Raw genomic sequence first — 57,671 nt, 5'->3', positions numbered from 1 at the left:
GCCAGAGTTATGCGGCCACGTCCCTGTTCACCTATTACGACCCGTTCAGCAGTCCGGCAACGCTGTATGACGTCTGGGACAAGGGAACAGGCGGCGGACACTTCGTCCTGAACGGGGTGGCGCTGTCGGCCAACCAGGACAACTACATCACGCCCGCCCAGCTGGCGTCGCTGAGCTATCAATCCGGCTCCGGCACCGACACACTCTGGATCCGCGCCAATGACGGCACGTTGTGGGGCGCGTGGTCCAGCCCCTTCACCGTCAGCGCTCCGGTCGACAGCGGGCCTGTCGAGGCGGTGTCGAACATCATCGCGCCTCACGGCCAGAGCTATGCGGCCTCGTCGCTGTTCACCTACAGCGATCCGTTCAACAGCCCGGCCGTCGAGTACGATGTCTGGGATAGCGGCACCGTCGGCGGACACTTCGTTCTGAACGGAGTGGTGTTGTCGGCCAATCAGGACAATTACATCACGGCTGCTCAACTGGCTTCGCTCAGTTACCAATCCGGCTCCGGCATCGACACGCTCTGGATCCGAGCCAATGACGGCACGGTGTGGGGAGCGTGGTCGAGCGCCTTCACCGTCAACGCTCCGGTCGACAGCGGGCCTGTTGAGACGGTATCCAACATCATCGCGCCTCACGGCCAGAGCTATGCGGCCTCGTCGCTGTTCACCTACAGCGATCCGTTCAACAGCCCGGCCGTCGAGTACGATGTCTGGGACAGCGGCACCGTCGGCGGACACTTCGTGCTGAACGGAGTGGCGCTGCTGGCCAACCAGGACAACTACGTCACGGCCGCGCAGCTCGCGTCGCTGAGCTATCAATCCGGCTCCGGCATCGACACGCTCTGGATCCGGGCCAATGACGGCACGGTGTGGGGGGCGTGGTCGAGCGCCTTCACCGTCAACGCTCCGGTTGACAGCGGCCCCGTCGAGACGGTGTCGAACATTGTTGCGGCTCACGGCCAGAGCTTTGCGGCCTCGTCGCTGTTCACCTACAGCGATCCGTTCAACAGCGCTGCGGTCCAATATGACGTCTGGGACACGGGCACAGGTGGAGGGCACTTCATTCTGAACGGAGTGACGCTGTTGGCCAACCAGGACAATTACGTCACGGCATCCCAGTTGGCGTCGCTGACCTATCAATCCGGCTCTGGCGCGGACACGCTGTGGGTCCGCGCCAACGACGGCACCGTCTGGGGAGCATGGTCAAGTGCGTTCACTGTGACTGCGCCGGTCGACACGGGTCCCGTTCTGACTCCGACCCATGCGAGCACGCTGTCCGTTCAAGGCCAGACGTTCGCGGTGTCCTCGCTCTTCAGCTATTCGGATCCGTTCGGCAGCGCGGCGACATCGTATGATGTCTGGAACAGCGGCGGAGGGAACGGCTACTTCACGCTGAACGGCGTTGCCCTTGGAGCAAACCAGGACAACATCGTCTCGGCCGCGCAGCTCTCCCAGCTTGCCTATCATGTCGGATCGGGTACCGACACGCTCTGGATCAAGGCCAATGACGGGACCGTCTGGGGTGCCTGGTCCAGCGCTTTCACAATCAGCGATCCCTCGATCATTGCAGCCGGACAGACCCTCGAGCTTCCATCAGCTAGCTCGGCGCAAATCTCCTTTGTATCGGACTCCGGGACGCTCAGGCTCGACGATCCCGCCAGCTTCTCCGGCACCGTCGCCGGCATGACGGGAGCCGACGCGATCGATTTCGCCAATATCGATTTTGCGGCCGGGCAGACCGTGGGCTTTGCCGGCAACAGCGCAGGCGGATCGGTCACGGTCTCGGACGGCGTCCACGCCGCCAGCATCGCCTTGCTCGGAAACTACATGGCATCCACCTTCGTCGCCGCGAGCGATGGACATGGCGGCACGGCCATGACGGTGCATCCCGATCAGGTCGCAACGCTCGCCCCGCCGCAACATGCGTGAGCAGGGCTGCGGCTGCAAGTCGCGGTCGCCTGCCTACGCAGGCGTGCCCATCGCATAGGGCTTCAGCACCGCATAAAGGAAATCGTGCGTCGGGGTCGGCACGCCGAGCTTGCGGCCGAGCTCGACCACCTTGCCGTTCAGCCAGGGCAGTTCGAGCCGGTTGCCGCGCTCGAGATCGAGCGCCATCGATGCCTTCATCGCCGGCGGCGCGTGTCCGATGAAGTCGAGCACTTTCGCAAGCGGGTCCGGCGGCAGCTTGATGCCGCTGGTATTGGCGATGGCGATGATCTCCTCGCAAGCCGATACGAACAGCGGGCGCAGATCGGGATCGTCGCGCAGCCTGCCGATCGGCTGCCGCGTGACCGCGGTCATGCCGGCATTGGTGGCGAGGCCTACGAACTTCATCCAGAGCTCGGTGTTGATCTGCTCGCTCAGCGTCGCATCGAACCCGGCCTTCAGGCAGAGCTCGAGCAGCGCCGTGCCGCGCGGCGTGATGCGGCCGTCGAGCTCGCCGAAGATCATCCGCATGAAGGTGCCGACCTGGTTGATCACGCCGGGCTTGATGATCGAGGCCGAGATCTGCGCCACGCCGCCCATCACGGCGTTGCGGCCCAGGATCGGGATCAGCCGGTCGGGCGCGTCGATGCCGTTCTGCAGCGGGATCACCGCAGTATCAGGACCGACCATCGACTTGATATGCTCGCCTGCGCTCTCGACGTCCCATAGCTTGACGCAGAACAGCACGATATCGACCGGGCCGACGCTTGCGGGGTCGTCGGTCGCCTGGGTCGGGACCAGATGACTTTCGCCGCGGCCGCCCTGTACCTTCAGGCCTTCGCTGCGCATGGCGGCGAGATGGGCGCCGCGCGCGATAAAGGTGACGTCGGCGCCGGCATGCGCGAGGGCCGCACCAAAGCCGCCCCCGACACCTCCGGCACCTACCACTGCGATCCGCATGATGATCTCCTTCTACCGCGTTGGCCCACAGCCTCGACGATGTTGTTGCAATGCGCAACCCGATTTGCCTGAAAACCGCGTGACCACGGCCTGCGCCATCTTCATGCGTTGAACTTGCCGGCCCGAACCGGTAAGCCATCTCCGAAAATTTCGGGAGGAATCGTGGCGATGACGGAGCCGACGGCGGTCGCGCTTGACGGTGCGACGGTGGCGTTTCGGTTGGCGGACGGTCGCGTCTATACCGCGGTCGAGCAAGCCAATCTTGCGGTCGATCATGGCGAGTTCGTCGCCATTGTCGGGCCGACCGGATGCGGAAAGTCGACGCTGCTCAACGTCACCGCGGGGCTGTTGAAGCCTGCCGCAGGAACGGCGCGGATCTTCGACAAGCCGCTGAACGGCCTCAACCGCGACGCCGGCTATCTGTTCCAGGCCGATGCGTTGTTCCCCTGGAAGACCGCGATCGACAATGTCGCGATCGGGCTCGAGATCCGGGGCACGCCGCGCAGTGATGCGCTCGCGCGGGCGGAGAGGTGGCTGACCTCGGTCGGGCTCGGCGCCTTCGCTGGTCGCTACCCCCACATGCTATCCGGCGGTCAGCGCAAGCGCGTCGCCCTCGCGCAGGTCCTGATCCGCGATCCGAAGATCCTCTTGATGGACGAGCCGTTCGGCCCGCTCGATGCCCAGACCCGGCAGATCATGGGCAATCTGCTGCTCGAATTGTGGACCGCCGACCGCAAGGCGGTGCTGTTCGTCACCCACGATCTCGAGGAGGCGATCGCACTGGCCGACCGCGTCGTGATCATGTCGGCCGGCCCCTCCGCGCGCATCATCGGCGACTGGCGCATCACGCTGCCGCGGCCGCGCGACATCGCCGAGATCAGGATGGAGAAGGATTTCCACGCACTGCACCGCGAGATCTGGGGCGTGCTGAAGGACGAGGTGATGAAGGGCTATGTGCAATCGACGCAGGCGGGGGCCGCCTGATGTCGCGCGTCACATTGCTGGCCCTGCAGGTCCTGGTCGCCGTCGTCACGCTGGCCCTGTGGCAGGTCTTTTCCACCGTGCCGGTTTTCGGCAAGGTGCTGCTGCCGCCGTTCTTCTTCTCCAACCCGGTCGACGTCTTCAGCCAGATTGTAAAGTGGTTCTCGACCGGGGTGATCTGGAAGCATCTTGCGATCACGCTGTGGGAATCGATCCTCGCCTTCGTGATCGGCTCGGCCGGCGGCATCCTGGTCGGCTTCTGGTTCGCGCGGCAGCCGCGCGTCGCCGCGGTGTTCGATCCCTATGTGAAGATGGTCAACGCGCTGCCGCGCGTGGTGCTGGCGCCAATCTTCGCGCTGTGGTTCGGGCTCGGCGTCTGGTCCAAGGTCGCGCTCGGCGTGACGCTGGTGTTCTTCATCGTGTTCTTCAACGTCTATCAGGGCGTCAAGGAAGTGCCGACCACGGTGCTCGACAACGGCCGCATGCTCGGCATGAACGAGCGGCAGCTGATGCGGCACGTCTATTGGCCGTCGGCGCTGTCCTGGATGTTCTCCTCGCTGCACACCTCGGTCGGCTTCGCCGTGGTCGGCGCGGTGGTCGGCGAATATCTGGGCTCCGCGGCCGGCCTTGGCTACCTGATCCAGCAGGCCGAAGGCGTGTTCGACGTCGCCGGCGTGTTCGCCGGCATGTTCGTGCTGTCGGCCTTCGTCATCCTGATCGATATGGCGGTGACGGTCGTGGAGAAGCGGCTGCTGGTGTGGCGGCCGACGCCGGCAGCGCGGGATTAGGCTGATCGTCATTGCGAGCGAAGCGAAGCAATCCATCCCGCCGCTTGTGGACGTATGGATTGCTTCGTCGCTGTCGCTCCTCGCAATGACGAGGAACCCGTGGAGCCGGCCCCGACGTGGGCGGCAGAAATCAAACTCCTTTGGGCGCGGTCTCCATCAGCCCGCGGATCTTCTCCGTCACCTTGGGGTCGATCGGATTGTAGACGATCATGCTGAGGTCGGAGCGGCCGTCGACTGCGAAGGCCGAATATTCGAACTTGACCGGGCCGAGGATCGGGTGCCGGAGCTGCTTGACGCCCTCGCCATGGGTGCGCACGTCGTTGTCGCGCCACAGTGCCGCGAATTCCGGGCTCAGCCGACAGAGCTCATCGACGAAGGGTTGCACCTCCGCGGCCGCGCCAGCGCGCATCGCATCCACCCTGAAGGCGCCGACGACGAAGCGCGCCACGCTGGCCCAGTCGTGTTGCGCAGCGCGGACGCGCGGATCGAGGAACATGAAGCGCAGCACGTTGCGCTCGCGCGGCGGCAGCGATCCGTAATCCGTCAGCATCACGGTCGCCGCCCGATTCCAGGCGACGATGTCCCAGGTCGCGGTTCTGACCACCGCGGGGCGCGGCTCCAGCGCGTCGAGCACGCGTTGCAGTCGCGGCGTCACGCCTTCGCTTTTTTGGTAGCGCGCCTCGGGCGTGCGGCCGAGGCCGAGCAGGAACAGATGCTCGCGCTCGACATCGGTCAGCATCAGCGCCCGCGCGATGCGGTCGAGCACGTCGGCCGACGGCGCGCCGCCGCGGCCCTGTTCGAGCCAAGTGTACCAGGTCGCGCTGATATTGGCGCGCTGCGCCACTTCCTCGCGGCGCAGGCCCGGGGTGCGCCGTCGCTCCGGCGGAAAACCGAACGTCGCCGGATCGAGCTTGCTGCGGCGGTCCTTCAGGTAGGCGCCGAGCAGGTTCTCATGCGCGAGCGGTTCGCTCATCCTGTTAGCCATTATACCATGATAAGGTCACTACTTTACCAGGATAGCGCGGCGGCCCAGATTTGTCTCCAGCAAAACCTGGAGACTTGCTGATGCGCGTGTTTGTCACTGGAGCCACCGGCTGGGTCGGCTCGGCCGTTACCAATGATCTGATTGCCGCCGGCCATCAGGTGCTCGGCATGACCCGTTCCGACAAGGGCGCCAAAGCGCTCGCCGCTGCCGGCGCCGAAGTTCACTACGGAACGCTCGAAGATCTCGACAGCTTGAAGAGCGGCGCCGCGCAGTCCGATGCGGTTATCCACTGCGCCTTCAACCACGACTTTTCGAGGTTTGCGCAGAACTGCGCGGACGACCGGCGCGCGATCGAGACATTGGGCGCCGTGCTCGAAGGCTCGAAGCGTCCGCTGATCACCACGTCGGGCGTCGCACGGGTGGCGCAGGGGCGCGTCGCGACTGAAGAGGATCCGCCGATTCCAGTCTCCGAGGCCTATCCGCGTGCGTCCGAGGCGACCACGATGGCGGTGGCGGCGCGCGGCGTGCGTGCCGCCGTCGTGCGGCTGCCGCCCTCCGTGCATGGTCTTGGCGACCACGGTTTCGTGCCGCGCCTCATAGCCTTTGCGCGTGAGAAGGGCGTCTCTGCCTATATCGGCGAGGGACAGAACCGCTGGCCCGGCGTACACCGGCTGGATGCGGCGCGGGTCTACCGGCTGGCGCTCGAGCGCGGCGTCGAGGGCGGGCCGTTCCATGCCGTCGCCGATGAGGGCGTGCCGTTCAAGGCGATTGCCGAGGTCATCGCGCGCCGGCTCGACGTTCCGCTGGTGTCGAAGTCTCCGGAGGAGGCGGCGGAGCATTTCGGCATGTTCGGCCGGTTCGTCGCCTTCGATGTGCCGACCTCGAGCGCGCGGACGCGGTCGCGGCTCGATTGGCAGCCGCAACAGCCCGGGCTGCTCGCCGACATCGATCACCCCACTTATTTCGTGTAAGGCGCGGCGGAGCACGATGATGACAGACGCCATGATGTCGCTCGCCGGCAAGCGCGTGATCGCAATCGGGGGATCGTCGGGGATCGGCTTTGCCGTCGCGGCGCTCGCGCAGGAGCGCGGCGCTGACGTGGTGATCGCCTCCAGCAACGCGGCCAATGTCGATGCCGCCGTTGCGCGGCTGCCGGGATCGTCGGGCCGCACCGTCGATCTGCGCGATGAAGTCGGCGTGTCGCGCTTCTTCGACCAGGTCGGCGGCTTCGATCACCTCGCGATCACCGCTGGCGATCAGGGCCTCCCTGCGTTCGGCGCGGTGCGCGATCTCGATCTTGCCGCCGCGCGCGAAGCGCTCACCCTCCGCTTCTGGGGCTCGCTCGCGGCGGTCAAGCACGGCAGCCGCGCGATCGCGCCGAACGGATCGATCACGCTGACCGGCGGCCTGCTGGCGCATCGCCCGCAAAAGGGCATGCCGTTCGTGACCGCGGCGGCGGGCGCGATGGAGAGCCTGGCGCGCGGCCTTGCCGTCGATCTCGCGCCGGTCCGCGTCAATGCGGTGTGCCCGGGACTCATCCTCACCGAACGCGTCAGGCAGATGCCGCAGGAGAGGGTGCGCGGCTATGTGGCAGGCCTGCCGTTGCCGCGCGCCGCATCGCCTGATGAGGCGGCCACGGCCTATATCTATCTCATGCTGAACAGCTACGTCACCGGGCAGAGTCTTGCGGTGGATGGCGGCGGCCTGTTGGTGTGAGTAGGCTCAGAGCGGGAAGCACCGCATGTAGGCCGCGAACAGTTTTTCGTCGCTATGGCTCACCAGCTCCGAGGCGATCGCATCGGCAAGGTCGAGATCGCGATTCTGCACGCGCAGCCAGGCCTGGGTGTCGGCGGTGATGGTCAGGGCCGCCTCTCCGACATGACGCCCCGGCACCACCTGCAAATCCCGGCCCTTGATCGCGACCGTCATGTCCAGCGCGCTCGCTCCGGTGAAACGCAGATGCGTGACGAAATCCAGACCGCGCGCCCGGCCGCGCTGGAATCCGAGCGAGAGCGAGAAGATGTAGGCCTGGATGCTGCCGGTATGCCGGCCGGACGTGACATGCTGCATCTTCTTGTGCGGAAAGCGCCGCGTCACCGTGTCCTCGGCGTCGGTATCCGGGAGCACATAGACGAACTCGTCCTTGTCGATCAGCGGCTGCACCACCTCGGCGAAATGCGCGTCGCGATCTCGCAGAAAGGGCCCGATCACGTCTTCGCCGGCCGGGCACGCCGAGATGCAATAGGCCGCCTTGTAGCCCGGCTTGAACGACAGCGATTGCCAGATGTTCAGCGTCTCGGTGCGGGGAACGCGGGCGCGATAATCCCTGGCGTCCTTCGAATCCGCAACCTTCTCCACCCACTGGGTGAAGTTGCCGAGGAAGTCGTGATAATTGTGGGTGTGGCAGGACAGGAAATCGAAGCCGCCGTCCGGCTTGATGGCGCCGACCGGGCAGGCGGCGACGCACAGTTTGCATTCCAGGCAGGGATTGTAGTCGATCGGGTGGTCATGGGCGTCCACTTCGCAGCCGAGCAGCACGGTGCCGAGCAGAACGAAGCTGCCGAATTTCGGGTGGATCACGCTGCGATGGATTCCCATCCGGCCGAGCCCGGCTTCGACTGCAATCGGCTTGTGCTGGACCATCATGATCCTGGGCAGGTCCATCTCCATCGGGAAGGCGGCGACCGAATTGCAGGCCGGGATGCCGTGCTCGTCGAGCGCGCGAACGATGGCGCGGGCGGTCTCGTTGACGTGGTCGTAGGTGCCGTGGAATTCCTCGTTGGCGACGGAGCGCGACGGCGAGCGCACCGGCTCGCGGTTCATGTGGCAGGCGATCGCGAGCAGGGAACGCGTCCGGCCGTAGACTTTCCGGATGAAATCGCGTTGCGGCGCGATGGCGGCGCGGTCGAACTCGATGATGCCGACGTCGTCGGCGCCGCACTCCCGCGCAATCCGCTTGAGCAGTTCCGATGACACCGGGACGTCGCGGACGTGCTGGCTGCTGCGTGCCCGCACGGCCCTGACCGTGGGATGATCATCCAGGCTCATGGTCCTGATCTCCATGAAATGACGACCGTAATATTATGGAGCGGCTCGTCGTGAGGCAAGTGAATTATCTGTCAATCGTCATGTAATGGAACCGAGCGCGCGCGGCCCGCTCTGCCGATTGGAGACGAGGGCAGGGAGGCGCGAAGCGCCGCTGGATGACAGGCTCCGCGAAGCAATCCAACCCTCGGCATATGCGGACCGATGGATTGCTTCGTCGCTATCGCTCCTCGCAATGACGTTGAGAGGATTATCAATCCAGCAGCTTGGTATCGTCGGGCGCCTGTGGCGGCGTCTTGATTGCGATCGCCTTGAACGGGCGGCCGTTCGGCTTGGTGCCGCCATGCGGCGTGCCCTTCGGGATCACGATCAGGTCGCCCGGCTTCACCGGCACTTCCTTGTCGCCGAGCCACACCGTGCCGGTGCCCTCGAGGATGAACTGCATCTCGTTGGTGTTGGGGTGCATGTGCTTCGGCACGTTGCCGTCCTGGATCGAGACCGTGGCGCCGTCGGCGGCGACGAACGTCTTGGAGCGGAATCCGGTCTTGCTGGCGTCGCCGAGCTTGTCGCCCTCCATCTCACCGGCGTGGATGATTTGCGCGGTGATGCTCTCGGCCGCGAGCGCCGGCCGCAGCAAATGGGTGGCGCCACAGCCGGCGGCGAAGGCGGCGGCGAGCGACAGCGCGGTTGCAATACTTCTCATGAAGACCTCCCTTGATGTTTGCTTTGAAGTATTCTTGATGGCTCTATTCTTGGTGCTTGTTCGGCGGTTTCCTGCATCCACGATGCTATGCCGTGGCCGCAGGCTTGACCAGTTACCGGAAAGTCGCCTTCTCAAGGCAGGCCTGCTCCTCTATCTTGCCGGCCAGTCGAACGGAGGACGTCATGAACAAATGGCTTGGCAAGCTTGCCGGAACGCTGCTGGCGCTGACCCTGTCCACGGGCCTTGCCGCGGCGCAGAGCAAGATCACCATCGCGGTCGGAGGCGGCGCCTGCCTGTGCTATCTGCCCACCGTGCTGGCCAAGCAGCTCGGTGAATATGACAAGGCCGGGCTTGCGGTCGAACTGGTCGACCTCAAGGGCGGCTCGGACGCGCTCAAGGCCGTGCTCGGCGGCAGCGCCGATGTCGTCTCCGGCTATTTCGACCATTGCGTCAATATCGCCGCCAAGAAGCAGGAGATGCAGGCCTTCGTGGTCTATGACCGCTATCCCGGCCTCGTGCTGGTGGTCTCGCCGAAGCACACCGGCGAGATCAACTCGGTCAAGGATCTCGCCGGCAAGAAGGTCGGCGTCAGCGCGCCCGGCTCCTCGACCGATTTCTTCCTGAAATATCTCTTGAAGAAGAACGGCCTCGATCCGGTCGGCACCGCCGTGATCGGCGTCGGCCTTGGCGCCACCGCGGTGGCCGCGATGGAGCAGGGCCAGATCGATGCCGCCGTGATGCTCGATCCGTCCGTCACCGTGCTGCAAGGCAGCCACAAGGACCTCAAGATCCTCAGCGACACCCGCACCCAGCACGACACGCTCGCGGTGTTCGGCGGCGAATATCCGGGCGGCGCCCTTTATTCGACCACGGCCTGGGTCAATGGCCACGAGAAGGAGGTGCAGGCGCTGACCAATGCGATCATGGCGACGCTCGCCTGGATCCATTCGCATTCCGCCGAAGACATCATGGCCAAGATGCCGGAAGACCTCGTCGGCAAGAACAAGGAGCAATATCTCGCCGCGCTGAAGAACACGATCCCGATGTACTCGGAAACCGGCAAGATGGATCCCAAGGGCGCCGAAGCCGTGCTCGCGGTGTTCAGCGAGGGCTCGCCTGATGTCGCGAAGGCCGGCATCGATGTCACCAAGACCTACACCAACAAGTTCGTCGATCAGGTCAAGAAGACGACCGGAAACGCAAAGTAAACGCGCACGGACGACATGGAGTCTCCACTCATTTGCCGCGTCACCGCGCTCGACCTCGCATTGGCGCGGCGTCCCTGGCCGTTCGCCGACGAGCGGCGCGCCGAGATCGACGCGCATTTCGCCGAGCAGCAGCGGCTGAACCCGAATCTGTGGAACGGCCGCGTCCTGCTCGGGCGCGATCCCGTCTTTGCCGATGCGCGGCTCAGTGCGAGCTATTTCGAGACCGATTTCGCAAGCTTCCTGGCCTGGCGTGATTGGGGCTTTCCGGACAAGGAGGTCTTCAACGGCTTCGGCATGGGCGCGCTGCTCTCAAGCGACGGCGCCTTCGTGTGCGGTGTGATGGGCGAGCAGACCGCGAATGCCGGACGGATCTATTTTCCCTCCGGGACGCCCGATCTCGACGACATCAGGGGCGACACGGTCGACATCGCCGGCAGCGTGATGCGCGAGCTCGAGGAGGAGACCGGGCTCAAGCCGTCGGATTGCCGCGGCGATGCCGACTGGCACTGCATCTACACCGGGGTTGCGCTCGCGATGATGCAGATCCTGCGCGTCGATATGCAAGCTGACGCGCTGCGGGCGCGGATCGAGGCCAACCTCGCGCAACAGGAGCAACCGGAACTCGCCGGCATCCATCTGGTGCGCAGCCGCGCGGACCTCACCCCTGCCATGCCGCGCTTCGTCACCGCATTCATCGAGACGCAACTGCCGACGTAGCTTTGGCATCCGCTGCTGGAGGCAGGCCGAATATCGCGTCCCAATCGACGCAAATGACCTGAGCCAGACGAACTGGATCACGAGTTCGAACCTGTCCGGACGCGATTTCGGAATTTTTGCCACGGCGCCATTGGAACGGAGCGCCGTTTATCGCATTCATTTCTCAGTGGTAATTGTGGACTTGCCAGGCTCGTGATGCTGTACACGGCACCGATCGCAGTGCCGGGGGCGCCACACGTGATCGTCATCGGGAATGAGAAGGGTGGCTCAGGAAAGACGACGATCGCGATGCATCTGGCTGTCGCGCTTCTGAAGCAGGGGCAGCGGGTCGGCACCATCGATCTGGACAGCAATCAAAGAGCTCTAACGCGCTACATCGAAAACCGGCGCATCTGGGCCAACCACCGGCGGATCAAACTCGAAATTCCGCTGCATCGTTGTGTCCGGCGTGCTGAAGGCGCAAAGCTGGACGACAATGAGGCTGCCGAATTGGCGGCTTTCGGGGAGGCGGTCACCAGCCTCAAGGGATCTCTCGATTTCCTGGTGATCGATACTCCTTCAACGGATACTTACCTGATGCGTCTCGCCCACCTCGTGGCGGATACGCTGCTAACGCCCGTCACCGACAGCTTCCTTGACCTCGGCACGCTGGCCTCGACCGATCCCATCACGCACGAAGTGACGGGAACCGGTCACTATGCGGAGTTGGTCTGCGACGCCCGCAGGCGACGTCTCCAATTTGACCGGAGCCATACCGATTGGGTCGTCATCCACAACCGCTCGTCGGCGCGCCGGCTGGTGCGGCGGAGTCTTGCCGAAGCAGGGACAAGGCTGGCGTTCAGGCATCTCGGAGGTTGTTCCGAGCGAAACGTATATCGCCAGTTCTCCGCTTCCGGGCTCACCGTCCTTGATGCACTGGACGAAGCAATCCTCGGTGAGCGGCCGGATCGGTCGCACCGATTGGCTCAACAGGAGATGTCTCGTCTCATCGAGCTGCTAAGGCTGCCGATCAGCGAGCGCGCACGCCGGAGGGCCGCGGCGCGCGCGGAGTGGTTCGTGTCGGCGCATACGCCGCTTGATACCGGGGACCTGCTGGCTGATGAAATTGCCGATCCACCGGAGCCGGCACACTCTCCGTGAGACTGCAAGTCTTGCCATCCTTGGTGGCGCGGCCATTGGAGACCGGGCTCAAGCCGTCGGATTGCTGCGGCGACCTTGCCTGCCAGCAAAATCCCGAACTCGCCGGCATCCGAAATGTAGCTGCCGGAGTAACGGCGGGTCATTCGGCCACTTCAACGACCATCTCGACCTCCACGGCGTTGTTGAAGGGAAGACCAGCCATCCCGACAGCAGATCGCGCGTGTTTGCCGGCTGCCTCGCCGAAGACCTCCACCATCAGATCGGAAAAGCCGTTTATCACTTTCGGCTGATCTCCAAGGCCGTCGGCCGAATTGACCATCCCGAACACCTTCACCACGCGCTTGACGCGATCGAGGCTTCCAAGTGCGACGCGTACCTTCGCCAACATGATCAGGCCGACCTGGCGGGCCGTGTCATAGCCTTCCTGCACGGTGAGGTCCTTGCCCACCTTGCCTTTGTATTTCCAGTCCGCGGCCGGAGTGTTCCCTGCGAGGAAGAGCAGATTGCCGACCCGGACCGCATCGACGTAATTGGCGACCGGTGTCGGAACGGGCGGTAGCGTGATGTTCAACTCCTTCAGCCTGGCCTCGGCGGACGGTGAATTCTGCGCCACCGCACCCGACGGAGCAGCAATCCACGCGCCCAATCCAAGCGCGCACGCACCCAACCACGAAATGAGTCTCGCTCTGCAAAGCATGTGATTCATGTGTCGCCTCCAATGACAATTACTTCGCAGCCCTCAGGATAAGGCAGAAGCAGCAAAGCTGCCTTCCGTAGTTCTCCGGTCTGAAAAGTCGTCGGCACTGTTCCGCCGAAACTTTGCGCAAGCCTGCGCCGTGCGGACGCAGCCATCGCGCTTGACATCATCGGCCGCTCCCCCTGTGATAGGGCGGCACGACAACAAAAAATGCAGTGCACAATCTCTGGGGAGGGATTCATGCCGGTCTGGAGGGCCATCCGCTGGCTCGCGGGTCTGTCTGTCGCGCTCGCGGCGCTCGGCGTGGCTGGTGCCACGCAGGCGCAGGACAAGAAGATCAAGATCGGCGTGATCTTCGATTTGACCGGGCCATTGGCCGGCGGCGGCTCCGAGCTGCAATACACCGGCGTCAAGATCATGCTCGATCATTACGCCAAGACCGGCGTCGAGGGGTACAAGGTCGAGGCGGTCTACGCCGACGCGCAGAGCAAGCCCGATATCGCCATCAACGAGGCCGTCCGCCTGCTCGAGCAGGAGAAGGTCGACATGGTGATGGGCTTCTTCTCCTCGGCACAATGCGTGCCGGTGGCGGCCCGGGTCGACCAGATGAAGAAGTTCATGTGGATCACGACCTGCATCTCCTCCGGCGTGTTCGACGGCAAGAACTACAAATATGTGTTCCGCCCGCAGGCCGCCGGCAACCAGTACGGCATGATGACGACCGACTTCATCGCGCAATATTCGCTGTCCAAGTTCGGCAAGGAGCCGAAGGACCTGCGGGTTGCGATCATCCATGAGGACGGCGCCTATGGCGTCGACGTCGCCAAGGGCAACGAGGCCGGCGCCAAGAAGGCCGGCTTCAACATCGTGCTCAAGGAAGGCTATTCGGCGACCGCGCCCGATCTGTCGGCGCTGGTGACCAAGCTGAAGCGCGCCAAGCCCGACGTGATCTTCCACACCGGCTACAATCCGGACATCACCCTGTTATTCCGCCAGGCCCGCGAGCAGGGCCTGAAGTTCGGCGCCATCGTCGGTCACGGCGCCGGCTACGGCGTCTACGAGAAGCTGAAGGAAGGCCTCGGGGCCGATGCCAACTATCTCTTCAACACCGACCCGATCTCGATCTGGCTCGCCAATCAGAAGACCATGGACCCGAAGCTGCCGCCGGTCATCAAGATGGTCGGCGAGGAGTTCGACAAGCTGAAGCCGGGCGTGCCGATCCGCTCCGCCCATGTCGGCATCGGCGCGGCCAACGCCTATGTGTTCCTCGACGACGTGCTGCCGCGCGCGATCAAGAAGTATGGCGGCGTCGATCCGGACGCGCTGCGCAAGGCGGCGCTCGACACCGACATTCCCGAGGGCGGCACCATGCTCGGTTACGGCGTGAAGTTCTACGGCGAGGGCGAGCAGTACGCCGGGCAGAACGCACGTTCGTTCCCGGTGGTGCTGCAATATATCGACGACAAATCCTATGTGGTGTGGCCGAAGAGCCAGATGCAGCGCGAGACCGAGCTACCGCTGCCGGCCGGTACCACCTACAGCTACAAATAGCTTGCTCGCGAAAGGGACCGCCGTGCTCGCCGTAGAAGGCCTGGTCAAGCGGTTTGGCGGCTTTCGCGCCGTCAACAACGTGTCGTTCCGCGTCGAGCAGGGCGAGATCCTCGGTCTGATCGGCCCGAACGGCTCGGGCAAGAGCACGATCTTCAACATGCTCTCCGGCACCTTGCCGCCGACCGAGGGCTCGATCCTGTTCGACGGCCGCGAGATCGCGGGCCTCGCCCCGCACCGCATTATCGTCGGTGGCATTGGGCGCACCTTCCAGATTCCGCGGCCGTTCCATCGCCTCAGCATTTTCGAGAATGTCGTGCTCGCCGGCTTCTATGGCCAGGGCCGCCACAGCCGCAGCAAGGCCGAGGAGGCCGCCGAGCGGGCGCTGGCGATGGTTGGGCTACCGACCGATCGCCATGCCAACGTCGAGGGTCTGGGCGCCGCCGGCCTGAAGAAACTCGAATTGGCGAAGGCGCTCGCGACCGGACCGAAACTCCTGCTCGCCGATGAAAGCCTCGGCGGGCTCGACGAGGCCGAGATGGACCAGGCCGCCGACATGTTGCGCCGGATCCGCGACGAGCTCGGTATCACGATCATCTGGGTCGAGCACATCATGGGGGTCTTGATGCGCGTGGTCGACCGCGTGATGGTGCTGGATCACGGCGAGAAGATCGCCGAGGGCTTGCCGGCGGATGTCGCCGGCGATGCCAGGGTGATCGAGGTCTACCTCGGCACCGATGCGGACGCGAGCCTTGCGGCGGCGGCCGCGGCGCAAGCGCGCCGCCGGATCGGGGCGTGAGCGGCATGCTGGAACTGAAATCGATCGATGCAGGCTATGGCAGCTTCCAGGCGCTGTTCGACGTCAGCCTCGACGTCAAGGCGGGCGAAGCGGTCGGCGTGATCGGCCCGAACGGCGCCGGCAAGACTACTCTGATGCGCGTGATCTCCGGCTTGATCCGCCCGATCAGGGGCACCATCGCGATGGAAGGCACCGACGTCGTCGCGACGCCTGCGCACCGCATCGTCAGCCTCGGGATCGCGCATGTGCCGGAAAATCGCCGGCTGTTTCCGCGGCTCACCGTGGCAGACAATCTGAAGATGGGCGCCTACATGCCGGGTGCCCGCGCGCATTATGCCGAACGGCTGGAGTTCGTGTTCGAGCTGTTCCCGCGGCTCAAGGAGCGCCTGCAGCAGATGGCCGGCACCATGTCGGGCGGCGAGCAGCAGATGTGCGCGATCGGCCGCGCGCTGATGTCGAACCCGAAGCTGCTGCTGCTCGACGAGCCCTCGGCCGGGCTCGCGCCGGTCGTGGTGCAGCAGGTGTTCGAGCTGGTCAAGCGCATCCGCGCCTCAGGGCTGACGGTGTTGATCGTCGAGCAGAACGTGCAGCAGGTGCTGCGCGTGGTCGACCGCGCCTATCTGTTGGAAGCAGGCAGCATCCGCGCCGCCGGGTCAGCGGCGGAGCTCGCGGCCAGCGACACCATCAAGCAGGCGTATCTGGGGGTGTAGGGATGATGACGATATCGGAAAGGATTGCGGCATCGGCGGTTCACCTCTCCCCTTGTGGGAGAGGTCGGATCGCATCGCCAGATGCGATCCGGGTGAGGGGTTACGCTCTCTCGTGGGACCTGTTCCCCTCACCCGGCGCTGCGCGCCGACCTCTCCCCGGCGGGGAGAGGTAAGAAAGAGGCAGCCATGCAATCCTTCCTCGACATCTTCGACATCTACCTGCTGGAGGCCGTCATCAACGGCATCCTGCTCGGCGGCGTGCTGGCGCTCTTGGCGCTCGGGCTCAATCTGATCTTCGGCGTCATCGACGTCACCTGGATCTGCTACGCCGAGCTCGTGATGATCGGCATGTACGGCATGTACTATCTGGTGCAGGTCTTCCATCTGCCGTATTGGGCGGCCGCGCCGCTGGTCATCCTGCTGGTGGCGCTGCTGGGTGCCGCGCTGCACTTCTTCGTCATCGCGCCCTTGCTGACCGCACCGCCGATCAACCAGCTGCTCGCCACTGGCGGCGTGCTGTTCATCCTGCAGAGCTTTGCCACCGTCGCCTTCGGTATCGATTTCCGCAATCTCGGCATCCGCCTGCCGGTGCTGGCGCTCGGCGAGATGAATTTCAGTTACGCACGATTGCTGTCGTTCGCGGCCGCGCTGGTCGGCATGGTCGGCGTCTATCTGTTCCTGACCCGCACCTTCACCGGCACCGCGATCCGGGCCATTGCGCAGGACCGCCAGATCATGCCGCTGATGGGCGTCGATCCCAAGCGCATCTATCTCGTCACCTCGGCGATCGGCGGCGGGCTCGCCGGCCTCGCCGCCTGCCTGCTGGTGCTGCAATATGACGTGCATCCGTTCGTCGGCCTGTCGTTCGGGCCGATCACCTTCCTGATCTGCGTGCTCGGCGGCCTCGGCAATTTCATCGGCGGCTTCATCGCCGCCTTCGTGTTCGCCGAGATCATCTCGCTCGGCGGCCTGTTTTCCGATCTCGAATGGGGCTACGTGCTGGCGTTCGCTTTCTTCATCGTCATGATGTTCATCCGGCCCGCGGGCCTCCTGGCGAGGCGCTCGTGAACAGGCAGGTTGCCTTTTGGATCATTGCGTTGCTCGCGCTCGTCGCGCTGCCCTTCGTGCATCGCGATCCCTATCATCTGCACGTGCTGGTGCTGATCCTGATCTGGTCGTTTGCCTATACATCGTGGTCGATCATGGGCCGCTTCGGCCTGGTCTCGCTCGGCCATGGCGGCTTCATGGGCATCGGCGCCTATGTCACCGCGCTCTTGTGGAATCACCTCGGCGTCTCGCCCTGGATCGGCATTCCCCTGAGCATGGCGACCGCGGGCGTGCTCGCGCTGGTCGTGGCCTATCCCTGCTTCCGCTTCCGCATTACCGGGCACTATTTCGTGCTGGTGACCTTGGCGCTGTCCGGCATCGTGCTTCAGGTCATCACCGCGACCCGCGATTACACCGGCGGCTCGCTCGGCTACACGCCGCAGCGTGCCCAAAGCGGCAAGGGGCTGTTCGCGCTGCAATTCGATGACAAGACCACCTGGTATCTGATCGCGCTTGCGGTGTGGGTCGCAGGCCTCGTGATCTGGCGCGCGATCGACCGCAGCATGATCCGCCACGCCATGGAGGCGATCTCGGAGGATGAGGACGCCGCGGCCGCCGCCGGCGTCAACGTCACCGCCGAGAAGCTCAAGATCACCCTGATCAGCGCGCTGATGACGGCACTGTCAGGCGCGCTGTACTGCCAGTACCAGATGTTCATCTCGCCGGACACCGTGAGCGGCATCGCGGTCTCGCTGCAGATGGTGTTTGCGGCGATCGTCGGCGGCGTCTATGTCGCGCTGGGGCCGACCGTCGGCGCCGTCATCACCATCGTGCTGGCGGAGGTGCTGCGTATCTCCTTCGGCACGAAGGCGGTCGGCTGGGACAATCTGGTCTATGGCATATTGCTGGTGCTCTTCATCATCTTCCTGCCCAAGGGCATTCTTGGTAGCGTGATCGACCGGATCAAATCGCCACGCAAGCCGTCGAGAGGCCATGAGCAGCAAACCGTCCCCATCGCTCGCCGATGAACTGAAACCCTACGTCGCGCCGTTCCGATTCGACGGGAGTGGTGAGTTTCACCTCAAGTCGTACCCGACCGCCGAGAAGGGCGGCATCGACAAGGACGCCGGCAGCAAGATCATCGAGGCCAACCGCAAGCGGCTGAACGACTTCCAGGAGAAGCTCTACGCCCAGGATCGCTGGTCGCTGCTCCTGATCTTCCAGGGCATGGACGCCGCCGGCAAGGACAGCGCGATCAAAAGCGTGTTCGAGGGCGTCAATCCGCAGGGCTGCGAGGTCTCCTCCTTCAAGCAGCCATCGTCGCGGGAGCTCGATCACGACTTCATGTGGCGCGCCATGATCGCGCTGCCGGAGCGCGGCCGCATCGGCATCTTCAACCGATCCTATTACGAGGAGTGCCTCGTGGTGCGGGTGCATCCCGAGGTGCTGGACAAGCAGAAGATCCCGAAGAAGCTGGTGACCAAGAACATCTGGCGCGAGCGCTTCGAGGACATCTCCGCGATCGAGCGCTATCTGTCGCGCAACGGCACCGTGATCCTGAAATTCTTCCTGCACGTCTCCAAGGAGGAGCAGCGCCAGCGCTTCCTCGACCGGCTGGAGGAGCCGGCCAAGAACTGGAAGTTCTCGATGGCCGACATTTCCGAGCGGCAGCTGTGGGCCAAGTACCAGGCGGCCTATCAGGACATGATTCACCACACCGCGACCAAGGACGCGCCCTGGCACATCGTGCCGGCCGATCACAAATGGTTCGCCCGCGTCGTGATCGGTTCGACCATCGTCAATGCGTTCGACAGGCTTGACCTGAAATTCCCCGAGGTCGACAAGGCCGACCTCAGCGAATTCAAGCGCGTTCGCGCGGCGCTGGAAGCGGAAGGCAAGGGCGGCGCGGCGGAGAAGAATGCGGCGAAGAAGGAGGCCGCGAAGAAGTAGGCGTGAAAAGTGGCGGCGCGTTGTCTGAGGTTCGTGCCTGACTGCGTAAGGTGAGCACGCTCGTCCGGCTCCCTCCCCCCTTGCGGGGGAGGGTGGGGAGAGGGGTAAGCCCCGGGCGAGACAATCAAGGAGAAGCGTAGCCCTCTCAATCTTGATCACGCGTCGTCGCACAAAGTCGAGAGAGTCCCCGTGTGGTACCCCTCTCCCTAACCCTCCCCCGCAAGGGGGGAGGGAACCCTCCTGCTGCTGCGTCCCTTACTCACCCCCGCTGCTAGCTCTTGCGTGACGGCATCCAGGCGGACAGCAGGTAGAAGCCGATTGCGACGATGAGCAGATAGCGGAAGCCGAGCAGGGTCGAGCAAGACTCGGCGAGGCCGCCGATGACGGAGCCCGCGATGTTGGATCCGAACGCATGATCGGGATTGGCTTCATCGCGGAACGAGCGGGCGAAGATCACGCCGGCGAAGAACATCGGGCCGAGCGCCAGCGCGCAGGGGATCACGTAACGCCAGACGATGCCGCCGGCCAGGAACGTGTCGAGCGGCACCAGCACCGAGACCGCCAGCAGCGCCAGCAGCCCGGCATAATGGCGCACCAGCCGGGTCGACGGCACCTTGATCACATAGAGATTGGCGGCGAGGATCAGCAGCAGCGCGGTGAAGAACACCGCCGAGTTGACCAGCCACGTGCTGCCGAACAGCAGCGCCATCTGCACGACCGCCTTGGTCTCGAGCAGCATGAAGGCGGCGCCGAGGAAGAACATCCGGTTGTTGGGCCGCCAGGCGCCCTTCGGCTTGAACAGGTAGACGAGGCCGAGCCCGAGCACGCCGAGCAGGATCATCGAGCGAACGGTGAGGTCGGGGATCAGCCTGCCGCTGACATAGAGAAACGGCCAGTCATCGCTGGTCGATTGCCTGGCGCCTTCATTGTCGGCCACCAGCTTCGCCGGCGCCAGCGGCACCCAGTCGCCGCGCTGGGGCGCAGCCTTGTCCTGCTTGTCTTGCGCTTTTTCCTGCGGCTTGTCGAAGCCGTTGACCGAAAGGTTCTCCGGCGGAAGGCTGTTCAGCCAGAACTGGCCGCGGTCGCGGAATGCGGTGGAGATGCGCGGATTGCAGCCCGCGATGATGGTGGTGAAGCCGACCGCCTCGGACGACGTCAGCGTCTCCTTGTAGGGCAGCGGCAGCACCAGCGGATCGCAGCCGAACACCTGCTTGGCCATCTCGGCGACGCGCTGCACGATCCAGCCCTGGCGGTAGTAATTGTACATCACGAAGATGCCGTCCTGCTTCAGCACGCGGCGGACATCCTGGAATGCCTGTTCGGTGAACAGATAGCTTTCGAGACGGATATTGGCGTAGCCGCTGTGCAGGATCAGCGAGTCGACCAGCGCATACACCACGAGATCGTATTTGCGGTCGGTGGTGCGCAGGAAATGCCGGCCGTCGTCGAGATGCGGCACCACCCGTGGATCCTGATAGGGCTTGTCGGGATGGTTGTGGATGCCGATGTCCTGGATCGCGGGATCGATCTCGACCGCATCGACGCGCTCCACGCCGAAGCGCAATGCGTGCGCGAGATCGTTGCCGGAGCCCGCGCCGATGATCATGACGTCCTTGAACGGCGCGCCGCCGCTGTGCTTCTGCAGCAAATGGATCAGCGAATAGGACGAGCCGCGTTCGCTGAACGGCATCATTTCCTGATGGCCGATGCTGTTGACGGTGATCTCGCCGCTCTTCTTGTTGAGGTCGACGGCGTAATAGGGCGACCAGCGGATGTCATGGTTGCCGGACCGATCGCTGTAGAACTCGGTGAAGCCCACCACGAAGATGATCGTCACGAGGCGCAGGATCGACAGCGCCTTGTCCTGGTAGAGGAGATAGGCGATGCCGGCGCAGCTGATGCCGAACCAGACCACCGGCGGCGCCTGCGCGAACGACAGCAGCGAGAACCCCACGATGCCGGCGAGGCTGCCGCCGATATTCAGCGAATAGCCGGCGACGCGGTTCGGGTAGGCGTCGAAGGCGCGGCCGAGCGTCTGGCCGAGGCCGACGAACATCAGTGCGATCAGCACGAAGAACAGCCCGGCGATCGCCTCGATCGGCACGACGAATTTGGCGAGATCCGGGTTGCGATATTCGGTGCCGAAGAACACCTCCTGCGGTGAGGCCTGATGGCCGACGTCGACGGCGAACTCGCCCCATTGGAAATACAGCACCATGATCGTGGCGACCGCCGCGAAGGTCACGAGCGCGAGCCCGGGAAACAGCGCAAGCCAGTTGGTGCTCCGCCGCGCGGCAAGGCAGCCGCAGGACATGCCGAGGAAGGCCGCCAGCAGCACGATGTTGGTGAAGAATTGCAGGAAGACGACCTTGGCCGAGAACCAGCGGATGCAGGCCAGTTCGAGGAACAGGATCAGGAATCCGACGAGGAAGAGATTGAAGCCGGCTTGTCGCTGATTGGGTCCTTCGACCGTGTTCGTCGCGGGCATGATCGCCATATCTCCTTAACCAAACAAGGTCGCGCCCTCAACACCCGGCCGCCGCCGGCACCCTAGATGCAACCTGTTGAGCAAAGATTGACTTCGGCGGCCGCGCACGCGCGATGGTTGTCGGCGGCCGAGATCATGCCTGATGTCATGGTGTAGGAAGGGTTTCGGTGTGCTCGCATCTTGGCTGTGATCCCGAGCATCGATTGTCGATGTAAGGTTCGATCGGGATGGCGAGAGCAGACGTGAGGTGAGCACCCTCGGCGGCTCCCTCCCCCCTTGCGGGGGAGGGTGGGGAGAGGGGCGAGCCCCGGGCGAAATCACAGTCGCGAGCGCAGCAATCGCGGTTACCGAGACGCATCGATAGACCACGTCGTGTGGCCACCCCTCTCCCTAACCCTGCCCCGCAAGGGGGGAGGGAACCCTTCCGTTGGTGCGTCCCTTACATGAGTGCGTAACTGCGCCGGAGCGCCGGCGCCGCGCGCACTCGTCACGCCGCAGCTTCTCCGAACACCATCTGCCAGCCCTTGCGCGTGTCCATGTATTCGCGCACCTGCTTGATGCGGCCTGCTTCGACCACGAACACGAAGCAATAATCATTGTCGTAGGACCGGCCGCCCGGCAGCGTCGCGCGCATGCGTTCCTCGACAATCACGCTGTCGCCGTCGGCGTGAACGGCGCGGAAAGCGATGTCGATCTCGGTGAACAGGCGATGCATCTCGGTCGAGATGAAGCGGGCGATCGCCTCCGCGCCGATCATGTGATCGGTGTGATCGAGCGCGACCGCCGTGGCGTTGCGGGCCGGCGCGATCCATTCGGCATCCGGCGCGAACGCGGCGGCAATCAGCTTGGCGTCGCGGGTCCTGAACGTCTGCCAGGCGTTGAGGACGATGTCCTTGTTGGTCGGGCTGGTCATTGCGGTGTCTCCGGGGTTGATCGATCGGCTCGATCTAGGCCGGCGCGGCGGGACGTGCTGGCCGGAATCGGACCTCATCACCGCCGGCCCCTTTCTTCGATCGCGCGATGCGCTAGTGTCCGGCCATGCTCAGCTTCGAGGTCTGCAACGCGGCGCGGTTGCGGCGTGACGCGCGCTATGACGGCCGCTTCTTCACCGCGGTGAAGACCACGCGGATCTATTGCCGTCCGGTCTGTCCGGTGAAGCACCCGCTGCCGCGCAACGTCACTTACTACCCGACCGCCGCCGCGGCCGAGGCGGCGGGCTATCGGCCGTGCCTGCGCTGCCGTCCCGAAACCGCGCCGTTCTGCCCGGCGTGGAACGGCACCCGCTCCACGGTTGCGCGCGCGCTGAAGCTGATCGATGGCGGCGCGCTCGAGCGCGGCTCGGTTGCCGCGTTGGCCGACCGGCTCGGCATCACCTCGCGCCATCTCGGGCGGCTGTTCGAGCGCCATGTCGGCGCCAGCCCGCAACAGGTCGCGACCACCCGACGCGTCCAGCGCGCCAAGCGCCTGATCGACACGACAGACGATGCGATGACCGAGATCGCCTTCCGCGCCGGCTTCGGCAGCGTCCGCCGCTTCAACGCCGCCTTCGCCGCCCTCTACGGCCGCTCGCCGTCGAGTCTCCGCGCGTCGTCGCGCGGCCGCAGGTGAGGGTTCGAACGTGGGCGAGGTAGCTGCGTCGCCAGCCGATGCGAGGTGCGCCCATTGGTCGGGCTCGCTTCCCCTTGCCGGGTCCGACGCGAGGCGCTTGAATGATTTCGGAATATTGGAAATATATTCCTGAGTTGCCCGACACGTCAAGGTGCCCTGTCGAACGCCGGCAGCCGCCAGCTCCTTTGCATGGGGTTGTTTTGCGATATTTGGCCGCGCGCGGCTGAGGCAGTCGCGCAAGGGGGAGGAGACCCCACTGCTTGTGCGTCCCTGATGCGCCAAGCTGTCTCGTCACGTTAGGTCAACCCCCCTGACCATCTTTACCCATTGCGGCGGCTCGCCATAATCGTCTAGAACGACGACGCAAAGCGCGTCCCGGCAACCAACCGTCAATGGTTTTGACCGAGGGTTTTGGCGCTCAACAGGGTCTGGCAATGCTGATTCGCGGCCAAATCGATGGGATTTCGGAGGAGGTGGCTGAGGCTACCGCCACGATCCCGGCCGTGACGCCCGCCCTCCTTATTGGCGGCCTGCTTCTTACCTGCCCCTGAGGGCCGGCTGGGCGTCTGCGCCTGGGCACTCAGGGGTTTGTACGAGATCACCGAACCCTGATATCGCCCAGGTAGTTGCTCAAGGAGCAACATGACGGGCGCAAAGCTTAAAGGAATTTCTGACATGGCCACCGCTGATAAGTCCGAGAAGGACCGCGTCATCATTTTCGACACCACCTTGCGCGACGGCGAGCAGTGCCCCGGCGCCACCATGACCTTCGAGGAGAAGCTCGAGGTCGCCGAACTGCTGGACGATATGGGCGTCGACGTCATCGAGGCGGGCTTCCCGATCACCTCGGAGGGTGACTTCCAGGCGGTCAGCGAGATCGCCCGCCGCTCCAAGAACTCGGTCATCGCCGGCCTGTCCCGCGCTCATCCGGCCGATATCGACCGCTGCGCCGAAGCGGTGAAGTTCGCGCGCCGCGGCCGCGTCCACACCGTGATCGCGACCTCGCCGCTGCATATGCGCGTGAAGTTGAACAAGACCCCCGAGGAGGTCATCGAGACCTCGGTCGCGATGGTCGCCCGCGCCCGCAACCAGATCGACGACGTCGAATGGTCGGCCGAGGACGGCACCCGCAGCGAGATGGACTATCTGTGCCGGATCGTCGAAGCCGTCATCAAGGCCGGCGCCACCACGGTGAACATCCCCGACACCGTCGGCTACACGGTGCCGGAGGAATACACCCACTTCATGCGGACCTTGATCGAGCGCGTGCCGAACTCCGACAAGGCGATCTTCTCGGTGCATTGCCACAACGACCTCGGCATGGCGGTCGCCAACTCGCTGGCCGGCATCGTCGGCGGCGCGCGCCAGGTCGAGTGCACCGTCAACGGCATCGGCGAGCGCGCCGGCAACGCCGCGCTGGAAGAGATCGTGATGGCGATCAACGTGCGGAACGACAAGTTTCCGTACTGGAACAAGATCGACACCACGCAGCTGACCCGCGCCTCGAAGGTGGTCTCCGCCGCCACCTCGTTCCCGGTGCAATACAACAAGGCGATCGTCGGCCGTAACGCCTTCGCCCATGAGAGCGGCATCCATCAGGACGGCGTGCTGAAGGACGCCTCGACCTACGAGATCATGCGGCCCGAGATGGTCGGCCTGAAGCAGTCCTCGCTGGTGCTCGGCAAGCATTCCGGCCGTCACGCCTTCATCCACAAGCTGGAGGAGATGGGCTACAAGCTCGGCGCCAACCAGCTGGAGGATGCCTTTACGCGGATGAAGGCGCTGGCCGACCGCAAGAAGGACATCTACGACGAGGACATCGAGGCGCTGGTCGACCAGGAGATGGCGGCCGCGCACGACCGCATCAAGCTGACCTCGCTGACCGTGATCGCCGGCACCCATGGTCCGCAGCGCGCGACCATGAAGCTCGACGTCGACGGCCAGATCAAGATCGAGGAAGCCGAGGGCAACGGCCCGGTCGATGCGGTGTTCAACTGCATCAAGCGCCTGGTGCCGCACGAGGCGAAGCTGGAGCTGTATCAGGTCCACGCGGTGACCGAAGGCACCGACGCGCAGGCCGAGGTCTCGGTGCGTCTGGCGCATGAAGGCCGTTCGATGACCGCGCGCGCCGCCGATCCGGACACGCTGGTTGCGTCCGCAAAGGCCTATCTCGGCGCGCTGAACAAGATCGTGATGAAGCGCCAGCGCGACGTCGTCCCGGACAAGGCTGCGGGCTGAGCTTCGCTTATCTACGTGTTTGGAAACGCGGCGCCCTGGGCGCCGCGTTTTTCATTTGCCAGGCGCGAACCGCCTGGCGCGCCGTCATCGTGAGCTGGCGTCATGCGGCCGGCCTGATGTTCTGGTTGACCCGGAACAGATTCGCGGAATCATATTTGCGCTTCACCTCAGCCAATCGCGCATAGTTGGATCCGTAAGCAGCCTTGAGACGGGCTTCGCCCTCATCATCCATCATGAAATTCGGGTAGGCGCCGCCGAGGTCGAACGGGTGAACCGCCTCCCAATAGGCCTTGGTCCATCGTGTGATCGGCCCCGCCTTTTGCGGATTCGGATCGATTCCGGCGATTACCATCGACCAGGTTGCGTCGCGGCAATTCCACGCGGTCTCGCCGCTGCCGACGCGGTGGACGGCGCCGTCGATCGGGTAGAGATGCATGAGCGACAACTCGCTCGGGGTCTTTGCGGCCTGCTCGAGATGGGCGTCGATCGCGGCGTCCGGCAACGTCTTGACGAAGTCGCCACGCCAATACCACTGCATGCCCTTCGGGTAGAGCCCGTCAAACATGCTCTGCACGGCAGGATAGGGCATCGTCCCCATCCAGTTGAACAATGGCGTCGGCAAGGCATCGAGCAGCGGTGCCAGTGCTTTTCTGCCGCTGTCCTCGGCGCCGTCGTAGCAGCACATCAACAGGCAGATGCGCTTTCCCCAGTTTTCCTGCGGAAACGGCGGACCTGACGGGATCGTCTTGAGCCCGAGGAAAACGCTGAGCTCCTCCGGCGCGGTCGGCAGGAAGTCGCGATAATGCTGCATGATCGTGCGCGCATGCTGCTGATCCCAGGCGATCGGCCCGGCAAATACGGCATTGACCGGATGGAGCCTGAACAGGAAGGACGTGACGATTCCGAAATTGCCGCCGCCGCCGCGCAGCGCCCAGAGCAGGTCGGCGTTCTCGTCCTTGCTGGCAACGGCAAAACTGCCGTCGGCGAGCACGACGTCGGCCTCGAGCAGATTATCGATCGTGAGGCCATGTTTGCGGGTGAGATAGCCGTGGCCGCCGCTCAATGTCAGGCCGGCGATCCCGGTGGTCGAGATGATGCCTGCCGGGACAGCGAGGCCGAACACGTGGGTGGCATGGTCGACATCGCCTTGGGTACATCCCGCACCGACCCGCGCCGTGTGGGCAACCGGATCGACGCGCACGCCCTTCATGGCAGACAGGTCGATGACCAGTCCGTCATCCACGCTGCCGAGACCGGGTCCATTATGACCGCCGCCGCGGATTGCAATGCGCAGGTCGTACTCGCCGCCGAATCTTACCGCGGCGATGACATCGGCGACATCGACACATCGTGCGATGAGCGATGGCCGCTTGTCGATCATGCCGTTATAAAGTGCACGAGCTTCGTCGTAATCGGTTTCGCCGCGCGCAATGACCGCACCGCGCAAATTTTCACGTAGTTTAATTTTGGCTTCGTCACGCATGATCCTCTCCTGATCCAATGAATCAGCAGGGCTGCCCGATGGGCGAACTGCGTCCGTGTCGGAATTCGGCCCTGTCAATTGCTGACTCTAATCGGGGCACCGACGGTCGTAGCGTAGCAGATATCGGCGGCGGCTGCGCCGGGACAATGGCTGCCGATTGGAATAAAGTTGGCGCTTGGAGGTCTTTGTTGGAATTTTTTCTCAACAACCCGGCCGCGTCCGGATCGGTTTGGGATTTTTTGCGGGATCGCCCGCGCTAGCCTGTCAGCGTTCTTCCCGCAAGGACGCCGCCCATGCCGATCTCCTCTATCGTGACAGACCTTTCGCGCGCCGCGACGCCGGCTGAGACCGCGCTGACGCGCCGCGTCGACCTCACCACGCTGCGCCTGTTCGTCGCCGTCTGCGACGAGCAGAACCTCACCCGCGCCGCGCAGCGCGAGGGGATCGCGGCCTCGGCGGTGTCGAAGCGGATGAACGATTTCGAGCTGGCGTTCGGCGTCACGCTGTTCAAGCGGCTCGCCAAGGGCATGGCGCTGACGCCGGCCGGCGAGGCGCTGCTGCATCACGCCCGGGTCACGCTGCTCAATGTCGAGAAGATCGCGGTCGAGCTGTCGGAATATTCGCAAGGCGTGCGCGGCCATGTCCGAATGCTCGCCAATCTCTCGGCGATCGTGCAGTATTTACCCGAGGACCTCTCCGCCTTCTTCGCCGCACATGAGCTGCTCCGTGTCGATCTGCAGGAGCGGCCGAGCGGGCAGGTGGTGCGCGGCATCGAGGAGGGCGCGGCCGAAATCGGCATCTGCGCGGCCGAGGCCGACAGCCGCGCGCTCGAAGCCTTTCATTACCGCTACGACAATCTGGTGGTCGTGATGCGGCCGGACCATCCGCTGGCCGGCCGCGACAAGCTGCTGTTCACCGAGACACTCGATTTCGACCATATCGGCCTGCACACAGCGAGCTCGATCTATCTGCGCTCGCAATATGCGGCGACGCAAGCCGGCAAGACGATGCGGCTGCGCATCAACGTGCCCGGCTTCGATGCGGTCTGCCGCATGGTGCAGGCCAATATGGGCCTCGGCCTGATCCCCGACCGCGCCTTCGCGGTCGTCGGCGCCGGCATGGGCCTGCGTGCGATCCCGTTGCGCGACGATTGGGGACGGCGCGAGCTGAAGATCGTGGTCCGCGATGCCGCGCATCTGTCCGCAACCGGCCGCCTGATGCTGGACTATCTGCGCGCGGTCGAAACGGACCGGGTCGGGCGGGTTGGCTAAAGTGTGATCCGCAAAAGTGTGAAGCGGTTTCTTTCGTTACAATCGCGAAACGCTTGCGCCGAGATTATCCCCACAAGCCACGGCGCGGTGCGAGATTTCCGGGAACGTGAACACGACTGCGGCGATCTGTCACAAGGGTGTCGCGATCGGCCTCGTATGACGAGCCCATTCCAATTTTCAAAAATGGGGGGCTTATGTTCAAATCAATCGCCACATCACAAACCACTCGCCGCGCCATTGTCCGGCGCCTGATCGCCGGGACGGCGCTTTCACCGGTGCTGTTTGCAGTCCATCCGGCATTATCGCAGACCGTCGGCAATCCGCATGAATTGCTTGTCAGCACCGCTGTCTATGCGGGCAAGCCGTCGACCGTCACCGTGGGCCAGACGCTGCCGACCGGCGCCGTGGCGGTTGCCGACGGCAGCTATCCGGGCGTGTTCAACAACGTGTCCGTTGATTCGAACTTCGGCGTGACCGCACCGGTCGTGATCAAGAAGTTTCATCTGGAAGGCCATCGCCTTCGCGAGATCGGCGCGCTGACCGTCCCGGCGGACGTGGCGGTGACGAGCTTCAGCTCGAAGTCGGAACTGTCGCTGCATTTGTCGCCCGACGGCAAGGCCGTGACGTTCATGGGCTACGATGCTCCGGTGAACGCGCTCGACATCTCCAACTCCAATTCGCCGAACCATGTCGATCCCACCAATCCGGACACCAGCGTGCATGCGCGCGTCGTGGCGGAGCTGGATTTCGACGGCTCGCTGCACCGAACCAAGGTCAACGTCTATACCGGTGACAATGGCCGCAGTGCGATCCGCGCCAACAAGGTCAACGGTACCCCGGCCGACCAGTATTTCACCGTCGGCAATGCCGGCAACGGCAGTGGCACCCCGCCGGTGCTTGTCGTCAATGACACCGGCGTGCAGCTCTCAACGCCCGGGGTCGATGGTTCGGACACCGTGGTTGGCGTGCAGCAGGGAACGCCCGGCAGCAAGAGCGGCTTCCAGTTCGGCTTCTCGGTTACTCAGCTCGGCTTTGCTGCCGACAAGTCCGGCAAGGACGACAATTTCCGCGGCCTCGCGATCTCCGGCAACACGCTCTACGTGACCAAGGGCAGCGGCAGCAACGGCATCAACACGGTCTATCAGGTTGGCCAGCCGGGCGTTCTGCCGACCCGCGATACCGCCGCGTCGACGGCGTTCAGCATTCTTCCGGGCTTCCCGAACAATCCGTCGGCGAACTCGGGCGCGACCGGCTTCTATCCGTTCGGCATCTGGTTTGCCAATGCAACGACGCTTTACGTCGCTCAGGAAGGCGACGGCAAGCTGGCGGACGCGGCGGCATCGACGACGGCCGGCCTGCAGAAATGGGTCTATGCCAACGGCACCTGGACCCTGGCCTACACGCTGCAGAAGGGCCTGAACCTCGGCACCTCCTATCACGTCAACGGCTATCCGACGGATCCGGCAACCGGTGGCCTGCGCAACATCACCGGCCGCGTCCACCGCGACGGTACCGCGACGATCTTCGCGGTGACGTCGACCGTGGGCACCTCGGTTGAGCCCGGCGCTGATCCGAATCAGGTGGTCGCCATCACGGACAAGGTCGCGGCGACGCAGCTGCCTGCGAATGAAGCGTTTGACGTCGTTGTGCCGCCCGCGTTCGGAACGGTCTATCGCGGCGTGTCGTTCGCCCCGGTCAATTGCGATGGCGATCATGGTCAGATGAAGGATCATGGTCGCGGTCACGACGGCGACGACAACGCCCAGGGCGACGACGTCTGCGGTCCGACCAGGATCGCCGCGGGGCATTGATTGCCTGCAGCCGGCGGAGTCTCTGCTGGCTGCTTCGGTCTGGCTTCGCTGGACTCGGCTCGACGCGATCGGCTGTCGCCGGTCGCGCCTGCGAGCTCAAATGCAGCCGGGCGCGTCAGCCGCCGTCGAGTGCGGCGAGGCGGTCGGCTTCTGCGATGTCTTCGACGGTATTGGCATTGAAGAACGGATCCAGCGGCTCGGTCGGCCATTCGACCGTCGCGAGCGGATAGCGCGCGGTCCAGCGGTCGATCTTGCGCATATCTTCCTCGACGAGCGCATGGCGCAATTCGCCGCGAAGCCGCACGCTCCAGAGGCCGATGACCGGATGGGTCTGTCCGCCGGACGAGGCGACCGCGAGTTCGGCATTCTCGGCCGCGCGCGCCTGCTCCAGGCGAGCGACGAGATCGCGGGGTAGGAACGGACAGTCGCCCGCCGCGCTCAGCACCCATTTTGCATCCGGCCGGTTGGCCGCGGTCCAGTCGAGCGCGGCCAGGATGCCGGCGAGCGGGCCCGGATAATCGGCGACATCGTCGGCGACGACGGGAAGGCCGAACGCGGCGAAGCGCGCGGGATCGCCATTGGCGTTGATGATCAGCCCGCAGCATTGCGGCGCGAGCCGGTCGATCACCCGCTGCAGGATGGTGCGGCCGGCGATCTTGCGCATCGGCTTGTCGCCGCCACCCATCCGCCGCGCGAGGCCGCCGGCCAGCAGCACGCCGGGAATGTCAGTCATTGTCGGTCTCGCCCTTGCGCTTGTGACGCATCGATTCCTCTTCGACGTAGTCAAGGTTCTGGTCGTAGACGATCCGCTCCTTGCCCGAAAGCGCGATGAAGCGCTTGCCGCGCGCGCGCCCGACCAGCGTCAGTCCGACCTGCCGCGCCAGGTCGACGCCCCACGCGGTGAAGCCGGAGCGGGAGACCAGGATCGGGATGCCCATTCGCACCGTCTTGATCACCATCTCGGAGGTCAGCCGCCCGGTGGTGTAGAGGATCTTGTCGGCAGGATCGACATTGTGGCGGTAGATCCAGCCCGCGATCTTGTCGACGGCGTTGTGGCGGCCGACATCCTCGGTGTAGCAGACCGGCGTCGCTTCCTTGCACAGCACGCAGCCGTGGATGGCGCCCGCTTCCAGATAGAGCGACGGCATCGTGTTGATGGTGTGCGTCATCTGGTAGAGCCAGGAGGTGCGCAGTTCGGCCTTCGGCAGCGCGACCTTCTCGACCGCTTCGAGCAGGTCGCCGAACGCCGTTCCCTGGGCGCAGCCCGAGGTCTGCGTGCGCTTCTTCAGCTTCGCCTCGAAATTGGTGTGGTGCGCGGTGCGGACCACGACGACCTCGAGATCGTCGTCATATTCGACCTCGGTGACGACGTCGTCGTATTTGAGCATGTTCTGGTTCAGCAGGTAGCCGAGCGCGAGGTATTCGGGATAGTCGTTGATCGTCATCATCGTGACGATCTCCTGCGCGTTGAGATACAGCGTCAACGGCCGCTCGACCGGCACCTTGATCTCGGTCTGCGCGCCGGTCTGGTCGACGCCGACCACGCGCTCCGTCAGCCGCGGATCGTCCGGGTCTGGAACAATGATGGGAGCGGTGGTTTTCGCGGTCACAGGTCGCAGTCCCGATGGGTTCACATGGCAATAGAGCTGGGGATATAAGCACGATCGGAGATGGACTGGCCACTCTCCGCCGCTTCGCCGGAACTGCCACGGATGGTCCGGCTTTGGAGATAACGCCGCAGTTCGCGATCCGGATCGAACACATCTTGTCGATGGCCGAGCACTGAGAGAGACAATGGCGCAGCTTTCGGACGACTGCTTCGCATTCGGCGGGCCGATGATGTCGGTCGACGAGGCCGTCGCGATCATCGCCGCGCGCGTCAAGCCGGTCGGCGAGACCGAGGCCGTTGCGCTGGTCGACGCGGACGGACGCATCCTGGCCGGCGACGTGGCCGCGCCCCTGCCGCTGCCGCCCTTCATGAATTCCGCCGTCGACGGCTATGCGGTGTCGGCCACGGACCTGCCGGCAAGCGCCGAGCGCGCGTTGCCTATCGCCGGACGCGTGCAGGCGGGTGCGCCGGCACAGCCCGCGCTGCCCGGCCAGGCGGTGCGGATCTTCACCGGTGCGCCGATGCCCGGCGGTACTGACACCGTGTTCATGCAGGAAGACGTGCGGATCGACGATGCGGGCAACGTGATCCTGCCGCCCGGCCTGAAGCCCGGCGCCAATGTGCGGCCGGCCGGCGAGGACATTGCACGGGGCCATGTCGCGCTGGCATCGGGCCGGCGGCTGCGCCCGCAGGACATCGCCGTCGCCGCGGCGTTCGGACTCACGACGCTCGACGTGGTGCGGCGGCTTCGCGTCGGGGTGTTTTCCACCGGCGACGAGCTGGCCGCGCCGGGGAGCGCGCGCACTGAGGCGCAGCTGTTCGATTCCAATCGCTTCATGCTGATGGCGATGTTGCGCAGGCTCGGCTGCGAGGTTGGCGATCTCGGCATCCTGCGCGACGAGCGCGCCGGGCTTGCCGCGGCGCTCAAGCAGGTTGCACGCAGCTTTGACCTGATCCTGACCACCGGCGGCGTTTCGACCGGCGAAGAGGACCACGTCAAGGCCGGCATCGAGCAGGCCGGCTCGCTGGTGCTGTGGCGGATGGCGATCAAGCCGGGCCGGCCGGTGGCGATGGGCATCATCGACGGCACGCCGTTGATCGGCCTGCCCGGCAATCCTGTGGCGAGCTTCGTCACCTTCGTCCATGTGGTGCGGCCGACCGTGCTGGCGCTCTCGGGCGCTGTGCCGTCTCCGCTGCTGCCGATGCCGGTGCGGGCGGCCTTCAGTTACAAGAAGAAGAGCGGCCGGCGCGAATATGTCCGCGCCTCGCTGCGGCGGGCGGCGGACGGTGCGCTGGAGGCGACCAAGTTCCCCCGCGAAGGGGCCGGGCTGCTGTCTTCGCTGGTCGAAACCGATGGATTGGTCGAACTCGGCGAGACCGTCGTGCAGGTCGAGCCGGGCGATGCCGTCGGCTTTCTCGGCTACGCCGATCTGCTGTAGCGCCGAGACGCGGTCGAAGATCGCGCGGGTCGGACGATCGCGCGATTTGAAATTCAGATCGCCCGATAGGCAAACATTAACAACCACCTGCGCGGCAACCCGACGCTCCTAGAGGCGTTCTAAATATGCTTGCCTGTGGCATGCCAGAGAATAGAGTTGGTTCAACAAGCGCGATTTGCGCAAGAGTGAGGTTCCAAGGCGGGTTTCATGAGCGGAGACGACGTTCACAAGGTTCGCGCGTTCGAGCATCCCGGAGCAGGCAGGAAGCGGGCGAAAGCCACGCCCAAGGGACGCCAGGTCGACCCCGTGGCCGCGCATGAGATCGAGGCGCTGCTCGCCGACCGGCCGCGGCGGCGCGACCTCTTGATCGAGTACCTGCATCTGATCCAGGACACATACCGTCAGATCTCGGCGGCGCATCTTGCCGCGCTTGCCGACGAGATGAAGCTCTCCTTCGCCGAAGTGTTCGAGACCGCCACCTTCTACGCGCATTTCGACATCGTGAAGGAGGGCGAGCCTGACATCGCGCCCCTCACCGTGCGGGTGTGCGATTCGCTGACCTGCGCGATGCTCGGCGGCGAGAAGCTTTTGAAGGACCTTCAGTCCCGCGCCGGCCCCGGCATCCGCGTGGTGCGGGCGCCGTGCGTCGGCCGCTGCGACACCGCGCCCGCAGCTGAGGTCGGCCACAACTTCGTCGATCATGCGACCGTCACCAATGTGCTCGCGGCGGCGAAGAGCGGCGACACCCATGTGCATCTTCCGTCTTACGTCGACTACGACGCCTATGTCGCCGGCGGCGGATACAAATTGTTGACGCGGCTCCGCTCGGGCGAGCTGCCGCGCGAAGACCTGCTGAAGGCGCTCGACGATGCGTCGCTGCGCGGTCTCGGCGGCGCCGGTTTCCCGACCGGCCGCAAATGGCGCGCCGTGCTCGGCGAACCCGGTCCGCGGTTGATGGCTGTCAACGGCGACGAGGGCGAGCCCGGCACGTTCAAGGACCGCTACTATCTCGAGACCGATCCGCATCGCTTCCTCGAGGGCATGCTGATCGGCGCGCACGTGGTCGAGGCGCCCGAAATCTACATCTACATCCGTGACGAGTACCCGGCCTGCCGCGAGATCCTCGACCGCGAGATCGCGAAGCTGCCGCCGGGCGGTCCTGTGCTGCACATGCGGCGCGGCGCCGGCGCTTATATCTGCGGCGAGGAATCCTCGCTGCTCGAATCGCTCGAGGGCAAGCGCGGCCTGCCGCGGCACAAGCCGCCATATCCGTTCCAGGTCGGGCTGTTCGGCCTGCCGACGCTGATCAACAACATCGAAACGTTGTGGTGGGTGCGCGACATCGTCGAGAAGGGCGCCGACTGGTGGAAGAGCCACGGCCGCAACGAGCGCCACGGTCTGCGCAGCTTCTCGGTGTCGGGCCGCGTCAAGAATCCCGGCGTCAAGCTCGCGCCGGCCGGCATCACCTTGCGCGAACTGATCGACGAGTTCTGCGGCGGCATGGCCGACGGGCACACCTTGCAGGCCTATCTGCCGGGCGGCGCATCCGGCGGCATCCTGCCGGCCTCGATGGACGACATCCCGCTCGATTTCGGCACGCTGGAGAAATACGGCTGCTTCATCGGCTCCGCCGCGGTCGTCGTGCTCTCGCAGGCCGACGATGTCAGGGAGGCCGCGCTGAACCTGATGAAGTTCTTCGAGGACGAGAGCTGCGGGCAATGCACGCCCTGCCGCGCCGGAACCGAGAAGGCGGTGCTCCTGATGCAGCAGCCAGTCTGGAACAAGGAACTGCTCGACCAATTGAGCCAGGCGATGCGCGATGCGTCGATCTGCGGCCTCGGTCAGGCGGCCTCCAATCCGCTGACCTCAGTGATCAAATATTTTCCGGACGGGTTTCGTCCGCAGCAAGCCGCCGAATAGGCGGGCCGGGCAGGACGAATTTCGACGAGGATTCGAATGAGCAACAATCAGAACTCTACGCAGAAGGGTCTGGGCCAGATCATCCAGTTCGAGCTCGACGGCCAGCAGGTCGAGGCGCGGGCCGGCGAAACCATCTGGCAGGTCGCGAAGCGCCAGGGCACCGAGATCCCGCATCTCTGCTATTCGCCCGCACCGGACTATCGGCCGGACGGCAATTGCCGCGCCTGCATGGTCGAGATCGAAGGCGAGCGCGTGCTGGCGGCGTCGTGCAAGCGAACGCCGACGGTCGGCATGAAGGTGAAGTCGGCCAGCCAGCGTGCCGTCGCGGCGCAGAAGATGGTGATGGAGCTGCTCGTCGCCGACCAGCCGGCGCGCGAGACGTCGCACGATCCGGACTCGAAATTCTGGCATTGGGCCGAGAAGACCGGCGTCACCGAAAGCCGCTTCCCGGCGGCCGAACGTTGGCACGCCGACACCAGCCACCCGGCGATGCGCGTCAATCTCGACGCCTGCATCCAGTGCGGCCTGTGCGTGCGGGCGTGCCGCGAGGTGCAGGTCAACGACGTGATCGGCATGGCTTACCGTAATCACGGTTCGAAAATCGTGTTCGATTTCGACGATCCGATGGGCGAGTCCACTTGCGTGGCTTGCGGCGAATGCGTGCAGGCGTGCCCGACCGGCGCGCTGATGCCGGCCGTGATGCTCGACGACAAGCAGACCCGCGTCACCTGGCCCGACCGGAAGGTGGATTCGCTGTGCCCGTATTGCGGCGTCGGCTGTCAGGTCACCTACGAGGTCAAGGACGAGAAGGTGATCTACGCGGAAGGCCGTGATGGTCCCGCCAATCACAACCGGCTCTGCGTCAAGGGCCGCTTCGGCTTCGACTACATCCATCACCCCAACCGGTTGACCAAGCCGTTGGTGCGGCTGCCCGGTGTCAAGAAGGATGCCAACGACCAGGTCGATCCGGCCAATCCCTACACGCATTTCCGCGAAGCGACGTGGGAGGAGGCGCTCGATCTCGCCGCGAAGGGCCTGACGAAAATCCGCGATGAAAAGGGCGCCAAGGCACTCGCCGGCTTCGGCTCGGCCAAGGGGTCGAACGAGGAAGCCTATCTGTTCCAGAAGCTGGTGCGCACCGGCTTCGGCTCCAACAATGTCGATCACTGCACGCGGCTGTGCCACGCCTCGTCGGTGGCGGCCTTGTTCGAGGGACTGAGCTCCGGCGCGGTGTCGGCGCCGTTCGCGGCCGCGGCCGACGCCGAGGTGATCTGGGTGATCGGCGCCAATCCGACCGTGAACCATCCGGTCGCCGCGACCTACATCAAGAACGCGGCCAAGCGCGGCACCAAGCTCTACGTGATGGACCCGCGCCGGCAGACCCTGTCGCGCCATGCCACGCAGCACCTCGCCTTCAAGCCGGGCAGCGACGTCGCGATGCTGAACGCGATGATCCACACCATCATCACCGAAGGCCTCACCGACGAGCAGTACATCGCCGGCTATACTGAGGGCTATGACGACCTCAAGGCCAAGATCCAGGAATTCACGCCGGAGCGCATGTCGCCGATCTGCGGCATTCCCGCCGAGACGCTGCGCGAGGTCGCGCGCGCCTACGCCGGCGCCAAATCGTCGATCATCTTCTGGGGCATGGGCATCAGCCAGCACGTCCACGGCACCGACAATGCGCGCTGCCTGATCGCGCTGGCGCTGATCACCGGCCAGGTCGGCCGCCCCGGCACCGGGCTGCATCCGCTGCGCGGCCAGAACAACGTGCAGGGCGCCTCCGACGCCGGCCTGATCCCGATGTTCCTGCCGGACTATCAGCCGGTCGGGCGCGACGACATGCGCGGCGCCTTCGAGAAGCTGTGGGGGCAGGAGCTCGATCCGGTGCGCGGGCTGACCGTGGTCGAGATCATGAACGCGATCCACGCCGGCGAAATCCACGGCATGTATGTCGAGGGCGAGAATCCCGCGATGTCCGATCCGGACTTGCAGCATGCGCGCGAGGCGCTGGCCAAGCTCGATCACCTCGTCGTGCAGGACCTGTTCGTCACCGAGACCGCGTTCCACGCCGACGTCATCCTGCCGGCCTCGGCGTTCGCCGAGAAATCCGGCTCCTTCACCAACACGGATCGCCGCGTGCAGCTGGCGCGCGAGGTGATCAAACCGCCGGGCGATGCGCGGCAGGATCTCTGGATTATCCAGGAGATCGGCAAGCGGATGGGATTGCCGTGGAATTATGCCGGGCCCGGCGAAGTCTTCACCGAGATGGCCGAGCTGATGCCGTCGCTGAAGAACATCACCTGGGAGCGCCTGGTGCGCGAGGGCGCGGTGACCTATCCGGTCGACGATCCCGACAAGCCGGGCAACGAGATCATCTTCACGACAGGTTTCCCGACCGAGAGCGGCCGCGGCAAGATCGTGCCGGCAAAGGTGATCCCGCCCGACGAACTGCCCGACGACGAATATCCGATGGTGCTGTCGACCGGACGCGTGCTCGAACACTGGCACACCGGCTCGATGACGCGTCGCGCCCAGGTGCTCGACCAGATCGAGCCGGAAGCGGTCGCGTTCATGACGCCGAAGGACATGCGCAAGAAGGGGCTCGTGCCCGGCGACTTCATCCGGCTCGAGACCCGCCGCGGCGCCGTCGAGGTCAAGGTGCGCGCCGACCGCGACGTGCCCGAGAACATGGTCTTCATGCCGTTCTGCTACGCGGAGGCAGCCGCCAACCTGCTGACCAACCCGGCGCTCGATCCGTTCGGCAAGATTCCGGAGTTCAAGTTCTGCGCGGTCCGCGCCGAGAAGATCGATATCCGGACGGCGGCAGAATAGCCGTCCGGGGCGGAATGTGAATACGCCCGACCCGTCTTGGTCGGCCAAAACTGCGGGAGGTCAGCATGCGAACGATCATCGTGGGAGCACTTTGCGCCATCGCAATGGTCGCGAGCGCGCACGCGGCAGTGAAGGAAGAGCCGGTCACCTATACCGACGGCGAGACCACGATGAAGGGCTTCGTGGTCTATGACGACGCCACCCAGGCCAAGCGGCCCGGCATCGTCATGGTGCCCGAATGGTGGGGCATCACCCCGCATATGCATAGTGAGGCGCGCAAGTTCGCGGAGCAGGGCTATGTCGCCTTCATCGCGGACATGTACGGCGACGGCAAGACCGCCGACAACCCGAAGGATGCCGGCGCGCTCTCCGGGGCGGTGATGAAGAACGCGAAGGTGATGGAGCAGCGCTTCAACGCCGCGCGCGAGCAACTCGCCAAGCAGCCTCCCGTCAATCCGCAACGGATCGGCGCCGCCGGTTACTGCTTCGGCGGCGCGGTGGTGCTGAACATGGCGCGCACCGGCGCCGATCTCGCCGCCGTTGCCGTCTTTCACGCATTACTTGGTCCCAACACTCCCGCACCGGCGCCGGGCACCGTCAAGGCGAAGATCCTCATTCTGAACGGCGCGGACGACCCGTTCGTGAAGCGCGAGCAGTACGACGCGCTCAAGAAGGATTTCGACGCGGCGAAGGCCGATTACCGGATCATCGAATATCCCGGCGCGGTGCACGCGTTCACGAACCCCGAATCCACCGAGCTTGGCAAGAAGTTCAACCTGCCGCTCCGATACGACGCCAAGGCCGATCAGGAATCGAAGGCCGAAGCAGCCAAGCTGTTTGCCGCGAACCTGAAGAAATAAGCGGACCGGCCGCCCGCATGATCAAGGTCATTATTTCGGGCGGCTTCGCTGCGGTCTACCGTGAGGTGCTGCCTGAATTCGAGCGCAGCACCGGCATCAAGGTGGAAACCGGATCCGGAGCGTCGGAGGGCACCGGTCCGAAAACCATCAGGCATCAGCTTGCGCATGGCGCCAAGGCGGACGTCGTGATCCTGTCGCGCGAGGGCCTTCGAGGGCTGCACGAAGACGGCCGGATTCATGCGGGATCCGAATCTGGCCTGGCGACAGCGCCTCTCGCCGCCGCGGTTCGGGCCGGCTCACCCAAGCCTGACATCGGCAACGCTGCCGCGCTCAGGAAAGCCTTGATCGACGCAGGGCAGGTGGTGGCGCCAAGCAGCACCAGCGGACAGTTCGTCCGCGACAAGGTCTTTCCGCAGCTGAACCTGCCCGACACCGTGACGCTCACCCTCGAGGCGCGCGGCACCGAGGCGGCCGAAGCGCTGCGAGGGGGCAAGGCTAATCTCTCGATCGGGCCGACCAGCGAGCTGGTGCAGGAGAGCGGCATCGACGTCGTGGGTCTGCTGCCGCCGGATCTTCAGCTTGTCCAAACCTTCACGGCCGCTGTTGTCAGCGACTCCACCGCGCCTGAAGCAGCCCGGCGCCTGATCGATTTCCTTTCCTCGGATACCGCTCTCTTGCTGGCGGCCATCAGGCGGGCCGGCATGGAGCGGCCTCGCGGATAATTGCCGTCGCAAACGTGGCCGCGACTCCGTCGAAACGTTGCGGCACGGCGTCGCGCTGACGCCGCTGCGACTCAGCGATCGCTGGGTGCGACGTTAAGCGGCGCGCCTCCGGTCGAAATCGGACCTGATGGTTTGGGCGCCCGAACCGGCGGCTTGCGCGGCTTCGCCGCCGCCTGCGCCACCGGCGCATGCGGTTGCTCGGCGACCGCCGGTGCCGGCATCGGAGCCGGAGCGGGGCGCTGCAGCGCGTCGACCTTCGTGGTCAGGGCCGCCAGCTGGTCGACGATGGTCTTCAACTGGTCCTGCTGGTCGGCCATCGATTTGCTCAGCGCGCCGATGTCATCCTCGAGCTTCTGCTGGGTCGCGAGCAGATCCGGCAATGTTTCCTTGTCGCCTGCGGCCGCCTTGTCGCTGGCCGCGGCGTTACCGAGGGACGGGACCAGTGGTGCGATCTGGGGCCAGGCGTAGACGCCTCCGGCGCCCGCGCAGGCGACGACGACCACCAGCAGGAACCACGGCCAGCGGCGGCGAGCGGCAGGAATCGGGCTTGTCGGCGCATGGCGGTGCCATGCCTGATCGGAATCGTTGGTCACCTATGCTTCCTAGTCTGCTTCGGCAGCGGTTGCAATCGACGCCGAGTCTGACCACTTTGCACGCATGTCCCCCTCGTCCGGAGCCCCATTGGCCCCCACGCACACGTCCCAGCTTCTTGAGGAACTCGTCGCTCAAGCACCGGACGGCCCCGTCGATCTCGAATGGCTCCTCAGCAACCTGGACAAGCGGTCGTTCGGCCTGCTCCTGCTGCTTTTGGGGCTATTGGTGATCATTCCCGGCGTCGCGACGATCGCGACGCTGGCGCTGCTGTTTCCGGCGGTCGAGATGATGCTCGGCCGCAGCGCGCCGGCGTTTCCGCGATTCGTCTCGAAGCGGCAATTCGACTTCAAGCGCTTCAAGCGGTTCACCGTCTTTGTCCGCCCGATGCTGCAGGCGATCGAACGCATCAGCCGGCCGCGCTGGGATGCGCGTCGTGACGTGATCGACCGCCTCGTCGGTCTGGTGGTGTTTCTGCTGGCCTTCTCGGCAGGCTGGCCGCTGCCGCTCGTCAACGTGATTCCGGGAATGGTGGTCGTGCTGATCGCGATCGCCTATCTGCAGGAGGACGGTCTGCTGCTCACCGTCGCGATGGCAGCGGCGCTGATTTGCCTGCTCGGGCTCGGATGGACGCTCTGGGCATCGTTCGGAGCGGTGATGAGCTGGATCGGGCTGTGACCTTCGACGCCAACGCAGGTTGGTGTCCCGGCATGAGGGGTCGACATCTCGCACGGGCATGATCATTATCTCGCCGGACGTCGCGGCAAACAGCGGCGCGAATGGGGAGAACAAGATGCGTTGCATCACGCTCGCGGCGATCGCCGCGCTCAGCCTTGCTTCCACGTCGGCGGTCCTTGGTGCCGACAAGAAATACGATCCCGGCGCCAGCGATACCGAAATCAAGATCGGGCAGACCATGCCCTACAGTGGTCCGGCCTCGGCCTATGGCACGCAGGGCAGGGCCGAATCCGCCTACTGGAAGATGATCAACAGCCAGGGCGGCATCAACGGCCGCAAAATCACGCTGCTGAGCATGGATGACGGCTATAGCCCGCCGAAGACGGTGGAGCAGACGCGCAAGCTCGTGGAGCAGGATGAGATCCTCGCCAATATCGGTTCACTCGGCACGCCGACCAATTCGTCGATTCAAAAATATCTGAACAGCAAGAAGATCCCGCATCTTCTGATCTCCACCGGCGCCTCGAAGTGGAACGATCCGAAGGAGTTTCCGTGGACCACGCCGTTCTATCCGCCCTATGCGCAGGAAGCGAAGATCTACGGCAAGTACATCCTCAAGGAATTGCCGAGCGCGAAGATCGGCGTGATCTATCAGAATGACGACTTCGGCAAGGACTATCTCAAGGGTTTCAAGGAGGCGCTCGGCGACAAGGCCGGTCTCATCGTGAAAGAGCTCAGCTACGAGGTGACCGATCCCACGATCGATTCCCAGATCGTCAATCTGAAGGCCGCGGGCGCCGACGTGCTGATGACGATCACGACGCCGAAATTCGGCGCGCAGGCGATCCGCAAGGTTGCCGATCTCGGTTGGAAGCCGACGCACTTCATCGTGTCGGTCTCCAGCTCGATCGGCGGAGTGCTCGAGCCCGCCGGCCTCGAAGCATCCACCGGGCTGATGACGGCGCTCGCCACCAAGGTGGTGGGCGATCCGGCCTGGGATTCCGACAGGGGCGTGCAGGACTATCTCGCCTTCATGAAGCAGTGGTATCCCGAGGGCAATCCGATCGATGGCAGCAACCAGATCGGCTATCTCTCCGCGCAGTTCACCGCCATCATCCTGAAGAACTGCGGCGACGAGCTGACACGCGAGAATCTGCTGAAGCAGGCCACCAACCTGAGCAAGGTATCGCTGCCGCTGTTGCTTCCCGGCATCACGGTCTCGGTGTCACCGACCAATTATTCCACCTTCGACACGTTCAAGCTCGCCAAGTTCGACGGCAAGACTTGGAAGTTCTTCGGCGAGAACATCAGCACGGCGTCGCGCTGAGGACACGCGACACACAGCCATGCCGATTGGCATTCGGGGGACGCAGCAAAATTCGCTGCGTCCATGCGGCGCGTGTTGTCGTGGCAGTTGTGATGGTGGCTGCCGCAGCCGCCGATGGCCCAGAGCTGATATTGCGGAGGCGCGGGTTAATGCCGGCTATTGAACCAAAGCGGCCTTTTCCGGCGACGTTGGCTCTCGCCGCCTTTTGGCCGAATGCTCGTGTCCGCCAACTCAGGTAACGAAGCTGTACCTAAGTTTCAGTGGTGTGGTCGCGAGACACAGAATGTGCCCGGAGAATCGGCCAGTTGCCTAATGGATGCGAACGCGAGTAGATTGACGCTGACAATTACGGATTGAAATTAATTGCATTACCAAGTTGGATCGTCAATATGCCCGGCACGCTCAAAGCGAACGACTGCTTGGAGATCTACGAATCCCGCGTTCGGCTCGCAATTTTCGTTGCGATGGGCATTGTTATGACCGCCGGTGCGCTGTTCATGACCGGAGCGTGTATCGGCGTTCTCTTTGGCTTCCTTGGTCCTCCTCGATCAACGGTTCGCGAGCTTGTTGGACCTGTTCTGGTATTGCTGATTGGGATTGTCGGCATCATCATGTTTGGATCAGCTGCCGTTCAGGGCGCTGTTAGGTGGTCGGGGTCGCGCCGACCAGTCCTCTTCATGACGCGGGACGGATTCAGAGACATTCGGATCAGCGCCGATTGGATTCCATGGTCCGCGATCCTGTCTTTAAAGAATTACCGTGGGAAAGGTATTGTTGTCGATGTTGATCCTGACTTCCTTAGGACGAGTCTGCGGCTAGGCCCTGTAACCCGGGTCATGCGAAGGGCAAACGGGCTTCTTGGCAATCGTGGCCTATGGATCGCCGCATTCCCGCTGAACATATCATCGCGCGAGCTTCTTGATGTTATGACCAGTCTCTATCGACCTGCTCACGGGACGTAGCCAAATCAGTGTCCTGAACACGCGTGATGCTGACTGCTCACTTGCCCGATGTCGCCTTTATCGTCGCCTTGTCTCTTACTGACAGACACAGCGCAAGGCCTCCGCGCTAACGCCAGCCAGTAACGTTACCCAACCCAAGATTGCAGCGGGCCTGCCCGTGTAACTACGGCCCTTGATAAAGTTCCAGCATTAGGGAACCATGGCTCCGCGCCGCGGGCCGACGCATGGCCCTCGCTCTTCGGGAAGGACGATCGTGAACGGACAAATGCACCCGGCAGCACCTCACCATCTGCCGTTCTTCGTTCCGGGTCCCGATGGCGACGACACCCTGATGGTGGTGATGGGGATCTTCCTGATCGTGACTGTCCTGTACGTGGGCACGCTGTATTGGAAGCTGCACAGCCTGCCGGAGCGGATGGCGCACAAGTCGCAGAAGCTGCAGTTCGAGATCGTCGCGGTGCTCGGCCTGATCTCGCTGTTCACCCACATGCACATCTTCTGGATCGCGGGCCTGCTGCTCGCGATGATCGATCTGCCGGACTTCAGCACGCCGCTGCGCACCATCGCGGGATCGGTGGAGCGGATTGCCGATGCCACGCCACCGCGGCCCGTGCCACCGGAGCCGGACGAAGTCGCCGCGGCGGAGGAGGGACAGGGTCATGCTTGAACTCCTGCTGTGCTCCCTCGTTACCATCCTCCCGGACTATCTCTACCGTCGCTACCGGCAGGGCAAGCGCTTCGGCAAGGAGATCACGTTCTTTTCGGTCTGGCACGAGCTCAGATGGGGCATCACAGGCTGCCTGATGCTGACGATCGCGCTGATCACGATGATCTTCTACTACCATCCCTCCACCACCTCGGCGGCGATCTACTTCCGCACCGTGCCGATCCTCCCCGAAGTGGCCGGCCGCGTTGCCGAGGTGAATGTGGGCTACAGCGCTGCGGTGAAGAAAGGCGATGTGCTGTTCAGGCTCGACAATTCGAAGCAGCGGGCCGCGCTGGAGACGTCGAAGCGGAAAGTCGCAGAGGTGGAAGCGTCGCTGACCAGCGCGCGGGCCGATGTGGTCAAGGCGGACGCCCAGGTCGGCGAGGCCAAGGCGTCCTGGCAGCAGGCCAAGGACGAGCTGGATACCAAGAGCGAACTGCAGCGCCGCAATCCGGGCATCGTGCCGCAGCGCGACATCGAGAAGCTGCAGGTCGTCGTCGATCAGAGACAGGCCGGCATCGATGCCGCGAACGCGGCGCGGGAGACTGCGGGCTTGCGCGTCTCCACGCTGCTGCCCGCCGAGAAGGAGAGCGCGGAGGCAGCGTTGGCCGAGGCGCAGGTCGATCTCGACAAGACCTTCGTTCGTGCAGGCGTCGACGGACGGGTCGAGCAATTCTTGCTCCGCACCGGCGACGTCGTCAACCAGATGATGCGCCCGGCCGGCATATTGATCCCCGAAGGCGCGGGCCGCAGCGTGTTGCAGGCCGGCTTTGGCCAGATCGAGGCCCAGGTCATGAAGCCCGGCATGATCGCGGAGGCGACCTGTATTTCAAAACCCTGGGTGATCATCCCGCTCGTCGTGACCGGCGTGCAGGACTACATCGCCGCCGGTCAATTCCGTTCCGGCGAGCAATTGATCGATCCGCAAGCCCTGCGCCAGCCGGGCTCGATCCTCACTTTCCTGGAGCCGCTCTATGCGGGCGGGCTTGAAGGCGTCACACCGGGCTCCAGTTGCATCGTCAACGCCTACACCAGCAACCACGACGTGATCGCCGATCCGAAAACCGGCGCGTTGAAGGGATTTGCCTTGCACGTCGTCGACGCGACGGGGCTCGTGCACGCGCTCCTGCTGCGGATCCAGGCCTTGCTGCTGCCGGTCAAGACGCTGGTGCTGAGCGGCCATTGAGATCGCGCATACCATCTTGTTCGTTCTTCAGGCTGGCGAGAATTGCAGCAAGCCTCGGGCGCATCGCGCCGCGAGAATGCGGAAGTATGATCCACAAGCGGCACGCCACATTCCGTGTCGTCGCTGCGAAAGCAGGGACCCATAACCACGAATGGTGATTGGGGAGCGATGTCGGAACGACGAGTCCCTTTCGCAACACCCGCCGCGGAGTATGGGTCCCTGCTTTCGCAGGGACGACAGCTGTGGCGCTGTGAAAGCTGCGCTGCCTACGCTGGCAGGGAAAACGGGCAGCATTCGCGCACGGCGAACTCGCCATTGCCAAACCTCGCATTGACCATGCGGGCGTGGCCGGGCACAGCGTACGGGCGGTGTCATTGAACGGTCGCAAGAGCCGAAAGGGATACCACGCATCGGATTTTGCAGTGCAGCAATGGCGCAATCAGCCCCTGCTAAAGGGGCAATGGCAATCATCGTTGCTTCTCTGTAATGGTGCGACCGGATGTCTCGGGGCCGGTATTCGTGCTCCGCAATTACGCGGGAGGAAACATGCGTAAATTCATTCTGGCTGCGGCGTCGATCGCGGCCTTGACCTTTGTCGGACCGGCCGCGGCGCAGTCGCCGATCGTCCTCAAATTCAGCCACGTGGTGGCCTCGGACACGCCGAAGGGCAAGGCGGCCGACAAGTTCAAGGAGCTCGCCGAGAAGTACACCGGCGGCAAGGTGAAGGTCGAGGTCTATCCGAACTCGACGCTGTACAAGGACAAGGAAGAACTCGAGGCGCTGCAGCTCGGCGCGGTGCAGATGCTGGCGCCGTCGAACTCGAAGTTCGGGCCGATCGGCATCAAGGAATTCGAAGTCTTCGATCTGCCCTACATCCTCCCCGACCTGAAATCGCTGCGCAAGGTGACTGACGGTCCGCTCGGCGCCCAGCTGCTGAAGAAGCTGGATTCCAAGGGCATGACCGGTCTCGCTTATTGGGACAACGGCTTCAAGCAGATGAGCGCGAACAAGAAGCTGATCGCGCCCGCCGATTACAAGGGGCTCAAGTTCCGTATCCAGTCGTCGAAGGTGCTGGAGGCCCAGTTCCGCGCGCTCGGTTCTATACCGCAGGTGATGGCGTTCTCCGACGTCTACCAGGCGCTGCAGACCGGCGTGGTCGACGGCCAGGAGAACACCTGGTCGAACATCTACACCCAGAAAATGCATGAGGTGCAGAAGTACGCCACCGTCACCAACCATGGCTACATCGGTTACGTCGTGGTCGTGAACAAGAAGTTCTGGGACGGTCTGCCGGCCGATATCCGCGAGCAGCTTACCAAGGCGATGAAGGAAGCCACCGAGTTCGGCAACAACCAGTCCGCCAAGGAGAATGACGACGCGCTTGCCGAGATCAAGAAGGCCGGCAAGACCGAGATCATCTCGCTGACGCCGGAGCAGGACGAGGCGATGCGCAAGGCCATGATGCCGGTCTACAAGGACGTCGCCTCGCGCGTCGGCCAGCCGCTGATCGACGAATTCCTCAAGGAAACGGGCCGCAGCCCGATGAACTAAGGCGGATCCAAACCGCAATCACAACGAGCGCCGCGGCCATGTGAGGCCGCGGCCTGGGTGCCGTGGCCGGTTGCCGCATCAGGCCATGACAGGGGAGATCAATGCTGCTGAAAATTCTGGACCGGCTCGAGGAAATCATCATCGCGAGCCTGATGGGCGCCGCGACCCTGCTGACTTTCATCACGGTGGTGCACCGCTTCCTGGTCGACGTTCCCGTGCTCTATCCGTATCTGTTCGGCATCAACCTCGCCTGGTCGCAGGAACTCTGCATCTACATGTTCATCTGGATGGCGAAGTTCGGCGCTGCCTATGGCGTGCGCACCGGCATCCATGTCGGCGTCGACGTGCTGATCAACCGCCTCAATGACTACTGGCGCAAGCGCACCATCACCTTCGGCCTGCTCGGCGGCGCGCTGTTCACCGCGATCGTCGGCACCATGGGCGCCAAGTTCGTGTTCGAACTGATGCACACCGACCAGGTCTCGCCCGACATGGAGATCCCGAGCTGGATCGTCTACGCCTGCATCCCGCTCGGCTCCTATCTGATGTGCTTCCGCTTCCTGCAGGTGTGCTGGACCTACTGGCGAACCGGCGAGCTGCCGCACCATGACGCCTCCCATGTCGACGGCGTCGAGACCAGCAAGACCGCGCCCGTCGCGCTTGGAGAAGCGTGATGAGCGCCGCACTTATTTTCGGACTGCTGTTTGCCCTGATGCTGACGGGCATGCCGATCTCGATCTCGCTCGGCCTGACCGTGCTCACCTTCCTGTTCACGATGACCGAAGTGCCGATCGAGAGCGTCGGCCTGAAGCTGTTTTCGGGCCTCGACAATTTCGGCATCATGGCGATCCCGTTCTTCATTCTGGCCGGCACCTTCCTGACCCGCGGCGGCGTCGCGCGGCGCATGATCGCGTTCACGACCTCATTGGTCGGCCATTTGCCCGGCGGCCTTGGCCTTGCCGGCGTCGCGGCCTGCGCGATGTTCGCGGCGATCTCGGGCTCGAGCGTCGCCACCGTGGTCGCGATCGGCTCGATCATGATGCCGGCGATGGTCGATCACGGCTATCCGAAGCGTTTCGGCGTCGGCGTGATCTCGACCTCGGGCGCGCTCGGCATCCTGGTGCCGCCCTCGATCATCCTGGTGCTGTACGGCGTCTCCACCAACACCTCGATCGGCGCGCTGTTCATGGCCGGCATCGTGCCGGGCGTGCTGCTCGCGCTGATGCTGGCCGCGGTGACCTTCTTCGTCGCGAAGCGCAACGGCTATCCGAAGATGCCGCGCGCAACCATCGCCCAGCAGTTCAAGGCGTTCCGCGAAAGCATCTGGGGCCTGCTGCTGATCGCGATCGTGCTCGGCGGCATCTATGGCGGCATCTTCACCCCGACCGAAGCCGCCGCGGTCGCCGCGACCTACGCCTTCTTCATCACCGTGTTCGTCTACAAGGAGCTCAAGCTCTCCGAGGTGCCAAAGGTGCTGCTGCAGGCGGCGAGCATGAGCTCGATGCTGCTCTACATCATCACCAACGCGGTGCTGTTCTCGTTCCTGATGACGCATGAGCAGATCCCGCAGGAGATGGCGGCCTGGATCATCGACAAGAACTTCTCGGTGTGGATGTTCCTGCTGGTCGTCAACGTCATCCTGCTGCTCGCCGGCAACGTGATGGATCCGTCGTCGATCCTCTTGATCATGGCGCCGATCCTGTTTCCGCTGGCGACCAAGCTCGGCGTGCACCCGGTGCATCTCGGCATCCTGATGATCGTCAACACCGAGGTCGGGCTGTGCCATCCGCCTGTCGGCCTCAACCTCTACATCGCGAGCAGCATCGCCAAGATGGGCATCTCTGAGATCACCATCTCGGTGCTGCCGTGGCTGTGCGCGATGCTGGTGTTCCTCGGCCTGATCACCTACGTGCCGGAGATCTCGCTGTGGCTGCCGCGGCTGCTCGGAATGATCTAGCGCGCATGATCCAGAAAAGTGTGACGCGGTTTTCTGACAGGATCATGCGCAAAAAAAGCAAACAACAGGAAAACCAAAGCGCGATCTCGCGCTTTGGATGTTTCTGGCGAGCAATGAAGCGGATTACATCTTGGTAAGAGACCTCTCTCTGACCAATCGGTAAGTTGAAGGCAGCGGCAGGCGGCATCATCTTCAAGCAACCTTCAAAGGAGGTTTTGATGAAAAAAGTTCTGCTCGCCGGCGTCGCGGCGCTCACGATTGCCGGTTCGACCGTGGTGTATGCCCAGCATCGCCCCTGGTTCCATGGCCATACGCAGATGAGCCCCGAGGATCGCGCCGCCTTCCTCGACGCGCGCATTGCCGCTGTCCACGCCGGGCTGAAGCTGACCGCCGATCAGGAGAAGCTGTGGCCGCCGGTCGAAGCTGCGGTGCGCGACTTCGCCAAGATGCGGCTCGATCGCGCCAACGCGCGGATGGCCGCGGAGAAGACCGATGCCGACAAGGCCGAGAGGCCGGATGATCCGGTCACGCGCCTGCGCGAGCGTGCCGACAACATGGCGGCGACCGCGACCTCGCTGAAGAAGATCGCCGATGCCGCCGATCCGCTTTACAAGACGCTCGACGACAACCAGAAGCGGCGGTTGACCATGCTCACCCACATGGAAGGCCGCGGCTTCGGTGCCGAGGGCTGGCGCCGCCATCGCCTCGAGCGCGACATGGACCGCTGGGAGCGCGGCGGCCGCGACCACCATTTCGACCGCGATGGCGGTCCGGATCAGGAGCGCTCGGGCCGGCTCTGAGCGCTCGCTGCGAGCGTCCTCGCCAAGCCGCTGAAAGGCCGCCGGAATCCGGCGGCCTTTCGCCTGTCGGCGAGATTGGCAAAAGTCGGGAAAACTTGTCCCAGCTTGCTGGACATCGCGGAATCGCTTTGCTAAACGACGGCCTCTCTTGCGAGGGTCACTTCCGGACAAGTTCCGGGCGCATAGCTCAGTTGGTAGAGCAGCTGACTCTTAATCAGCGGGTCCCAGGTTCGAGCCCTGGTGCGCCCACCAAGCTTTCAAAGCTTAGGTTTAGCCCTCGTAGCGGTCATTCCGGCCGGCAGCCCCGTCTATTCGGACAATCCGGCTGCCTCGGTTCGCGTCTCGTGACATTTCCTGATTTGCGATCGCATCGGCTCGCCTCGTCCGGCGATTGCCGCGCTGACCGGTGACGCCGTCGGCGCGTTACGCTCGATCACGGCTTGAAGGTCGTCACGACGTGGCGGCGACTACCATTTCCGACGAACTGGCTCGAACGGTTTGAGCGTGGTGCGATCCGCGCGGGGCGCCCTGCGGCAACGACAGTTGACACGGGGGAGCGCCCACTTTAATCACCTGACTAATTAATCAATTAATTAAGGTCTGAAACCCTAGGGAAAGAATCCACCTGATGCCGGCCGGCCATCGATATCCGAAGCTGCTCGCCCCGCGGTCGCGGCTTCGCTGGGCTGGAAGACCGGGCGCCTGCGGTCAGATCCTTTATGCAGGTCCGCTCGCGCGAGCGCCGCGCGGTGTTTCGCGCGCGACAACGCTGTCGCGGATCGGCGCGTCCTGCCCGAACCAGAATGGCTCCGTTCACCCGAACGCAAATGAGGAGTGAGGCGTAAACGATGGGACGTCGATCTGAGGTACTGATGGCGCAAGAGACCGCCGGCACGGACAACCGGCGCGTGATCCAGGTGGTGTCGCGCGCATTCGACATCGTGCGTTGCTTCGAAGGCCGAAGCATACGCCTAGGCAATCGGGAAATCGCCGACCGCTGCGGCCTTCCGCGCTCGACGGTCTCCCGTCTCACATTGACCCTCACCCAGATCGGCCAGTTGATCTACCTGCCGCAAGAGCAGAAATATGCTCTCGGTCCGCACGCCGCCGCGCCGAGCGTCCCGTTGTTTGCGGAGGGGTGCGACAAGCCCGCCTGCGCCGACGAGCGGGAGCGCGAGACGGCGCAACCGTCCATGCTGATCAACTCGCGCTACTTCGAAGATCAGCGCAATCCGGTTGCCGCGCCGCTTGCGGTGACGCCACACCGCTGACGCCTCGGCCGGTTCCCGGAGTAAAAGGCTCAGCGGAAACGCTCCGGCCCAATCGGCGCGAGCCCACAGTCAAGAAACATCCAAAGCAGAGGGAAACGCATGTCTGAAGCATACATCATCGACGCGGTGCGCACGCCGCGCGGCATCGGCAAGCCGGGCAAGGGCGCGCTGTCGCACCTGCATCCGCAGCATCTGGCGGCAACCGTGCTCGCCGCGCTCAAGGCGCGCAACAAGCTCGATACGTCGACCGTCGACGACATCATCTGGTCGACCTCGACCCAGGAAGGCAAGCAGGGCGGCGATCTCGGACGCATGTCGGCGCTCGCGGCCGGCTACGACATCAACGCCAGTGGCACGACACTGGATCGCTTCTGCGGCGGCGGCATCACCTCGGTGAACCTCGCGGCAGCCTCCGTCATGTCGGGGATGGAAGACTGCGTCATCGCTGGTGGCACCGAGATGATGAGCTACCAGCAGACCCTCGCAGCCGAGCGCTCCAAGGCGGGCCAGCCGGCGCGGATGATGGGTTCGGGCAATCCGGCGCTTGACGAGATTCACCCGCAGTCGCACCAGGGCGTGTGCGGCGACGCCATCGCGACGCGCGAGGGAATCAGCCGCGAGGCCTGCGATGCGCTGGCGCTGACGAGCCAGCAGCGTGCCAAGCGGGCGATCGATGAAGGCCGCTTCGCCAAGTCGGTGATCCCCGTTCTCAACGACGACGGCAGCGTTGCGCTCGGTCGTGAAGAATTCCCGCGCCCCGAGACCACCGCCGAAGGCCTCGCTTCGCTGAAGCCGAGCTTCGAGCAGCTTGCCGATTTCGATCTCGGCAACGGCGTGACCTTCAAGAAGCAGATCCAGCGCCGTTACCCGGGCCTCGAGTGGAAGGGCGTGCATCATGCCGGCAACAGCTCGGGCGTGGTGGACGGCGCCGCCGCTGTCCTGATCACGTCGAAGGAATATGCCGAGAAGCACGGCCTCAAGCCGCGCGGCCGCATCGTCGCCTATGCCAATCAGGGTGACGATCCGACGCTGATGCTCAACGCGCCGGTTCCGGCGGCCAAGAAGGTTCTCGCTAAGGCCGGCCTGACCAAGAACGACATCGACGTCTGGGAGATCAACGAGGCGTTCGCCGTCGTCGCCGAGAAGTTCATCCGCGACCTCGAGCTCGATCGCGAGAAGGTCAATATCAATGGCGGCTCGATTGCGCTCGGTCACCCGATCGGCGCGACCGGATCGATCCTGATCGGCACCGCGCTCGACGAGCTCGAGCGCAGCGGCGGTCGTTATGGTCTGGTCACCATGTGCGCCGCCGGCGGCATGGCGCCGGCCATCATCATCGAACGCCTCTGATCGCGAAAGGATAACGCAATGAAACTCGATTCATCGGTCGCCGCGGTCGTCACCGGCGGCGCGTCCGGCCTCGGCGCAGCCACCTCGCGGGCGCTCGCTGCGCAAGGCGTGAAGGTCGCGATCTTCGACTTCAACGAAGAGAAGGGCGAAGCCATCGCCAAGGAAATCGGCGGCGTGTTCTGCAAGGTCGATGTCACCTCCGACGAGCAGGTCGACGCGGGCTTTGCCAAGGCCCGCGCGGCGCACGGCCAGGAGCGCATCCTGGTGAACTGCGCAGGCACCGGCAACGCAGTGAAGACCGCCGGCCGCGACAAGAAGACCGGCGAACCCACGCACTTCCCGATCGATGCCTTCAACCGCATCATCCAGATCAACCTCGTCGGCACCTTCCGCTGCATCGCCAAGTCGGCGCAGGGCATGCTGTCGCTGTCGCCGCTGGAGCATGGCGAGCGCGGCGCGGTCGTCAACACGGCGTCGGTCGCGGCCGAGGACGGCCAGATGGGGCAGGCGGCTTATTCGGCCTCCAAGGCCGGCGTCGTCGGCATGACCCTGCCGATCGCGCGCGACCTGATGGCCGAGGGCATCCGCGTCAACACCATCCTGCCGGGCATCTTCAACACGCCGCTGCTGCAGGGTGCGCCAGAGAACGTCAAGGCCGCGCTCAGCGCGTCGGTGCCGTTCCCGAAGCGTCTCGGCATGCCGGAGGAATATGCGCAGCTCGCGCTGACGATGATCACCAACGGCTACTTCAACGGTGAAGACGTCCGTCTCGACGGCGCCATCCGTATGGCTCCGCGCTAGGCATTTGCCACGGCTACAGGAGAAAGCGATGTCCGAAGAAACGCCGGTCCTCACTGAAGTCCGCGGACCGATCCTCATCATCACCTTAAATCGGCCGGAGGCCAAGAACGCCGCCAACCTCGCCCTCTCCAAGGGCGTGGCCGCGGCGATCGACCGGCTCGACGCCGACGATGCGCTCAGCGTCGGCATCATCACCGGCGCCGGCGGTACGTTCTGCTCCGGCATGGACCTCAAGGGGTTCCTGAAGGGCGAGCGGCCGTCGATCCCTGGCCGCGGCTTCGCCGGCCTCACCGAGGCGCCGCCGAAGAAGCCGCTGATTGCGGCAGTTGACGGCTACGCGCTCGCCGGCGGGATGGAGATCGCGCTGTCGTGCGACATGATCGTCGCCAACCGCAACGCCAAGTTCGGCATCCCCGAGGTCAAGCGCGGGCTGGCCGCTGCGGCCGGCGGATTGATCCGCATGCCGCGCCAGATGCCGATCCGTGTGGCGATGGAGTTCGCATTGACGGGAGAGTTCTTCGGCGCAGAGCGCGCCTATCAACTCGGCATCATCAACCGCGTGACCGACGGCCCGGCGCTCGACGCCGCGCTCGAGCTTGCGGCCGCGATCGGCGCCAACGGACCGCTCGCCGTCAAGGCATCCAAGCAGGTGATCGTCGAATCCAGGCTCTGGCCGGAAGACCAGATGTGGAAGAAGCAGCAGGAGATCGTCGCTCCTATCTTCGTCTCCGAGGACGCCCGTGAGGGCGCGGCTGCCTTCGCGGAAAAACGCGCGCCGAACTGGAAGGGCAAGTAAGGCATCGACTGCTTTGACGACGGAGCGCCGGTTTTGATTGAAGCAGAACCGGCGCTCCGAATGTTCTGTGCGAGCCGACGCACGCCGGCCAGTTTCCGCGCCGCTTGAGAGCGCTATTAGGTGAATGATGCGCAGCTTTACCGAAGACCAGGTCATCTTCCGCGACTCCTATCGCAAGTTCCTTGCCAGCGAGATCGCGCCTCATATGGAGGAGTGGCGGGAGGCCGGCATCGTCGACCGCAGCGCGTTCAAGAAGGCCGGCGATCTCGGCTTCCTGATGATCTGGCCGGAGGAAAAATACGGCGGAATGGGCGATGAGGATTTCCGCTATGAGCAGATCATCATCGAGGAGACCGCGCGCTCCGGCTGCAAGGGCTGGTTCAACACGCTGCACAGCCGGCTGGTCGGCTCTTACTTCAAGCGCTTCGGCACCGAGGAGCAGCGTGACCGCTTCCTGCCCAAATGCGTCAGCGGCGAGACCATCCTGGCGATCGCGATGACCGAGCCCGGCGCGGGCTCTGACCTCGCCGGCATGCGGACCACCGCGGAAGACAAGGGCGATCATTTCCAGCTCAACGGCTCGAAGACCTACATCTCCAACGGCATCAATTCGGATGTGGTGATCGTGGCCGCCAAGCTCGCAGGCGCCGAGAAGAAGCACGCCATGGTGCTCTTGATCGTCGAGCGCGGCATGGAAGGTTTTGAGCGCGGCCGCAATCTCAAGAAGATGGGCATGCCGGCGCAGGACACCGCCGAGCTGTTCTTCCAGAATGTGAAAGTGCCCAAGGCCAACGTGCTGGGAGAACCGGGCAGGGGCTTCTACTACCTCATGGAAGGTCTTGCCGAAGAGCGGCTGATCTCCGCAGTCGGATCGATCGCCAACGGACGCAAGGCGTTCGACATCACGCGCGCTTACGTGATGGATCGCAAGCTGTTCGGCAGGCCGCTCGCCGAGCAGCAGAACACCCAGTTCCGCATGGCGGAGATGGATGCCGAAATCGATCTCGTGCAAGTCTATGTCGATCACTGCGTCGCCGAGCACAACGCGGGACGCTTGACCAGCAACATGGGCGCCAAGGCCAAGATGATGTCGTCGGAAGTCGAGTGGAAGATGCTTGACCTCGGCGTGCAGCTGCACGGCGGTGCAGGCTATATGGATGAGTATCCGATCAGCCGGATGTTCACCGACGCGCGCGTCAACCGGATCCTGGCGGGAAGCTCGGAAGTGATGCGGCTCATCATCGGCCGCGACGTCTTCTCGGAGCAATATAAAAGCATTCTGGACTAGCCGGTTACCGCGGCCGCAGACGATTTAGCTCCGGTCGCGCGTCAGCCACGCGCCTGCCGCAGCGGCTCGCGCGCGTGCTCCTTCGAGCGCATCAACGCATCGACGAAGATCGGCTCCCAGGAGCGGATGTGGCTGCGTAGCAGCGTCGGCAGCGCTTCGGTCTCGCCGGCGAGCGCGAGTTCGATCAGCCGGTAGTGCTCGGGCACCGAAGCCTGCTGCCGCTCGTGACCCGCGCGGGAGCTGATGCCATAGAGCCTCATCTTGTCGCGCAAGCCCATCACCATCTCGGTCAAGAGCTCGTTGCCGGCGGCGGCGATGAACTCGCGATGATAGGCGCGGTCGGCTTCCAGATAGAGCTGGACGTCGTCGGTCTCGACAGCCCTCGCGATCTCATCGGCCCAGCCGCGTACGGCCGGTAGATCCTTTGGCGGATTGGCGGCGACCAGCACGGCGGCGTGCAGCTCCAGCACCTCGCGCATGTCGAACAGATTGCGCAGCTCGGTCAGCGTCGGCTCGACGACCTTGAAACCGCGGTTGCGCATCGGCTCGACCAGTCCGCCGCGGCTGAGCTCGAGCAGCGCCTCGCGTACCGGCGTCGACGAGACGCCGAGGCTCGCGGCGAGGCTCGGCACCGAATACATCGTGCCGGGCAGGCTTTGCCCCGAAATGATCTCGGCGCGCACCCGCTGCAGCACCTGTTCGCGCAAATTCTGGTCCATGGGTGGTCGCAGCCGCCTCTCGCCGGAACTCCGATTCGTCCCTGATTATTACTTAGCTTGACGAGACCGGTAGCGTATGACGTAAATGTGTAACGCATTACCAAAATGCGTCACATGGGCTAACTTGACGGTGAGACGGCGGTGAAACAGCGGCTACCCGGCTATTGCACGCTTTGTCGCTCGCGTTGCGGTGCTGTCACCGTCGTCGAGGACGGACGCCTTGTCGGCGTAGAGGTATTAAATAACCATCCAACCGGCGGCGCGCTGTGCGCCAAGGGCCGGGCGGCCCCCGAAATCGTCGCCAGCCCGCGCCGTCTGACCGTCCCGCTCAAGCGAACCCGTCCGCGCGACGCCGCCGATCCGGGCTGGGTCGAGGTGTCCTGGGACGAGGCGCTGACCGAGATCGCCGACCGGCTCCGCACGATCCGCGCCGAGAGCGGCGCCGAGGCCGTGGCGTTCGGTGTCACCACGCCGAGCGGCACGCCGATGGTCGATAGCTTTGAATGGGTCGAGCGCTTCATCCGCGGCTTTGGCAGCCCCAATTTGATCTACGCAGTCGAGATCTGCGGCTGGCACAAGGACTTTGCGCACGCGCTGACCTTCGGCCGCGGCATCGGCTTTCCCGATTACGACAATGCCGATGCGATCATCCTGTGGGGCCACAACCCCGCGCGCACCTGGCTCGCCCAAGCGACGCGGATCGCCGACGCGCGGCGGCGCGGCGCCAAGGTCGTTGTTGTCGATCCCAAGCCGAACGGTTCGGGTCAGCAGGCCGATCTCTGGCTGCGCATCCGTCCGGGCGCCGATGGCGCGCTCGCGATGGGCGCGATCCGCCATCTCATCGCGACCGGCAGCTTCGATGCGGATTTCGTCGACGCGTGGACCAATGGATCGCTGCTGGTCGATCGCGCCACCGGACGCTTCCTGCGCGCCGATGCGCTGTGGCCGGATGGCGCGCCGGATGCTTTCGTTCGCCTCGATGCATCGGGCTCGCCGGTGCCTTGCGACACGCGCTATGCGCCGGAGCGCGGCGGCCAGCTTCGTGGCGCGCTGTCGATCCGCGCCTGCGATGGCCGGATGATCTCGGCGGCAACCGCGTTCGAATTGCTCGCCGAGCGCGCTGCGCCTTACACACCGGATCGGGTGGCGGCGCTGACCTGGCTTGATGTCGCTGATATCGAGGCGTTCTATGCGCTGCTCGCGACGCGGCCTCGGCTTGCCTATCATTCCTGGACCGGCGTCGGGCAGCACACCAATGCAACTTCGATTGAGCGCGCGATCGCGTCGCTCTACGCGCTGACCGGCGCCTGCGATCGGCCCGGCGGCAATCGCTGGCCGGTGCCGCCGCCGACACGTCCGCTCAATGACTACAACATCCTGCCGCCGGAGCAGCAGGCGAAAGCGCTGGGCCTTGCCGAATTGCCGCTCGGCCCGCCGGCGAAGGGTTGGATCACGGCGCGCGATTTCAGCCGTGCCGTGTTGGAGGGCGAGCCTTACAAAGTACGCGCACTGGTCGCCTTCGGTACCAACTTCGTCGTCTCGCAGGGCCACTCCGAGCGCAACAAGGCCGCGCTGAACGCACTGGAATTCCAGGTTCATATCGACATGTTCATGAACCCGACCGCGGAGAGCGCCGATTTCGTTCTGCCTGCGAGCACGCCATGGGAGCGCGACGCGCTCAAGATCGGGTTCGAGATCACGCAGCAAGCCGTCGAGACCGTGCAGTTTCGCCCGCGCATGGTCGAGCCGATCGGCGCGGTGAAGGCCGATTACGAGATCGCCGCCGCGCTCGCGCTCAAGCTCGGCATGGGTGACCTGTTCTTCGGTGGCGACATCGAGGCCGGCTGGAATTATCAGCTGGCGCCGCTCGGCGTCGGTGTCGAGGATCTGCGTAAACATCCCGAAGGACGGCGCTTCCCGCAGGCCTTCCGCGACGAGAAATACGCCGTCACCCGCGAGGACGGCACCGCGGCGGGCTTTGCGACGCCGACGCGCCGCGTCGAGATCTATTCGGAGCTGATGCTGCGGCACGGGTATGATCCGTTGCCCGATCATGTCGAACCGGCCGGCAGTCCGCTCACGACGGCCGCGGACGAACGCTCTGATGTCCGCTGTCAAGGATTAGAACGCAGAGCCTCGCCCGATCGTCGATCGGCTGTTCATAGAGATGATCGTGCATAGGTGGAGGCGGA

49 protein-coding genes, 1 tRNA gene and 1 pseudogene (1 of these 51 running past the window's edge) are annotated in these 57,671 nt (G+C 64.4%); 39 read left to right on the top strand and 12 right to left on the bottom strand.

The features are described 5' to 3' along the window. On the top strand, positions 1-1,934 hold the 3' portion of the coding sequence (locus FBZ93_RS28330) for a C2 family cysteine protease (RefSeq protein WP_146990504.1). 1,834 nt of this gene lie to the left of the window's left edge; 1,934 of the gene's 3,768 nt are visible here — the last part of the coding sequence; its start codon lies off the left edge, out of view; its stop codon occupies positions 1,932-1,934. A gap of 33 nt (positions 1,935-1,967) precedes the next feature. On the opposite strand, the gene FBZ93_RS28325 is transcribed toward FBZ93_RS28330, so the two are convergent. Beyond that, positions 1,968-2,891 carry a ketopantoate reductase family protein gene (locus FBZ93_RS28325; protein WP_146990502.1) on the bottom strand — a complete coding sequence of 308 codons (924 nt, stop codon included), beginning with the start codon at positions 2,889-2,891 and terminating at the stop codon, positions 1,968-1,970. 168 nt (positions 2,892-3,059) lie between these two features. On the opposite strand from FBZ93_RS28325, the gene FBZ93_RS28320 reads away from it, so the two are divergent. After that, positions 3,060-3,875 (top strand): ABC transporter ATP-binding protein, encoded by an 816-nt coding sequence (locus tag FBZ93_RS28320; RefSeq protein ID WP_146990500.1) that lies wholly within the window; start codon positions 3,060-3,062, stop codon positions 3,873-3,875. Next, positions 3,875-4,660, top strand: a complete 786-nt coding sequence (locus FBZ93_RS28315; protein ID WP_146990499.1) for an ABC transporter permease — start codon at positions 3,875-3,877, stop codon at positions 4,658-4,660. Before FBZ93_RS28320 ends, FBZ93_RS28315 begins: the two co-directional genes overlap by 1 nt. Positions 4,661-4,790: 130 nt before the next feature. Here FBZ93_RS28315 and FBZ93_RS28310 read toward each other — a convergent pair whose 3' ends face one another. Continuing rightward, the gene (locus FBZ93_RS28310; RefSeq protein WP_146990497.1) at positions 4,791-5,633 is read right to left on the bottom strand and encodes a helix-turn-helix transcriptional regulator; all 843 of its coding nucleotides are present in this window, start codon (positions 5,631-5,633) and stop codon (positions 4,791-4,793) included. 92 nt (positions 5,634-5,725) lie between these two features. Here FBZ93_RS28310 and FBZ93_RS28305 point away from each other — a divergent pair, with 92 nt between their 5' ends. Then, positions 5,726-6,616 carry an SDR family oxidoreductase gene (locus FBZ93_RS28305; protein WP_146990495.1) on the top strand — a complete coding sequence of 297 codons (891 nt, stop codon included), beginning with the start codon at positions 5,726-5,728 and terminating at the stop codon, positions 6,614-6,616. A 19-nt stretch (positions 6,617-6,635) separates the two neighbouring features. Next, complete coding sequence (locus FBZ93_RS28300) at positions 6,636-7,361, top strand: SDR family oxidoreductase (protein ID WP_208764074.1); 726 nt, start codon at positions 6,636-6,638, stop codon at positions 7,359-7,361. A gap of 6 nt (positions 7,362-7,367) precedes the next feature. On the opposite strand, the gene FBZ93_RS28295 is transcribed toward FBZ93_RS28300, so the two are convergent. After that, on the bottom strand, positions 7,368-8,693 hold the full coding sequence (locus tag FBZ93_RS28295; RefSeq protein WP_146990493.1) for a 4Fe-4S binding protein: 1,326 nt from the start codon (positions 8,691-8,693) through the stop codon (positions 7,368-7,370). 250 nt (positions 8,694-8,943) lie between these two features. Beyond that, positions 8,944-9,393: a cupin domain-containing protein gene (locus FBZ93_RS28290; RefSeq protein WP_146990492.1), complete on the bottom strand. Its 450-nt coding sequence runs from the start codon at positions 9,391-9,393 to the stop codon at positions 8,944-8,946. A gap of 182 nt (positions 9,394-9,575) precedes the next feature. On the opposite strand from FBZ93_RS28290, the gene FBZ93_RS28285 reads away from it, so the two are divergent. The 3 genes from FBZ93_RS28285 (at position 9,576) to FBZ93_RS28275 (ending at position 12,458) form a co-directional block, all read left to right on the top strand. Further along, a complete protein-coding gene (locus FBZ93_RS28285) occupies positions 9,576-10,601 on the top strand; it encodes an ABC transporter substrate-binding protein (protein WP_146990490.1) in 1,026 nt (341 codons plus the stop codon). A 15-nt stretch (positions 10,602-10,616) separates the two neighbouring features. Then, a complete protein-coding gene (locus FBZ93_RS28280; protein ID WP_146990488.1) occupies positions 10,617-11,318 on the top strand; it encodes an NUDIX hydrolase in 702 nt (233 codons plus the stop codon). Positions 11,319-11,513: 195 nt separating this feature from the next. After that, complete coding sequence (locus FBZ93_RS28275) at positions 11,514-12,458, top strand: division plane positioning ATPase MipZ (RefSeq protein WP_146990486.1); 945 nt, start codon at positions 11,514-11,516, stop codon at positions 12,456-12,458. A 139-nt stretch (positions 12,459-12,597) separates the two neighbouring features. On the opposite strand, the gene FBZ93_RS28270 is transcribed toward FBZ93_RS28275, so the two are convergent. Next, on the bottom strand, positions 12,598-13,164 hold the full coding sequence (locus tag FBZ93_RS28270) for a RidA family protein (RefSeq protein WP_246667685.1): 567 nt from the start codon (positions 13,162-13,164) through the stop codon (positions 12,598-12,600). A gap of 231 nt (positions 13,165-13,395) precedes the next feature. Between FBZ93_RS28270 and FBZ93_RS28265 the strand changes: the two genes are divergently transcribed. The 6 genes from FBZ93_RS28265 to FBZ93_RS28240 all read left to right on the top strand — a co-directional run bounded on the left by FBZ93_RS28265 (position 13,396) and on the right by FBZ93_RS28240 (position 19,209). Then, positions 13,396-14,706, top strand: a complete 1,311-nt coding sequence (locus tag FBZ93_RS28265) for an ABC transporter substrate-binding protein (RefSeq protein WP_146990484.1) — start codon at positions 13,396-13,398, stop codon at positions 14,704-14,706. 22 nt (positions 14,707-14,728) lie between these two features. Next, positions 14,729-15,502, top strand: coding sequence for an ABC transporter ATP-binding protein (locus tag FBZ93_RS28260; protein WP_146990482.1), 774 nt, complete (start codon positions 14,729-14,731; stop codon positions 15,500-15,502). Positions 15,503-15,507: 5 nt separating this feature from the next. Beyond that, positions 15,508-16,212, top strand: a complete 705-nt coding sequence (locus FBZ93_RS28255) for an ABC transporter ATP-binding protein (RefSeq protein ID WP_146990866.1) — start codon at positions 15,508-15,510, stop codon at positions 16,210-16,212. A gap of 186 nt (positions 16,213-16,398) precedes the next feature. Beyond that, on the top strand, positions 16,399-17,280 hold the full coding sequence (locus FBZ93_RS28250) for a branched-chain amino acid ABC transporter permease (RefSeq protein WP_074125711.1): 882 nt from the start codon (positions 16,399-16,401) through the stop codon (positions 17,278-17,280). Next, on the top strand, positions 17,277-18,287 hold the full coding sequence (locus FBZ93_RS28245; RefSeq protein ID WP_146990480.1) for a branched-chain amino acid ABC transporter permease: 1,011 nt from the start codon (positions 17,277-17,279) through the stop codon (positions 18,285-18,287). Before FBZ93_RS28250 ends, FBZ93_RS28245 begins: the two co-directional genes overlap by 4 nt. Then, the gene (locus FBZ93_RS28240) at positions 18,253-19,209 is read left to right on the top strand and encodes a polyphosphate kinase 2 family protein (protein WP_146990478.1); all 957 of its coding nucleotides are present in this window, start codon (positions 18,253-18,255) and stop codon (positions 19,207-19,209) included. The genes FBZ93_RS28245 and FBZ93_RS28240 overlap by 35 nt, the downstream gene beginning before the upstream one ends. A gap of 271 nt (positions 19,210-19,480) precedes the next feature. Here FBZ93_RS28240 and FBZ93_RS28235 read toward each other — a convergent pair whose 3' ends face one another. Then, the gene (locus FBZ93_RS28235; protein WP_167529249.1) at positions 19,481-21,697 is read right to left on the bottom strand and encodes a hypothetical protein; all 2,217 of its coding nucleotides are present in this window, start codon (positions 21,695-21,697) and stop codon (positions 19,481-19,483) included. Between the two features lie 487 nt (positions 21,698-22,184). Beyond that, the gene (locus FBZ93_RS28230; RefSeq protein WP_050419313.1) at positions 22,185-22,610 is read right to left on the bottom strand and encodes a nuclear transport factor 2 family protein; all 426 of its coding nucleotides are present in this window, start codon (positions 22,608-22,610) and stop codon (positions 22,185-22,187) included. Between the two features lie 125 nt (positions 22,611-22,735). Here FBZ93_RS28230 and FBZ93_RS28225 point away from each other — a divergent pair, with 125 nt between their 5' ends. Both FBZ93_RS28225 and FBZ93_RS28220 read left to right on the top strand, forming a co-directional pair. Next, complete coding sequence (locus FBZ93_RS28225; RefSeq protein WP_146990474.1) at positions 22,736-23,305, top strand: bifunctional transcriptional activator/DNA repair enzyme AdaA; 570 nt, start codon at positions 22,736-22,738, stop codon at positions 23,303-23,305. Between the two features lie 675 nt (positions 23,306-23,980). Then, on the top strand, positions 23,981-25,543 hold the full coding sequence (locus tag FBZ93_RS28220) for a 2-isopropylmalate synthase (protein ID WP_146990472.1): 1,563 nt from the start codon (positions 23,981-23,983) through the stop codon (positions 25,541-25,543). Between the two features lie 100 nt (positions 25,544-25,643). Here the strand turns inward: FBZ93_RS28220 and FBZ93_RS28215 are convergent, their stop codons facing one another. Then, entirely contained in the window at positions 25,644-27,026 is a 1,383-nt protein-coding gene (locus FBZ93_RS28215; protein WP_146990470.1) for an FAD-binding oxidoreductase, read from the bottom strand. A gap of 293 nt (positions 27,027-27,319) precedes the next feature. Here FBZ93_RS28215 and FBZ93_RS28210 point away from each other — a divergent pair, with 293 nt between their 5' ends. Further along, a complete protein-coding gene (locus tag FBZ93_RS28210) occupies positions 27,320-28,297 on the top strand; it encodes a LysR substrate-binding domain-containing protein (RefSeq protein WP_146990469.1) in 978 nt (325 codons plus the stop codon). Between the two features lie 194 nt (positions 28,298-28,491). Next, positions 28,492-30,108: a hypothetical protein gene (locus FBZ93_RS28205; RefSeq protein ID WP_146990467.1), complete on the top strand. Its 1,617-nt coding sequence runs from the start codon at positions 28,492-28,494 to the stop codon at positions 30,106-30,108. A gap of 115 nt (positions 30,109-30,223) precedes the next feature. Here FBZ93_RS28205 and mobA read toward each other — a convergent pair whose 3' ends face one another. Further along, the gene (gene mobA, locus FBZ93_RS28200) at positions 30,224-30,841 is read right to left on the bottom strand and encodes a molybdenum cofactor guanylyltransferase MobA (protein WP_146990466.1); all 618 of its coding nucleotides are present in this window, start codon (positions 30,839-30,841) and stop codon (positions 30,224-30,226) included. Then, the gene (locus FBZ93_RS28195) at positions 30,834-31,718 is read right to left on the bottom strand and encodes a formate dehydrogenase accessory sulfurtransferase FdhD (RefSeq protein WP_146990464.1); all 885 of its coding nucleotides are present in this window, start codon (positions 31,716-31,718) and stop codon (positions 30,834-30,836) included. Before FBZ93_RS28195 ends, mobA begins: the two co-directional genes overlap by 8 nt. Before the next feature lie 184 nt (positions 31,719-31,902). On the opposite strand from FBZ93_RS28195, the gene FBZ93_RS28190 reads away from it, so the two are divergent. From FBZ93_RS28190 to FBZ93_RS28170, 5 genes are all read left to right on the top strand, one after another. Continuing rightward, complete coding sequence (locus FBZ93_RS28190; protein ID WP_146990462.1) at positions 31,903-33,156, top strand: molybdopterin molybdotransferase MoeA; 1,254 nt, start codon at positions 31,903-31,905, stop codon at positions 33,154-33,156. Positions 33,157-33,363: 207 nt separating this feature from the next. Then, entirely contained in the window at positions 33,364-35,076 is a 1,713-nt protein-coding gene (locus tag FBZ93_RS28185; RefSeq protein WP_146990460.1) for an NADH-ubiquinone oxidoreductase-F iron-sulfur binding region domain-containing protein, read from the top strand. Between the two features lie 36 nt (positions 35,077-35,112). Beyond that, a complete protein-coding gene (gene fdhF / locus FBZ93_RS28180) occupies positions 35,113-37,914 on the top strand; it encodes a formate dehydrogenase subunit alpha (protein WP_146990459.1) in 2,802 nt (933 codons plus the stop codon). 65 nt (positions 37,915-37,979) lie between these two features. Continuing rightward, positions 37,980-38,774, top strand: a complete 795-nt coding sequence (locus FBZ93_RS28175) for a dienelactone hydrolase family protein (protein WP_246667684.1) — start codon at positions 37,980-37,982, stop codon at positions 38,772-38,774. A 17-nt stretch (positions 38,775-38,791) separates the two neighbouring features. Beyond that, the gene (locus FBZ93_RS28170; protein WP_146990457.1) at positions 38,792-39,496 is read left to right on the top strand and encodes a substrate-binding domain-containing protein; all 705 of its coding nucleotides are present in this window, start codon (positions 38,792-38,794) and stop codon (positions 39,494-39,496) included. 71 nt (positions 39,497-39,567) lie between these two features. Here the strand turns inward: FBZ93_RS28170 and FBZ93_RS28165 are convergent, their stop codons facing one another. Further along, entirely contained in the window at positions 39,568-40,089 is a 522-nt protein-coding gene (locus tag FBZ93_RS28165) for a hypothetical protein (RefSeq protein ID WP_146990455.1), read from the bottom strand. An 88-nt stretch (positions 40,090-40,177) separates the two neighbouring features. On the opposite strand from FBZ93_RS28165, the gene FBZ93_RS28160 reads away from it, so the two are divergent. The 15 genes and pseudogenes from FBZ93_RS28160 (at position 40,178) to FBZ93_RS28090 (ending at position 54,760) form a co-directional block, all read left to right on the top strand. Further along, positions 40,178-40,765, top strand: coding sequence for an exopolysaccharide biosynthesis protein (locus FBZ93_RS28160; protein ID WP_167529248.1), 588 nt, complete (start codon positions 40,178-40,180; stop codon positions 40,763-40,765). Positions 40,766-40,880: 115 nt separating this feature from the next. Beyond that, a complete protein-coding gene (locus FBZ93_RS28155; protein ID WP_146990452.1) occupies positions 40,881-42,092 on the top strand; it encodes an ABC transporter substrate-binding protein in 1,212 nt (403 codons plus the stop codon). Positions 42,093-42,481: 389 nt separating this feature from the next. Beyond that, complete coding sequence (locus FBZ93_RS28150; RefSeq protein ID WP_146990450.1) at positions 42,482-43,054, top strand: STM3941 family protein; 573 nt, start codon at positions 42,482-42,484, stop codon at positions 43,052-43,054. Between the two features lie 253 nt (positions 43,055-43,307). Further along, on the top strand, positions 43,308-43,721 hold the full coding sequence (locus FBZ93_RS28145; RefSeq protein WP_146990448.1) for a hypothetical protein: 414 nt from the start codon (positions 43,308-43,310) through the stop codon (positions 43,719-43,721). Beyond that, a complete protein-coding gene (locus FBZ93_RS28140; RefSeq protein ID WP_146990446.1) occupies positions 43,714-44,946 on the top strand; it encodes an HlyD family secretion protein in 1,233 nt (410 codons plus the stop codon). The genes FBZ93_RS28145 and FBZ93_RS28140 overlap by 8 nt, the downstream gene beginning before the upstream one ends. 546 nt (positions 44,947-45,492) lie before the next feature. Continuing rightward, positions 45,493-46,497 carry a TRAP transporter substrate-binding protein gene (locus FBZ93_RS28135; RefSeq protein ID WP_146990445.1) on the top strand — a complete coding sequence of 335 codons (1,005 nt, stop codon included), beginning with the start codon at positions 45,493-45,495 and terminating at the stop codon, positions 46,495-46,497. A 101-nt stretch (positions 46,498-46,598) separates the two neighbouring features. Then, a complete protein-coding gene (locus tag FBZ93_RS28130; RefSeq protein WP_074125737.1) occupies positions 46,599-47,171 on the top strand; it encodes a TRAP transporter small permease in 573 nt (190 codons plus the stop codon). After that, entirely contained in the window at positions 47,171-48,454 is a 1,284-nt protein-coding gene (locus tag FBZ93_RS28125) for a TRAP transporter large permease (RefSeq protein ID WP_146990443.1), read from the top strand. The genes FBZ93_RS28130 and FBZ93_RS28125 overlap by 1 nt, the downstream gene beginning before the upstream one ends. A gap of 218 nt (positions 48,455-48,672) precedes the next feature. Continuing rightward, entirely contained in the window at positions 48,673-49,254 is a 582-nt protein-coding gene (locus tag FBZ93_RS28120; protein WP_146990441.1) for a Spy/CpxP family protein refolding chaperone, read from the top strand. 176 nt (positions 49,255-49,430) lie between these two features. Further along, positions 49,431-49,506: transfer RNA gene (locus FBZ93_RS28115), tRNA-Lys, on the top strand. A 596-nt stretch (positions 49,507-50,102) separates the two neighbouring features. Then, a pseudogene (locus FBZ93_RS41425) lies at positions 50,103-50,381 on the top strand (helix-turn-helix domain-containing protein); the annotation flags it as partial. Between the two features lie 243 nt (positions 50,382-50,624). Beyond that, a complete protein-coding gene (locus FBZ93_RS28105; protein ID WP_146990439.1) occupies positions 50,625-51,875 on the top strand; it encodes an acetyl-CoA C-acetyltransferase in 1,251 nt (416 codons plus the stop codon). An 18-nt stretch (positions 51,876-51,893) separates the two neighbouring features. Continuing rightward, a complete protein-coding gene (locus tag FBZ93_RS28100) occupies positions 51,894-52,676 on the top strand; it encodes an SDR family NAD(P)-dependent oxidoreductase (RefSeq protein ID WP_028340063.1) in 783 nt (260 codons plus the stop codon). Between the two features lie 28 nt (positions 52,677-52,704). After that, positions 52,705-53,472, top strand: coding sequence for a crotonase/enoyl-CoA hydratase family protein (locus FBZ93_RS28095; RefSeq protein WP_146990437.1), 768 nt, complete (start codon positions 52,705-52,707; stop codon positions 53,470-53,472). Positions 53,473-53,596: 124 nt separating this feature from the next. Beyond that, the gene (locus FBZ93_RS28090; RefSeq protein ID WP_246667683.1) at positions 53,597-54,760 is read left to right on the top strand and encodes an acyl-CoA dehydrogenase family protein; all 1,164 of its coding nucleotides are present in this window, start codon (positions 53,597-53,599) and stop codon (positions 54,758-54,760) included. Positions 54,761-54,801: 41 nt separating this feature from the next. Here the strand turns inward: FBZ93_RS28090 and FBZ93_RS28085 are convergent, their stop codons facing one another. Then, positions 54,802-55,479, bottom strand: a complete 678-nt coding sequence (locus tag FBZ93_RS28085; RefSeq protein ID WP_050419230.1) for a GntR family transcriptional regulator — start codon at positions 55,477-55,479, stop codon at positions 54,802-54,804. 141 nt (positions 55,480-55,620) lie between these two features. On the opposite strand from FBZ93_RS28085, the gene FBZ93_RS28080 reads away from it, so the two are divergent. Next, the gene (locus FBZ93_RS28080) at positions 55,621-57,660 is read left to right on the top strand and encodes a molybdopterin-dependent oxidoreductase (RefSeq protein WP_246667682.1); all 2,040 of its coding nucleotides are present in this window, start codon (positions 55,621-55,623) and stop codon (positions 57,658-57,660) included. The last annotated feature ends 11 nt before the right edge of the window (positions 57,661-57,671 follow it).

The organism is Bradyrhizobium macuxiense (assembly GCF_007993935.1).
Lineage (GTDB): Bacteria > Pseudomonadota > Alphaproteobacteria > Rhizobiales > Xanthobacteraceae > Bradyrhizobium > Bradyrhizobium macuxiense_A.
This window is presented reverse-complemented; position numbering and strand designations above follow the sequence as displayed.

What these genes read in the sequence shown, in the direction of transcription:
- FBZ93_RS28325 (WP_146990502.1), bottom strand. Translation starts at nt 2,891, where the DNA reads ATGCGGATCGCAGTGGTAGGTGCCGGAGGTGTCGGGGGCGGCTTTGGT.
- FBZ93_RS28320 (WP_146990500.1), top strand. Translation starts at nt 3,060, where the DNA reads ATGACGGAGCCGACGGCGGTCGCGCTTGACGGTGCGACGGTGGCGTTT.
- FBZ93_RS28315 (WP_146990499.1), top strand. Translation starts at nt 3,875, where the DNA reads ATGTCGCGCGTCACATTGCTGGCCCTGCAGGTCCTGGTCGCCGTCGTC.
- FBZ93_RS28310 (WP_146990497.1), bottom strand. Translation starts at nt 5,633, where the DNA reads ATGAGCGAACCGCTCGCGCATGAGAACCTGCTCGGCGCCTACCTGAAG.
- FBZ93_RS28305 (WP_146990495.1), top strand. Translation starts at nt 5,726, where the DNA reads ATGCGCGTGTTTGTCACTGGAGCCACCGGCTGGGTCGGCTCGGCCGTT.
- FBZ93_RS28300 (WP_208764074.1), top strand. Translation starts at nt 6,636, where the DNA reads ATGACAGACGCCATGATGTCGCTCGCCGGCAAGCGCGTGATCGCAATC.
- FBZ93_RS28295 (WP_146990493.1), bottom strand. Translation starts at nt 8,693, where the DNA reads ATGAGCCTGGATGATCATCCCACGGTCAGGGCCGTGCGGGCACGCAGC.
- FBZ93_RS28290 (WP_146990492.1), bottom strand. Translation starts at nt 9,393, where the DNA reads ATGAGAAGTATTGCAACCGCGCTGTCGCTCGCCGCCGCCTTCGCCGCC.
- FBZ93_RS28285 (WP_146990490.1), top strand. Translation starts at nt 9,576, where the DNA reads ATGAACAAATGGCTTGGCAAGCTTGCCGGAACGCTGCTGGCGCTGACC.
- FBZ93_RS28280 (WP_146990488.1), top strand. Translation starts at nt 10,617, where the DNA reads ATGGAGTCTCCACTCATTTGCCGCGTCACCGCGCTCGACCTCGCATTG.
- FBZ93_RS28275 (WP_146990486.1), top strand. Translation starts at nt 11,514, where the DNA reads ATGCTGTACACGGCACCGATCGCAGTGCCGGGGGCGCCACACGTGATC.
- FBZ93_RS28270 (WP_246667685.1), bottom strand. Translation starts at nt 13,164, where the DNA reads ATGAATCACATGCTTTGCAGAGCGAGACTCATTTCGTGGTTGGGTGCG.
- FBZ93_RS28265 (WP_146990484.1), top strand. Translation starts at nt 13,396, where the DNA reads ATGCCGGTCTGGAGGGCCATCCGCTGGCTCGCGGGTCTGTCTGTCGCG.
- FBZ93_RS28255 (WP_146990866.1), top strand. Translation starts at nt 15,508, where the DNA reads ATGCTGGAACTGAAATCGATCGATGCAGGCTATGGCAGCTTCCAGGCG.
- FBZ93_RS28250 (WP_074125711.1), top strand. Translation starts at nt 16,399, where the DNA reads ATGCAATCCTTCCTCGACATCTTCGACATCTACCTGCTGGAGGCCGTC.
- FBZ93_RS28240 (WP_146990478.1), top strand. Translation starts at nt 18,253, where the DNA reads ATGAGCAGCAAACCGTCCCCATCGCTCGCCGATGAACTGAAACCCTAC.
- FBZ93_RS28235 (WP_167529249.1), bottom strand. Translation starts at nt 21,697, where the DNA reads ATGCCCGCGACGAACACGGTCGAAGGACCCAATCAGCGACAAGCCGGC.
- FBZ93_RS28230 (WP_050419313.1), bottom strand. Translation starts at nt 22,610, where the DNA reads ATGACCAGCCCGACCAACAAGGACATCGTCCTCAACGCCTGGCAGACG.
- FBZ93_RS28225 (WP_146990474.1), top strand. Translation starts at nt 22,736, where the DNA reads ATGCTCAGCTTCGAGGTCTGCAACGCGGCGCGGTTGCGGCGTGACGCG.
- FBZ93_RS28220 (WP_146990472.1), top strand. Translation starts at nt 23,981, where the DNA reads ATGGCCACCGCTGATAAGTCCGAGAAGGACCGCGTCATCATTTTCGAC.
- FBZ93_RS28215 (WP_146990470.1), bottom strand. Translation starts at nt 27,026, where the DNA reads ATGCGTGACGAAGCCAAAATTAAACTACGTGAAAATTTGCGCGGTGCG.
- FBZ93_RS28210 (WP_146990469.1), top strand. Translation starts at nt 27,320, where the DNA reads ATGCCGATCTCCTCTATCGTGACAGACCTTTCGCGCGCCGCGACGCCG.
- FBZ93_RS28205 (WP_146990467.1), top strand. Translation starts at nt 28,492, where the DNA reads ATGTTCAAATCAATCGCCACATCACAAACCACTCGCCGCGCCATTGTC.
- mobA (WP_146990466.1), bottom strand. Translation starts at nt 30,841, where the DNA reads ATGACTGACATTCCCGGCGTGCTGCTGGCCGGCGGCCTCGCGCGGCGG.
- FBZ93_RS28190 (WP_146990462.1), top strand. Translation starts at nt 31,903, where the DNA reads ATGGCGCAGCTTTCGGACGACTGCTTCGCATTCGGCGGGCCGATGATG.
- FBZ93_RS28185 (WP_146990460.1), top strand. Translation starts at nt 33,364, where the DNA reads ATGAGCGGAGACGACGTTCACAAGGTTCGCGCGTTCGAGCATCCCGGA.
- fdhF (WP_146990459.1), top strand. Translation starts at nt 35,113, where the DNA reads ATGAGCAACAATCAGAACTCTACGCAGAAGGGTCTGGGCCAGATCATC.
- FBZ93_RS28175 (WP_246667684.1), top strand. Translation starts at nt 37,980, where the DNA reads ATGCGAACGATCATCGTGGGAGCACTTTGCGCCATCGCAATGGTCGCG.
- FBZ93_RS28170 (WP_146990457.1), top strand. Translation starts at nt 38,792, where the DNA reads ATGATCAAGGTCATTATTTCGGGCGGCTTCGCTGCGGTCTACCGTGAG.
- FBZ93_RS28155 (WP_146990452.1), top strand. Translation starts at nt 40,881, where the DNA reads ATGCGTTGCATCACGCTCGCGGCGATCGCCGCGCTCAGCCTTGCTTCC.
- FBZ93_RS28150 (WP_146990450.1), top strand. Translation starts at nt 42,482, where the DNA reads ATGCCCGGCACGCTCAAAGCGAACGACTGCTTGGAGATCTACGAATCC.
- FBZ93_RS28140 (WP_146990446.1), top strand. Translation starts at nt 43,714, where the DNA reads ATGCTTGAACTCCTGCTGTGCTCCCTCGTTACCATCCTCCCGGACTAT.
- FBZ93_RS28135 (WP_146990445.1), top strand. Translation starts at nt 45,493, where the DNA reads ATGCGTAAATTCATTCTGGCTGCGGCGTCGATCGCGGCCTTGACCTTT.
- FBZ93_RS28130 (WP_074125737.1), top strand. Translation starts at nt 46,599, where the DNA reads ATGCTGCTGAAAATTCTGGACCGGCTCGAGGAAATCATCATCGCGAGC.
- FBZ93_RS28125 (WP_146990443.1), top strand. Translation starts at nt 47,171, where the DNA reads ATGAGCGCCGCACTTATTTTCGGACTGCTGTTTGCCCTGATGCTGACG.
- FBZ93_RS28120 (WP_146990441.1), top strand. Translation starts at nt 48,673, where the DNA reads ATGAAAAAAGTTCTGCTCGCCGGCGTCGCGGCGCTCACGATTGCCGGT.
- FBZ93_RS28105 (WP_146990439.1), top strand. Translation starts at nt 50,625, where the DNA reads ATGTCTGAAGCATACATCATCGACGCGGTGCGCACGCCGCGCGGCATC.
- FBZ93_RS28100 (WP_028340063.1), top strand. Translation starts at nt 51,894, where the DNA reads ATGAAACTCGATTCATCGGTCGCCGCGGTCGTCACCGGCGGCGCGTCC.
- FBZ93_RS28095 (WP_146990437.1), top strand. Translation starts at nt 52,705, where the DNA reads ATGTCCGAAGAAACGCCGGTCCTCACTGAAGTCCGCGGACCGATCCTC.
- FBZ93_RS28090 (WP_246667683.1), top strand. Translation starts at nt 53,597, where the DNA reads ATGATGCGCAGCTTTACCGAAGACCAGGTCATCTTCCGCGACTCCTAT.
- FBZ93_RS28085 (WP_050419230.1), bottom strand. Translation starts at nt 55,479, where the DNA reads ATGGACCAGAATTTGCGCGAACAGGTGCTGCAGCGGGTGCGCGCCGAG.